Genomic DNA, 55,539 nt, shown 5'->3' on the forward strand with positions numbered 1-55,539 from the left:
GTCCCGGCTACTACGACCTCGTCCACTCCCACTACTGGCTGTCCGGGCACGTCGGCTGGCTCGCCTCCGAACGCTGGGGCGTCCCCCTCGTCCACGCCATGCACACCATGGCCAAGGTGAAGAACGCCGCGCTCGCGGACGGCGACACGCCCGAGCCCGCGGCCCGGGTCATCGGCGAGACGCAGATCGTGCGCGCCGCCGACCGGCTGATCGCCAACACGGCGGAGGAGGCCGACGACCTCGTCCGCTTCTACGACGCGGACCCCGCGAAGGCCGCCGTCGTGCACCCCGGCGTGAACCTCGACTGTTTCTCGCCCGCCGACGGCCGCGCCGCCGCCCGCGCCCGCCTCGGGCTGCCGCAGGACGCGTTCGTGCCGCTCTTCGCCGGCCGCATCCAGCCGCTGAAGGCCCCCGACGTGCTGTTGCGCGCCGTCGCCGTCCTCCTGGACCAGGACCCCTCCCTCCGTACGCGGCTGGTCGTACCGGTCGTCGGCGGGCCCAGCGGTACGGGTCTGGCCAGGCCGGAGGGCCTCCAGAAGCTCGCCGCGCGGCTGGGGATCGCCGACGTGGTGCGGTTCCGGCCGCCGGTCGGGCAGGAGCAGCTGGCGGACTGGTTCCGCGCGGCGTCCGTCCTGGTCATGCCCTCGTACAGCGAGTCCTTCGGTCTGGTCGCCATAGAGGCGCAGGCGGCGGGCACGCCCGTGGTGGCGGCGGCCGTGGGCGGTCTTCCGGTGGCGGTACGGGACGGGTCGACCGGCTTCCTCGTACCGGGGCACGATCCGGCGGCGTACGCGCGGGTGCTGCGCGAGTTCGTGGACCACCCGCAGCTCGTGGACCGGATGGGCGCGGCGGCGACCCGGCACGCGCAGTCCTTCGGCTGGGACACGGCGGCGTCGGCGACGGCGGAGGTCTACACGGGGGCGGTCGCGGATCACCGGCGGCGGGGGCGCGTGCATCACGGGTGAGCCGGGACGGGGCCACCGGCGGCGGGGGAGCCGCTGACGTACATTCGGACCATGGCTGACGCATCGCGGACCCACGGATCGCGGACCCCGTCCGAGCAGCACGCCGCCCAGGTCATCGAGCGGCTGCTCGGCGGCGCGGACCTGGCGTGGGAGAGCCCGGACCCCGGGACGTACGTCGTCACCCTCCCCGGCACGCGCAAGCTCTCCACCACCTGTTCCCTGCGCGTCGGCCGGCACGCGCTGTCCGTGAACGCCTTCGTGATCCGGCACCCCGACGAGAACGACGAGGCCGTGCACCGCTGGCTGCTGGAGCGCAATCTCAAGCTGTACGGGGTGAGTTACGCGATCGACAGCCTCGGCGACATCTACCTGGCCGGGAAGATCCCGCTCGCGGCGGTCACCGAGGAGGAGATCGACCGGCTGCTCGGGTCGGTCCTGGAGGCGGCGGACGGGTCGTTCAACACCCTGCTGGAACTGGGCTTCGCGAGCGCGATCCGCAAGGAGTACGCGTGGCGGGTGTCCCGGGGGGAGTCGACGCGGAACCTGGACGCGTTCACACATCTGACCGAGCGCTGAAGGCGACTGCCCGCACCCGCTAGCAGCTATCAGCAAGCGGCAACCAGCAACCGCCAACCAGCAACCGCCAACCAGCAACCGCCAACCAGCAACCCTCGTCCTGACCCTTCCCTGCCGTCCCGACGCCATGTCATGCTCACAACTCCATGTGTACACCTGAACAACGTTCATGTATGTGGAGGCGGATCCCATGAAGGACGGTCAAGGCGCCATCGGCAGAAGGGCGTTGCTCAGGAGCGCCATCGTCGTCGCGGCCGGGGTGACGGCGACGGGCGCCGGTCTCGGCGCCGCGGCGGCCGGTGAGCGCAGGCCGCCCGCGCCGCCCCTCCCGAGGGGGCCCAAGTCCTCCCCCCTCTGGCGGGAGTTCACCAGGTCGCCCTACACCCACCCGCAGATCCCGTACGTCGGGAAGGCCGGCCGCCGCGCCGGGGCCACCCGCTTCCCCCGCCTCCCCGTCGTCGCCGACGTGAAGAGGTACGGCGCCCGGGGCGACGGCTCCGTGGACGACGCCCCCGCGATCAACCGTGCCCTCGCCGCTGCCGGAGAGCGTGGCGGGGGCACGGTCACCATCCCGCCGGGGACGTACCGCATCGACGACGTCATCCGGATCGGCCACAGTGACGTCGTCCTGCGCGGCGCGGGCAGCGGGCGCACCAAGCTCCTGGCGACCAGGAACCTCACCGAGATCATCGGCAAGTACGGCAGCCGGTACGGCGGCGACAAGTCCAGCTGGTCGTGGGCCGGCGGCCTCATCTGGCTCTGCCCGCAGGAGCGTTGGGCATCCCTGACCGCCGCCATCAAGGCGCAGGCCTGGCCCTTCGAGGGCTGGACCGGCAACAAGCGCGACGAGTGGCGGACCCTCACCACCGTCGCATCCGCCCGGCGCGGCGACCGGACGGTCACCGTCGCGGACGGATCCGCCGTCGAGCGTGGCCAGTTGGTGCTGCTCAGGCTCGCGGACGACGCCGACCACACGCTCCTCCAGCACATGGCGGGCGGCGGCCCGGGTCCGGCGGCCTACAACTGGCCCGCGATGACGAAGCTGACCTCGTACGTGCCGTACGAGTGGCCGGTGCGGATCGAGTCCGTACGCGGCCGGAAGGTCACCCTGGAACGGCCGTTGCCGCTGGACGTACGCCCCGAGTGGGACCCGAGGCTCACGACCCTCGCCGCCCCGCTCGCCAACTCCGGCGTGGAAGGCCTCACTTTGGAGGCCGTCGAGACCCCGCAGTCCCCGCACCTGCTCGACAAGGGCTACAACGGCGTGACGTTCCAGTGCGCTTACGACTGCTGGGCCGACGACGTCGTGGTCCGCCACGTCGACAACGGCTTCGGGCTGGTCGCCGCGTCGGCCTGCACCCTGCGCCGTACGCGCGTCGCGGGACGCGGCTCCCACCACCCGTACTTCTGCCGGGAGGGTTCGCACGACAACCTGATCGAGGACTTCGTGATCGAGGAGCGTACGGTCCCGGCGCCCGCGGGCACGCAGCTCCACGGCATCAACACCGAGGGCCTGTCCAGCTACAACGTCTGGTCGCGCGGCCGGATGGAGATGGGCACGTTCGACACGCACCGCGGGATGCCCTTCGCGAGCGTACGGACCGAGATCACGGTCGAGAACAACGGCCGGCACGGCGGCGACGCCATCGCGGGCCCGCTGTACGGGGCGCGCTTCGCGCACTGGAACGTCACCGTCACCAACGGCCGCGCGGGCCTGGTCAAGATCGACGAGATCGCGCCGTACAGCGTGACGGCGGGGATCAGCGAGGTGACGGAGTTCGACCAGATCGACGTACCGGACTTCACGGGCGACCTCCACGCGCGACTGGAGGCGTACGGCACCCCGGAGGCGCTGAGGCCGCACAACTTGTACGAGGCACAGCGGGGGTTGGGGCTGGGGTGAGGTTGGGCGGGCTGAGGTGAGGTGACGCGCCCCGGGGATTCGTCCCGGGGCGCGTCACGCGGTGGAGGTTTCTGGCGCGGTCCTGACCCTGCGCGAGCACGAAGCTCAGATACGGGCCCTGACCTGCTTCACCGGATGGCCGAGCCGGTCCGCGAGCGCCGTCAGTTCGTCGTCGCCGAACCAGAGGCGGTCGGGGTTCCAGAGGGCGATCTCGAAGCGGGCGAAACCGCAGGGCCAGTCGTACTCCAGCGCGTCCAACGTGGTCGATCCCCCGCAGCACGGGACTTCGACCGCGAGCGTGGCGAAGCCGTCGTCGCAGTGGGCCTCCAGGAGATCGGCCCACCACTCCGCGCCGATGGTCGCCCGGCACAAGGGGCACCCGATCCTCTCCAGGTTCCCCCCGCAGTCGACGGCGGTCACGACGTCGTGCCACGTCACGTCGATCTCCACGTCCACCCCGTCGGACACCCCGGGAGTCAACTCCTCCACCAGCGCGACGGCGTGATCGGCCGCCTCGCGATCCGGCTGCCACCACGGATCGCTCGGAATGATCGACAGAACGTCGTCGCTCATCGCTTTCCCTTCTCCCAAAGAAATTCTGCAAAAATACTTTTGCAGAGGCGTGTTCCCGCCCTACGCTCCTCGCATGGTCAGCGACGAGCAGCGGCGGGTCCTCGATCCCGAACATGACGCGGCGGCCCTCAAGGCCCTCACCCACCCCCTCCGGATCCGGCTCCTCGGGCTGCTCCGGCAGGACGGTCCCGCCACGGCGAGCGAACTCGCCGTCACGACAGGGGAGTCGTCCGCCTCCACCAGCTACCACCTTCGGGTCCTGGCGAAGTACGACTTCGTCGCGGAGGCCGCGCACCGTGACGGGCGGGAGCGCCGGTGGCAGGCGGTGCACTCGGTGACCTCGTGGAACAACACGGCGATGACGGGCTCCCCGGAGAGCCGCGCCTTCGTCAACTTCTCGCGCAGGCGCCAGATCGAGCACCTGGAGGCCTCCGTCGACCGGCACGAGGCGGACATCGCGGAGGGGCGGTTGGGCGAGGAGTGGTTGGAGCCGTCGGGCTTGGTGGACCTGATGCCCCGTCTGACGCCGGAAGCGGCTGGTGAGTTGTGGGAGGTGTTCCACCGGACGCTGGACGAGCTGGCCACCCGCGATGAAGGGGACCCGCGCGCCGAACAGGTCGTCGTGGTCGTGGCGGCGCTGCCGCTGGCGGCGAGGGGGGACGGGGAGACGCCGTGACGGATCCTGTTTCGCCGGGCCGCGTACCTGCTGGACCTGCTGGGCCCACTGGACCTGCTGGACCTGCCGCACACCAAGCGTCCGCGCCCCTCACCCCCCGCACCGCCCGGCGCCGGTTTGTCGCCGTCTCGGCGCTCTACTGGCTGCCGGTGGGCCTCACCATCGCACCGCTCATCCTCCTCTTCACCGAGCGCGGCATGGCCCTCACCGCCGTCGCGGGCTTCTTCGCCGCGCACTCCCTCACCGCCGCCGCCCTCGAACTGCCCACCGGCGGCCTGTCGGACGTCATCGGCCGTCGTACGGTCCTGGCCGCCGCCGGACTGTTGGGCCTGGCCGCCTTCACCCTGCAAGCGCTGGGCACCACCGCGTGGGTGCTCACGCTGGGCATGGCCCTGATGGGCGCGGGCCGCGCGTTGTCGAGCGGACCGGCGGAGGCCTGGTACGTCGACACCGTCCAGGCGTACTCAGGACCGGACGCGGACCTCCGTACCGGACTGGCACGCGCCGGTACGGCCACCTCCGCCGCCCTCGCCGCCGGCACCCTCCTCGGCGGCGGCCTGCCGTGGCTGCTGGGCCTCGGGCCGGACCTCGGGGCGAAGTTGCGCGAGGCCACCTCGGGCCTCGTACTCCCCCTCTCCGTACCGTCGTTGCTCGCCGCGGTCCTGGAGATCGTCTATGTGCTGTACGTCCTGACGGCCCTGCCCGAACCACCTCGGCCACGCGCCACCCTGCGCGGGGTGCTGCGTGGCATACCCGTCACGGTGGGGGAGGGGCTGCGGTTGGGCGGCCGGGACGCGCTGGTGCGGCGGATCCTCCTGAGCGCGGGGGCGGCGGGCGCCGCGCTCGCCGTCCTCGAACTGCTCACCCCGGGCCGGGCCGCCGACCTCACCGGCGCGGCGGAGTCGGGTGCGGTGGTGTTCGCGGGGCTGGCCTGCGCGGGCTTCGTCTGCTCGGCCCTGGGCAGCCACCTCGCCCCGCTGGCGGCGCGGGTGGCGGGCGGCGGCGAACGCGCGGTTCTGCTGAGCCTGGGCACGGGGGCGGTGGGGCTGTTCCTGCTGGGCGTGACGGTGGTGGGGGCGGGAGCGGGGACGGGGGCGGGCACGGGAGCGTTGCCGCTGGTGGGCGGGGTGGTCGGGTTCGGCCTGGTGTACCTGGGGCTGGGCGCGGCCGGCCCGAACGAGAACGACCTGCTGCACCGCCGCGTCAGCGGCGCGGGCCGCGCGACGGCGCTGTCGGTCCAGTCGCTGGCACTGCAACTGGTCGCGGCGGTCGGGGGGTTGGGCGTCAGCGCGTTGCCGGCCGGCCCGACGCCTTGGTTGCTGGGAGGCGGGGCGCTGGTGGGGGGAGGGGCGCTGTGGGTGGGTCGGGCGGATCGGGCGGATCGGGGGAGCCGGGCGGGCCGGGCGGATCAGGGGAGCCGGGTAGGCCGGGGAAGCCAGGTGGGCCGAGGGACCCTGGGGGAATCGGGCCCTTCGGCCGCCGGGCGGGGGAGCGCCCGGCGGCCGGGGTAGGAGGGGCGGGCGGTCAGCTGTGGGAGACCGTCAGCCCGTAGAAGCCGACACGCGCACCCTTCGTGGTGCTGTCGGAGGACGACTGGTTGTACGAACCGGCCTTGAAGTACTGCTTGTACGGCTTGAAGGACGACGGGATCGGGTAGTGCGTCGTACTGCCATTGACCGTCAGGTCGATCTGGTTGCCGCCGGAGACGGCGATCGTGTACGTCCAGGTCTTGCCGACCGACACGTGCCCCACGGTGTGGGGGGTCTGGCCGCCGTCGGGGGAGTTCTCGATGCCTGCGACGATGTCCCCGCTGGAGCGGTAGTACAGCTCGACGAGCGGCTTGGTGGACGTACCGCCCGAGCCGAGGTGGATCTGTCCGACGCAGACGTTCGAGGTGACGGACACGACGCGGAGCGTCGCGCTCAGCTTGTGGCTGCCGCTGAGGGACCAGTCGGCGGCGCTGCCGTTGGAGTTCATCTCCCGCAACTCGGAGCGGGCGTAGTTGGAGTTGGGCGTGGTGACGCCCTTCTCCGGCGCCCAGAAAGTCATCGCGCCGTCGCGGGTGTCGGTGTAGAAGTACGAGTCCTGGTAGCCGTTGGCGCCCTGGAGCCGGGACGACGAGATGGTCGTCGGCGAACCGGGCGAACCCACCGGCTCCTGCAACTGCCACACCGACAGGTTGAAGTTGCCGCCGGGCGCGACGGCCGGGTTGGCGGCACTGGCACTGGTACCACCCATGACGCTGAGCGCGGCGGCTATGCCGGCGGCGGTGGCCACGGCGAGGAGTCGGGAACGGAGCTTCATCTGGGAATCCTTCACACGTGAGGTGGTGGGGGGATGAAGGCGAGGGGGAATCGAGGTCGTCAGGTCTAGTCCAATGTGGCCAGATGTGATTAACACGGGGTGGTTGGCCGGTCAATGGTCTTCAAAAGGTAAAGAGTTCATCGCCGCAGGTGGGAATGCTGAGGGCGGCGGAAAGCCAAACCCAAACATGGAAAAGGGCCGCGAGCCGGAGGCACTGTCCGAACAGCGACTACGGCGCGGCCCTGTCGTGTTGGCAACGTGGGGGCCGCCCCTTGCTGTCGAGTGTCGCGGGCCCGACCCGGGCGTCAAGGGCGCTCCTCCGTCGCGTCGGCTACGCCGATTCCGCTGCGCTCCACCCTTGACCCCCGGCCCGGACCCGCAAGTGAAGGCCGAGGGGGGCGGCCCGGGGGGGGAGGGGTCCCCGGAACGGCCCGGGGGCGGTTGCGCTCTCTTCCGGGGCGCCGGCTCCGTGCTGGGCTTGCGCACCACTTGAATGGGGCGGCAGGCCGGCGGTGATGTGCTCTAGGGCCCTGTTAACGAAACACAGGACACAAGACCGGGTGGAGGAGAGCCTCAGGCGGACTCGCCGGGCGGGGTGGGGAGGAGTCCTCGTTCCGTGAAGACCTTCTTCGCCACGAAGGTGGCGTTCAGGGCCTTGGGCATGCCGCAGTAGACCGAGGCGTGCAGGAGTGCTTCGGTGATCTCGTCTGGGGTGAGGCCGACGTTGAGGGACGCGTTGATGTGGACGTCGAGCTGGGGCTCGCACCCGCCGAGGGCGGTGAGCATGCCGAGGGTGACCAACTGGCGGTCCCGGGGCGCGAGGCCGGGGCGGTTGTAGATGTCGCCGAACGCCCAGGCGACGACCTGGTGGCCGAGCTCGGGGGAGATGTCGGCCAGCGAGTCGATCACCTTCTGCCCGCTGTCACCGTCGATCTCGGTGAGCACCTTCATGCCCCGCTTGAAGCGGTCCTGGCGGGTCTCCGCGGTGTCGGCCATGTCGTTACTCCGTTTCGTGCTGCTGGAGCTCAAGGAGACTCCGCTGGTCATGGGAAAACCGTAGAACTTGGAGCGTGCTCCAGGTCAAGGCTTGCCCTGCCTCGCGGCTGGGGGTGTGCGGAGTCCGTCGATCAGTACGGTCACCATGCGCTGGTTGTACTCCGGGCCCTGGCCCGGCACCGGCATGCATAGGTTGGCGATCGCGTAGAGCAGGTCGTGGGCGCTGACGTCGTCGCGTACCGCTCCGGACTTCGCCGCCGTGTCCAGCAGGGTCGCGAGTGCGGGGCCGACCTTTTCCAGGAAGTAGCCGGGCAGGGCCGCGTAGGCCGGGTCGCCCGAGTGGAGGGCCGGGGCCAGCCCGCGCTTCGTGCCGAGGAACTCGGTGTACCGGCGCAGCCACTCCGCGAGTGCCTCCCCGGGCTCGTGTACGGCGCTGAGCTGCGGGCCGGCGGCCGCGCACGCGTCGATCCCCGCCTCCACCACCGCCTTGACCAGGTCCGACCGTAGCGGGAAGTGCCGGTAGAGGGTCCCGACGCCGACGCCGGCCAGGTCGCCGATCTCCTTGGCGGGCGCGTCGACGCCGGACGTGTCGAAGACGGTCCTGGCGGCCTTGATCAGGGCGTCCACGTTGCGCTGCGCGTCCGCGCGGATGCGGCGGGGTGGTCCGGTGCGGTCGGCTTCGTCGGTCATGGTCCTTCGGTCCCTCCTGGCGTGGTCCGGTTGCGTAAGCGGAAAGGCTTTCCGTATAGTTCTTATCCGGAAAGGCTTTCCGTTTAGCTACAGGGTAGGGCACCCACGGGTGCTCCACCACGACCCAGGAGGCTTCCCATGCGGTACCGCACGCTCGGCCGTACCGGCATCAAGGTCAGCCCGTACGCCCTCGGTACGCTGATGTTCGCCTCGACCATCGGCAACGCCGACCACGAGGACTCGATCCGCGTCATCCACAAGGCGCTGGACGCCGGGATCAACTTCGTCGACACCGCCGACGCGTACGCCGACTCCGAGGAAGTGGTCGGCAAGGCGCTCCACGGGCGCCGCGACCACGTCGTCCTCGCCACCAAGGTGAGCCGTCCGATGGGCGACGACCCCAACCAGCAGGGCACGTCCCGCCGTTGGATCGTCCAGGCCGTCGAGAACTCGCTGCGCCGGCTGCGGACCGACCACATCGACCTCTACCAGATCCACCGTCTCGACCCCACGACCGACGTCGAGGAAACCCTCTCCGCGCTCACGGACCTGATCCGCAGCGGAAAGGTACGCGCCATCGGCTCCTCCAACACCCCGGCCTCCGACATCGTCGAGGCGCAGTGGGTCGCCGAGCGCCGCGGCCTGGCGCGCTTCCGTACCGAACAGCCCGCGTACTCCCTGCTCAATCGCGGCATCGAGCGGGAGGTGCTGCCCGTGGTACGGCGGTACGGCATGGGCGCCCTGGTCTGGGGGCCGCTCGCGCAAGGGCTGCTCACCGGCCGCGTCCGCAAGAACCAGGAGAACGGCCTGCGCCGCGCGGGCTACTTCAAGCACCTCACCGACGAGCACCGCATCGACGCCGTCGAGCAGTTCATCGCGCTGGCCGAGGAGGCGGGCATGCCGCTGACCCACCTCGCCTCGGCGTTCGCCATCGCCCACCCGGGCGTCACCAGTGCCATCGTCGGCCCGCGCACGACGGCCCACCTGGACGACCTCCTGGCCGGCCTGGACGTCACCCTCACCGACGACATCCTGGACCGGATCGACAAGATCGTCCCGCCGGGCACCGACGTGGGCGCGCTCGATCAGGCCTACGTCCCGCCGGAGTTGGACACCGCGGCCCTGCGCCGCCGCCCCCTCACCGAGCGGGCCGCCGCCTGACCCTCCCGGGAAACCCACCGTGCTTCCGCTCGACTACTCTCCGGGACGAGGGTACCCGCGACGTATGACCGTCTACGGATTTCACGCATCGCACGAACAGGTGCCTCCCGGCGACCTGTTGACCGCGGTCGTGCACGCGGAGGAGGCGGGTTTCACCGCCGCCATGTGCTCGGACCACTTCTCCCCCTGGAGCGCCCGCCAAGGCGAATCAGGCTTCGCCTGGTCGTGGTTGGGCGCCGCCCTCCAGGCCACCGGACGCCTCCCGTTCGGCGTCGTCAACGCCCCCGGCCAGCGCTATCACCCCGCCGTCATCGCCCAGGCCATCGGCAGTCTCGGCGCGATGTTCCCCGGCCGCTTCTGGGCCGCGCTCGGCAGCGGTGAGGCCTCCAACGAGCACATCACCGGCGACCGTTGGCCCCGCAAGGACCTGCGCAACGCGCGGCTGCGCGAGTGCGTCGACATCATCCGCGCGCTGCTGCGCGGCGAGGAGGTGAGCCACGACGGGCTGGTGACCGTGGACCGGGCCAAGCTGTGGACCCTGCCCCGCAGCGTCCCGCCGCTGTTCGGCGCCGCGTGCAGCGAGGCCACCGCCGGCTGGTGCGCGGAGTGGGCCGACGGCCTGATCACCGTGAACGCCCCGCACGGACAACTGCGCCGCATCGTCGACGCCTACCGGTCCGCCGGGGGCTCGGGGCCGCTGTACCTCCAGACCCATCTGAGCTGGGCCCCGTCCGAGGACGAGGCCCGCGCGCTCGCCCACGACCAGTGGCGTACGAACGTCCATGGCCCGCCTGCCAGTTGGGACCTGGACACGGCCGAGCTGTTCGACGTCGTCAGCGAGCACGTGGGGGACGAGCAGGTGGCCCGCTCGGTACGGGTCTCCGCGGACCTCGGGCAACACGCGGCCTGGCTCCAGGAGTACGCCGACCTCGGGTTCGACGCGGTGATGCTGCACCACGTCGGCCAGGAACAGGACGCGTTCATCGACGCGTTCGGCGCGAAGGTCCTGCCCCGGCTGGACGTCACGGAACCGCCCCCGGCCGCCGCGGGGACCAACTCGGCCGAGGAGGTCGCGCGATGAGGCTCACCCGTACCTCGGACCTGTGGTGGAAGGACGCGGTCGTCTACTGCCTGGACGTCGAGACGTACCAGGACAGCGACGGCGACGGCTGCGGCGACTTCGCCGGACTCACCCAGCGCATCGACCACTTGGACCGGCTCGGGGTGACCTGTGTCTGGCTCATGCCGTTCTATCCGACGCGCGAGCGCGACGACGGCTACGACATCACCGACTTCTACGGGGTGGACCCGAGGCTCGGCACGCTCGGGGACTTCACCGAGTTCGTCCGCACCGCGCGCGACCGCGGCATCCGGGTCATCGCCGACCTGGTCGTCAACCACACCTCGGAGCACCACCCTTGGTTCGAGGACGCCCGGTCGAGCCGGGACGCGGCGCACCGCGACTGGTACGTCTGGCGCGACGAACCCCCGGAGGACGGCCCGAAGGACATCGTCTTCCCGGACGCCGAGACGAGCGTCTGGGAGTACGACGAGCGCACCGAGCAGTACTACATGCACCGCTTCTACAAGCAGCAGCCCGACCTCAACGTCGCCAACCCCGAGGTACGGGACGAGATAGCCCGCATCATGGGCTTCTGGACCCAACTCGGCCTGTCCGGCTTCCGGGTGGACGCCGTGCCGTTCCTGCTGGAGACCGACGGACAGCCCGACCAGCTGCCCGACCCGCACGAGTACCTCGCCGACCTGCGCGCCTTCCTGGGCCGCCGCGACGGCGAGGCGATCCTGCTGGGCGAGGTGAACCTCCCGTACGAGGACACCGCCCGCTTCTTCGGTGAGCCGGGCACCTCGCGGGGCGACGAACTCACCATGTGCTTCGACTTCATCGGCATGCAGCGGATGTACCTGTCGATGGCACGCGGGGACGCGACCCCGCTGGCGCGGGCGCTGCGCGAGCGGCCGGAGCCGCCGAGGGACGCCCACTGGGCGACGTTCGTCCGCAACCACGACGAACTGACCCTCGACAAGCTCTCCGACGACGAACGGGCCGAGGTCTTCGCCGCGTTCGGCCCCGAGAAGGACATGCAGCTGTACGACCGGGGCCTGCGCCGCAGGCTCCCGCCGATGGTCGACGGAGACCGCCGCCGTACGGAACTCGCGTACAGCCTGCTCTTCACGCTCCCCGGCACGCCGGTCCTCTTCTACGGTGAGGAGATCGGCATGGGCGAGAACCTCGCCGCCGAGGGCCGCCAGGCGGTCCGTACCCCGATGCAGTGGACCGGGGACGACAAGGCCGGCTTCTCCACCGCGGACCCCGCGGACTACCCCAACCCGCTGGTGGAGGGGGAGTTCGGCCCGGCCCGCGTCAACGTCCACGACCAGCGCCAGGACGCGGGCTCCCAACTGGCCGTCCTGCGAAGGCTGGTGGAGTCCTACCGCGAGAGCCCCGAACTGTCCTGGGGCGCCCACGAGATCCTCCCGGCGGGCGACGACGCCGTACTCGCCCACCTCGCCACCACGGGGGACGGGGCGGTCCTGGCCCTGCACAACTTCGCCGGGCACGGGGTGGAGGTGGAGACGGAGTCGCCGCGGCTGTCGGGGGGAACGCTCCTCACCGACCTGCTGGGGGAGAACGACGTCACGGTGGGCGAGGGCGGCAAGGTCAGGGCCGAACTGGAGCCGTACGGCTACCGCTGGCTGCGCGTGAGCACCCCCTTGGACGACCCGGCGCGGGCTACGGCGGACTGAGGGTGCGGGCGGGGGCGTAGTCGGGGTCGGCGTTGTTGTGTTGTGTGACGTGGGGGCCGCCCCTTGCTGTTGAGTGTCGCGGTTTCGGGTCGGGCGTCAAGGGCGCTCCTTCGTCGCGTCGGCAAGCCGATTGCGCTTCGCTCCACCCTTGACTCCCGCCCCGAAACCGCAAGTGAAGGCGAGGGGGGGGCGGCCCGGGGGAGGGGTCCCCCGGGAAGGCCCGGGAGCGGCTGGGCTATCACGCCGGGCTGCGGCTCCGGTTGGGGTTTTGCGCACCAGTTGAATGGGGCTGTGCGACTCGGCTTAGCGGCTAGCCGGCCGTCTGTTGGCGGGCGTACAAGCACCGTGTCTGGGCTGGGTGGGTGGAAGGGGAGGGGCTGGCAGTCTCCCCCTTCCGGCCGGTGATGTGCCCTGGATACGCACTAACCGAACACGGCACACAAGACCGGTTGTCAGCGGCGGGTGTGAGGAACTGTCGCATGATGCTGTGCGACTACTTCTCCGTCAGGGACGACCGTGCCACTGCGGCTGACGCCCTGGGGGCTCAGGCCGACGGCCTGCGCGTGTATTGCTGGTGGTCCTTGTGAACCACCGGGGCCCGACGTGTTGTCGGAGGTGCTTAGAAACGCCGGTCTTCTCCCGGTACGGTCCCGGGACGCGGGGTGACCGCTCTGCGTGGTCGTTGAACACACGCGGACGAGCCACGGACCATGGCTCGTGCTCAGGCGCTCGTGCGGGTCATTCATTCCTATTCGTCGGCACTATTGTTCCCACCCAGGCCCCGGCGTCGGTTCTTCGTGGACGCCCCCACCATCTTGCCTGCGGCCACCGTTATGGTCGCCACGATACGGACCCAGCGGGGCCCACCACGCTCCGCCCACACCACACACACGCACCCGCCGACAGCGAGCGCCAAGACGCCGAGCAGTGCCAAAATCATCATGCTTCCCACCTCTGCGTTCTTTCGGTCCTACTGATCGTCTCAGGTAGGGAAGAGCGTTCCTGCGGGGATGTCCCCGTACGGGATCGTCAGCAGCCAGGGGATCCGTTCCCTCGACGTCGGGGACCATCGGACCAACGGGTCCGTATTTCCCGCACGCCAGCTGACCACGGATCTCAGACACGGTGCTTGTACGCCCACCAACAGGCGGTGGTCAGTCGCTGAGCCGTGGCCTGCCACCCCATTCAAGTGGTGCGCAAACCCGCAACCGGAGCCGCAGCCCGGAAGCGAGCGCAACCACCCCCGGAGTGTCCCGGGGGACCCCTCCCCGGGCCGCCCCCCTCGGCCTTCACTTGCGGTTTCGGGGCGGGGGTCAAGGGTGACCGAAGGTCATCGGCTTGCCGACGCGACGAAGGAGCGCCCTTGACGCCCGACCCGAAACCGCGACACTCAACAGCAAGGGGCGGCCCCCACGTTCACCGAACAACCCGGCCCACCCCGACCACGTCTCGGCAGCGCCCGGCCGGGCCCCGCACCCAAGGCGAAACACCGCGCCGCCCGGCCCAGAGAGCCAGGCGGCGCGGTGGGGGGACGGTTGGTCAGGCCGTCCACCTCCGATCATCGAAAGAGATGCCGAAGGACGCCAGTGCTTGGCGACTAGTCGCCAAGCGAGGAGCCGGCCGCCGGCGGCGCCGCGGGCAGCGGTTCCTTCACCACGCTCTCCACAGCCACCCCCGCCGCCTCCTCGCCCACCCCCGCCGCCTCCTCGCCCTCGGGCCCTTCCTCGCCCAACCCCCGCATCAGCACCCAGTACCCCAGCCCCGCCACCGTCCCCAGCACCGCGCACGTACCCCACAGCCACTCCGCCCCGAAGCGGTCGATCACGAACCCGCCCACCAGCGGGGCGACCAGGGCGGACGCGGCCCAGGACAGCGTGTACATGCCCTGGTAGCGGCCTCGGCCGTGGACCGGGGAGAGTCGTACCACCAGCCCCGTCTGGGTCGGCGCGTTGACGATCTCGGCCAGGCTCCAGACGCAGACGGTCAGGGCGTAGACGGCGATCGAGTCCGCGAAGGCCGTCAGGCCGAAGCCGTACCCCGCGAGCAGCGAGGACAGGATCAGCAGCCGCCGCGGGTCCCGGTGCTCGATGAAACGGGTGACCGGGATCTGCATCACGACGATCAGGACGCCGTTGACGGCGATGGCCAGTCCGTAGTCGGCGCTGCTGAACCCGTCCGCGCCCATGGCCACGGGCAGGGCCACAAACCCCTGCATGAAGATGAGCGAGACGAGGAAGGAGAGCCCGACGACGCTCATGAAACGCCCGTCCCGCAGCACGGCCCTCATGCCGACATCCGCGGCGACCGCCTTCTCCGCGACACTGCCCCCCACCCCCTTCACCCGCTCCGGCCGGGACGTGGGCTCCGGCCGCGACTCCGGCAGCTTCAGGAAGACGACCACCGCGCACGCGAGCGTCAGCAGAGCCTCCCCCAGGAAGCCCGCCAGGTAGCTGTACTCCGCGACGAAACCCGCGCCCGCCGAGGAGATGGCGAAGCCGAGGTTGATCGCCCAGTAGTTCAGGGAGAAGGCCCGGACGCGGTCCTCGGGGCGGACGATGTCCGCCATCATCGCCTGGACCGCCGGCCGGGACGCGTTGGACGTCATCCCGACCAGGAACGCGACCCCCGCGATCGCCACCGGGTGGTGCATGAAGCCCAGGAGCGCCACCGACGCCGCCGTCGAACTCTGCGCGATCAGCATCGTCGGCCGCCGCCCGAGCCGGTCGGTCATCACCCCGGCGACGAGGGAGGAGACCACGCCGCCGAGGCCGTGGAGGGAGACGACGAGGCCGGCGTACGAGGCGGAGTAGCCGCGGTCCATCGTGAGGTAGAGGGCCATGAAGGTGGCGACGAAGGCGCCGAGCCGGTTGACCAGGGTGCTCGTCCACAGCCACCAGAACTCCCGGGGCAACCCCGAGACGGTCTCCTTGGCGGCACGCCTCAGACCGGACGCGATCGTGCTGGGACCGGCGACAGGCATGGACATCCCCCAGGGGCGGCGAAGAGGCAGGTGGTACGGGAGGTACGAGCGCGACCGGCCCCCCACCAGGTAAGCGGCTCATCGCCTCCAGGCAACTTACCGAGGCCCGGCGGAGGAACGCCACCCAATACCCGGCAGCTCCTGGCGGCACTCGAACCGAAACGTCTCCGACCACCGCTCCGACCACCGCTCCGGACGCCCCTCCAGGCGGCCGATCGGGCCCTGCCATTAGGCTCTGAGGCATGGCCGACGCACCGTACAAACTGATCCTCCTCCGCCACGGCGAGAGCGAATGGAACGCCAAGAACCTGTTCACCGGCTGGGTGGACGTCAACCTCACGGAGAAGGGCGAGAAGGAGGCGGTGCGCGGCGGTGAGCTGCTCAAGGACGCCGGCCTGCTGCCCGACGTACTGCACACCTCCCTCCAGAAGCGCGCCATCCGCACCGCCCAGCTCGCGCTGGAGTCGGCGGACCGCTCCTGGATCCCCGTACAGCGCTCCTGGCGCCTGAACGAGCGGCACTACGGCGCGCTCCAGGGCAAGGACAAGGCGCAGACGCTCGCCGAGTTCGGCGAGGAGCAGTTCATGCTCTGGCGCCGTTCGTACGACACCCCGCCGCCGGCCCTCGAGGACGGCACGGAGTTCTCGCAGAGCGCCGACCCGCGCTACGCGACGATCCCGAGCGAGCTCCGCCCGCGCACGGAGTGCCTCAAGGACGTGGTGGAGCGCATGCTCCCGTACTGGTACGACGGCATCGTCCCCGACCTCCTCACGGGCCGCACGGTCCTGGTCGCCGCCCACGGCAACAGCCTCCGCGGCCTGGTCAAGCACCTGGACGGCATCTCCGACGCGGACATCGCCGGCCTGAACATCCCCACGGGCATCCCCCTGGTCTACGACCTGGACGCCGACTTCCACCCACTCACCCCGGGCGGCACGTACCTCGACGCGGACGCGGCAGCGGCAGCGATCGAAGCAGTAAAGAACCAGGGCAAGAAGAAGTAACCAGTCACAAAAAGCCCCAGCCCCCTACCCGCGAGTTCTCCGCCGGTAGGGGGCTTGTTGTTGCATCTGGACCGTCTGTAAGCCGTCAGATACGGGAGGGTTCGATCCAGTCGTTGCGAAGGCTGCTACAACCGCAGCATTGCGAGCGATTCCGGGCTGCATGGCATTGGCGGGCGTAGATGCGTTAGCTTCGGCGCCGAGTGGCGAAGGGGTTTGGTGCTGCAGCTAACAATTTGCACTTAGGTGCTTGCCGGCGCTACGAAGTGCTCTTCATCTCGCCCAGCAGTAAGAAAGCCTCGCAGATTGCAGCCGTTGGGTTGATTGGATTTGGCCGTCTTGTGGCCCGACTTAATTTTTTGGATCAACTGAGCCTGTCCGGCTTGAAGTCGATCGCGTCAAACGGAGACACCGAGAGTCTTTCTTTGGTGGGGCCCGAAACTGGCGCCCTGAACATCTGATTTGAGTCAGAAGTTCCGAGAGATGTGGGAGAGGAAATCGTCAGTTTCCATTTCGTGCGTTGAAGCGCCGACTCTCACGAAGAACCTGTTCTTGTATGAGATGGGCTTGCCGAGTGATCGAGGCTTCAAAATCCAGAGGACTTTTCCGTCGCAGACTAGTGGGCTAAAGCTGTGCACGAGATCGGCCGAGAAGTCTGAGTCAACTGGGGCAGACTTAATCTTTTCCTGCCATTTGAGCCACCAGGAGTCGATGGTGTAACCCAGGTGAGAAACCTGCTCTTCGGTACCCACCACATGCTGCCCATGAATTTCGACCGGAGTCACGCCGAAGAGTTCAGTCGATCGATGTGCCGCCGAAGGCTTGTCTGCGACCCCGATCAGAATAAGACCGGTTGTATCGCGACTCCAGTTTGCCATGCCGACTGCAGTCTGCATTACTTCGTCGAACAGGTCTTCATTCTCGATCGGTGGGTCCGAGTAGGCAGAATCCTTGCTTGAGCTCGACGAGAGGATCCTCGTTGACTGGGCCCTGCAAGTAACTTTCGATGAGTAGCCGCGCATTGAGCTGTTTGGCGATGCTTTTGGGTTCGCGCTTGAAGAAAGCCTTCTTGATGCGACGCTTCACTTGCGGGTAGAGCTTGGCCTTTTCGTCCTTACCCCAAGCGCTTCCACCGGTTGGAATGGCGAGATCGCGCCCCCAGAAGTTGTCCAAGACGTTACGAACAGCTTCAGTTGAGAGCGGTTGCATCTCATCTAGAAAGATGAGTTCATAGACAATAGAGAAGACAGCCTGAAACTGTCGGCGTGTGCCCTTTTCGTAGGTCTCCAGATGAACCATGTGACGTCCAAGCGGACCGCAGTCACGCATGGCTTCATCCAGTAGTTCGATTACTGCCACGATGCGTTGCTGAAGGTTTTCAATGCCGATAGCAGTAATGGCAGCATTAACTTCATCCGGGGAAGCTGATTTGATTTTGCGTGGCAAGCCGTATGCCACATCTCGATTTTGCCACCCGCTGGTGGGCCAGGGGCTGAGAACGGCATCGAGAACCAGGTCCAGAACCATTTCCTCGTCACCGGACGAGCGAATATCGTCTGCCCCGATGATGTTGTGGCGTGTCCAGAAGATTCGGTCGAGGTCTAGTCCGTATTCGAGATCTTTTCGCGAGATTGAGAGCTTTTCCATCTCGCTGAGGGTGAGAGCCTCTGCGAAAGTCCCGTCGCCTCGGATGGTGGCGCTAGTGCGTCGTACTACGTCAGACAGTGGCCCAGTTACACCTGCCTGTCGGATCTCATGCAGGCTCAAGCGCCTTCCGCCGCTATTGATTCGTCGGAATACTTCGTCGATCGACGAGGTTGCCGCATCGCGATAGGTTGATACGGGAATTTGATAGTTGGCAATCTCCAAGGATGTCTCGCGCGACATTACGGGGGTCTTTTGGGTGAGCTCTCCTGAGTGGAGCTTGGCCAAGGTGTCGCCTGTCGTGGCCAAATCGAAGTATGCGCCTTCATAGGGATACTTGTTCTCCATGAAGGAGAAGAATGCTTCCAGGCGCTGAAGTCCATCGATCAGCTCGAGGATTTCTGCGCCTCCCTTCCTTCTCTGAGCTAGAAGGATAAGTGGGATCGGTAGCTTGTTGACGGCGGAGTCGATAAGCTTCTCTTTTTCGTCGCGGGTCCATACAAGCTTTCGCTGATAGCGGCGGTCTACAAGGAGCTTATTCCTGTAGTACTGGTTGTATAGCTGGTGGAGGTTCTGCCCCTGGACGGACAGCTCTGAACTCTGCATGCCTATCACCGTAGTCGACGCGGTTGGGGTTGATGACGCTTTCTCAGAACTGGGCCAAGGGCGCCCCGTAAATGATCTTTATCTGTGGGTAGGCTTGGTAAGCAGATTGGTGCAAGATGCCATTAGGGCTGGTAGGTCGGCACATGGCAAGGCTTCGCCGTCGTATCTTTCGTCATCTCGGTGTCCTGCGGCATCCGGGGGCACTCATGGCAGGAGAGAGCATGCTACGAGCGAGCACTTGTCGCTCGGGCTGGCCTCGCACCGAGTGCGAGCTGGGGAAGTTGCGGTGCGGTCGCGAGTTGTTCACCCCTCGCCGCGGTGTCCGGGCAAGGTTGACCTACTCGTTCCAGTCGTACACGGAGGAAGGCCACCAGATCTTTGCTCACGGAGCCATCCTGGACGATGCGCCCTGACCAGTCGCCTCATTTACACGCTGTGTACCGGCGGGCAAGCCGAGGGGAAAAGATCTTTCTGTTGCTGGTGCGATCACGGCGTAGGAGCCTTGTCTCGGGAGACTGCCCACAGGGCCGAGCTTCCGTATCCCCTTTGGTTGGTGCCCCAACCTGGGAAGGTTGGCAGGTCTCGACGTGGACAGCCGGCGCCCTCGTAGCGAACTGTTCGCTGCTTGTTACCTCATGCTGGTGGCCGAAGATGCCGCACCGGCCCGTCGCTGCTGGTACGCGCCGGGTGATGTCTCGACGACAGACTCGGGCGAGTAGGTTGCGCTGTTCCGTGGTCCACTTCGGTGGTGAGAGTGGCCCCGACGACGGGCCGTCATGTACGGACACCCCAAGACCGCCGCTCTCGTTCGGCTTTGAACTTCATGGAAGGTGTCCGCCTCGATGTGAGCCACGTGGCGGACCGGCCGGACTTCAAGGTCGCCAAGGCGTCCTCCCAGTCCTCCAGGTCCCCGGGGAGGAGGGTCACCGGGAAGGTGCTGGTGACGGATTCCGTCGTGATGGCGATCTCGCCGTCAAGGAGGTCGTGGCCGGTCAGAATCCCGGGCTGACTGCGACCCAGGACGCGCACGGAGACACTGTGTCCGCTGGTGCCGGGGCTGTCGGCCAGGTGGATCAGATTGATGACGCCGTCCGTCGAGTGGTCCACGGACTCCCTCCCCGAATCGACCCGCTCAAGGTTATTCGGCGCCGGTCCTGGACTTGTTCAGCGTCTGGGCCACCAGCAGGGCGCATCCGGCCGCTGCCCCGGCCGCTGCCCCCGCCGCCAGGTAGCTGTGCGAGGAGCGCCAGGAGAGGACCGACCAGCGGGACTGGGCGGAGAGGACGGAGCCTGTGCTCAGCCAGGAGCCGGCGGAGATCAGGGACAGGGACGAGCCGATCGAGCCCGCCGACAGGGCGCTGCCGATCGAGCCGATCGACAGGGCCGACCCTACGGAACCGATCGACAGGACCGAGCCCACCGAGCCGATCGACAGGACGGAGTCCTTGGACCACAACGAGAGCACCGAGCCCGAGGAGGAGCCGGTGCGGGACGACCGTACGGGCAGCTTTGTCATGGGGACATCCTGCCCGTCGGTCGCTCCCTTCGGGGCGGTGTGTGCGGAAGACGCGGGTCTCCGGGCGCGTCCTTCCCGGGCCGTCCCGTCGCTATTCGCCTGCCTCCCACAGGGCCCGGAAGCGTTGGACTCGCTTCGCTACTCTGTCCGCGCGCAGGTCCATGATGGTTTTGGTGTTGACGCCGCGGAGGTCGAAGCCGATCTCGTACGACAGGGACTCGTCGAAGACGATGAAGTCGTTCGTCTCGTCCATGCGGGCGATCGGGGAGAGTTCCGACAGGGCCAGGACGCGGGCCTCGATGCCCAGGCTCTGCTGGTTGTCGCAGAACTGCTGGAGTTCGTGGGTGTTCTGCTCCGGGGTCTCCACCAGGAACAGGCGGCGGATGCGCACCTGGCGTTCCTTCACCGCGTCCCGCTGCGCCCGCAGGTAGCGCTGGCCCAGTTCGCTCGGCCAGAAGTCGCGGTCCACCGACGTGCTGGTCGCGTCGATCGTCAGGGCCGCGCAGTGCGTGAGGCTCACGATCCAGTCGTGGTCCTCGCCCTCGTAGTCCACCAGCTTCTGGTTGAGGTTCTCCATCAGCGTCGTCAGCCGGCTGATCTCCTCCCGCGCGAACGCCTGCATGATCGCCGGCGCGCTCGACCCGACCTGGGTCGCGCTCCGAACCAGGCGCGTCACGCCGTCCGGGGGCAGGGCCGAGCGGTCCACCAGGCCGAAGAGCTCGGTGACCTCGTTTATCCGGGCGAAGCCGCGCGCGACCAGCCGCGTCATCTCGGCGTTGTGCTCGGTGAGCGTGCTCTCCACGCCGCCCAGCCGCCGCTCGAAGTCGATCATGTACTGGATGATCAGCGACGCGCCGCCCAGGAAGATGGAAGCGGTCAGCTTCCACACCTCCGGCTGGTCGGTGATGTTCGTGAGCAGGTACGCCGTCCCGCCGATGAACGCCGTGATCAGCGTCTTCAGCAGGAACGGCGGGATGCCCAGCGGCCCGGGCCCCGGCCCCGGCCGTGCCCCCGCCCCCGGCGCGGGTGCGCCTCCCGAGCCCTGCCGTCCCGGCGATCCGTCCGTCTGTCCGACCATGTGTGCGAGTCCCCCCGATGGGATCGTGCGGCGCGCCGTCCGGCCCTCAGCCTCGATGGAGGGTGGTCAGGGCGGGGTCGTGCCGCAAGGAAACGGCCTGTAGGGCCAGTTGGTCCCTGATCCGCTGGACCAGGGTCTGCCACTGCCGGGTGAAGCCTGGTTCTTGTTCCAACACCTCCCACAGCGGGCCCAGCGTCCGGTCCGCACGCGCTCTCGGGATCCACAGGTGCAGCAGGTGGTCGACGGCCGGACGCAGTGCCATGACCGCGTCGCGTCCGTCGACCGACCCGAGCCGGCTGCGCTCGACCATCCGTACGAGAGTCGTGAGCAGCCAGTCGTGCAGGGCCAGGTCCTCGCAGAGACGCGTGGCGGCGGCGGGTCCCGTACCCGCCGGCAGCCGCAACTCCACGGTGCGCAGCCCGTCCTCGGCCAGGGTGAAGCGTTCGATCGAAGGGCCCTCACCGTCGGGGGCCGGTAGTGCGACCCAACGCAGCCGAGTGCGCCGGGACTTGAAGGGTGCCCGTTGGTCGAGCAGTTGATGCCTGAGGAGCCTGCCGAGCAACCGTTCCGAGATCGCGCCGAGATCCAGTTCGCCGGGCTGCCGGGCCCCGGTCAGCAATCCCTCGGCGACGGGCCGGGCGGCGAGCTTCCCGAACGGTACGAGGACACCCGGGCGGGCCAAGTAGTTTCCCCACGGCTGCCGTTGGTCGGGTCCGGCGGCGGGGGTACGGAAGACCGCGCCGGCCTGGAGGACGCGGCCCCCGGTGAGGACGGCGCGGGCGGAGACCGTCCCGACGGCTCTGACCCTGGCGCCGGAGGAGGTGGGCAGCCGGCAGTCCACCCCGGTGAGCAAGTCGGCCGACTGGGCGTAGGGGTTGGGGCGTTCGGAGACCAGGACCCGTTCGTCGCCGCGCAGCCGCAGCAGGTCGGCGGCGGCGCCGGCGGGCAGCGACTGGGCGTGCTGGAGGAGCGCGGTCCGTACCTCCCCGCACATCACCGCCCACCCGTCCGCGGTGTCGCCCGGGGCCGCCACGCCGGGGTCCCGCCCGGAGGCCGCCATCTCACGGCCCCGCGTAGAACACGTACGACGCCCGGTCGGCGATCTCGTCCGGGACCGCCAGCCCCTCGCGCGCCGACCGCTCCGCGACCTGCCGCAGCGCGCCCCGGTCCGCGTCGACCTGGTCGAGGATGACCCGCACCGCGTGCTCGACGGACAGGAACCGCGACGGCAGGACGGAGGCGGTGCGGTACGCGGAGAAGGGCGCCGCCGACGCGTTGAGCCGGACGAGCGGCGGCAGGTCGTCCCACCGGCGCGGGAACGCCCCGCCCTCGGACCAGGCCCGGGGCGGCAGCACCGACTCGCCGTGGTGCCGCAGCAGCCCGAGCCGCGCCAACTGCCAGACGGCGGCGAGGAACGGGCACGACCAGGTGCGCCCGTCGTCGCCGTCGTCCCACATCTCGACGTCCACGAAGACGGAGTGGCGCCGGGCGGCGGTCTCGGTGGGCGGGGCCCAGGCGGGGGCCTGCGCCATGGCCTCCGGCGTCCCGGTGTCCGGGCCGCGTTCGCCGTTGGCGAGCCAGCCGCTCTCCCCGGCGGGCGGCCGGGAGCCGTCGCTGCCGGCCGGCGGTGATTCGACGAGGCGCCGCGCGACGCCCTCGGCGACCGCGATCCCGTCCGCGACGGCGCAGCCCGACTCGCGGGCCAGGTAGTCGATCGTCAGCCCGGCGCCGGCGGCCTCGGCGAGGAGGATCGGGATCAGTTCGGCGGGGGAGGAGAAGCGGGTGAAGTAGTCGTCGATGAGGAAGCACGTGCTGATCCGGGGGCGCCGCCCGCCGACTGCGGCGGACGCGCGGACGGCGTCGGCCCAGGGCCGTACCCGCGCGAAGTGCTCGCGCAGCCGCTCGGGGCCGGCTTCGAAGTCCTCCATGTACAAGTGGCCCAGTTCCAGGGAGACATGGGCGAGCGGTACGGATTGGGTACGGGGCTCCGCGGCGGTCTCCCGGAAGACCGCGCCCCCCGCACCGGCCTCCGCCGAGCCCGCCCCCGCCACACCCGTCCCCGCCACACCGGCCCCCGCCCCCGTCGTCACGTCTGCCCCCACGCGTCGTCGTCGGTCAGCCGCGCCGCCAGGTCCTCCAGCGCCTGCCGCGTCTCCATGTTGGCGACCCGGCTCGCGAGCACGTCCTCGTCGGTGATCAGCTGCTCCCGCCACTGGAGCACCGGCTCCAGCGGCACCGCCCCCAGCACCCGGCTGAACCCGATGTCCAGCTCCGCCGCCAGCTTGTTGAGGTCCTGGTCGCACTTGCGCATCCACGCCGACTGGGCCGGCGGCACCTGCGACCAGAGCGCCGACTCGGGGTCCGGCACGGCGGCCCGTACGAACCGGATGTTGCCCCGCAGCCGCTCCTCGTCGTGCCCGCGCGCCACGCCGCCGGCCACGATCCCGCGCGTACCGAACACCAGCCCGGCGGCGGCGATCACGTGCTGTCGCGTCCAGCGGTGGTAGACGAGCCAGCGGGCGTCGACCTGGCTCAACTCCGGCCGGGAGGTGGCGTCGAGGACCATGTCCGTCGCGTAGCTGCGGCCCGCGCTCAGGTCGACCACGATCAGGTCGAACTCACTGTTGAGCCGCAGGAAGAGGTCCACGCACCGGTTTGTCGCGTCCTTCCCGACGGCGAACTCGCCGCCGCTGCGGTCACCCGGCAGCAGCACGAGAGCGCCCGACCCGGTGGGCCGTTGGCGCAGCACCTCGTGCTCGGTGTCGGCCCACACGTCGATCCGTACCGGCTCGGCGGCCTTGCCCTGGAGGTACGAGTGCAGTCCGCCCCGCTCGATGCCGCGCAGCGCCCCCGGCACGTCGAAGACGGCGGCGGCGGTGGGGGAGCCGAAGTCGAAGTCCAGGTAGCAGACGTCGTCCCCGGCGAGCGCCTTGCGGTAGGCGACGTTGGCGCTGGTGACGGAGCGGCCGGTGCCTCCCTTGTCGGAGGCGGCGAAGACGAGCACCGTTCACACTCCCCGGGAGGCGGTATGTCTGGCCAGGGCCAGGGTGTCCAGTTCCCCGAGCACGTCCAGGGTCAGCGCGACGGCCGTGCCGGGCTGGTCGTCGAGGATGAGCCGGGCGCGGCGCAGTTTGACCTCGACGCTCTTGAGCGCGATGCCGTGGGAGCCGTCGGCGAGCGAGGTGGGTTCCAGTTGCTCGTTGCCGAGGAGGTGGGTGGCCTCGCTGAGTAAGGCGGCGGCGAGGGTGGCGAGTTCGGAGCTGCGGATCGGCGGCTGGGTGTAGAGCTGGCGCGCGGCGACCATGCACTCGGTGACACGCTCGGTGATGTTCCACGACAACGGCGCCTCGTAGGGCGGCGCTTCGGGGTACACGGCCTGGATGTGGTCCCAGAGGCCGGCGCCCTCGCCGGTCCTGATCCGGCGGGTCCAGACATGGTCGAAGATCCGCTCGGCGAGGCGGAGCAGCCGGTCGTGGGCCGATATGTTCCGGGACAGCGCGCAGAGTTGGATGCTGCGCTTGAGCAACTGCGCCGAGAAGTCGCCCATCGTCCACTCCATGGGCGGCCCGATGCGCTGGCTCCCCTGGAGCGGCAGCCGCACGCCGGGCTGGTGCAGCCCGATGGCGGAGTCGTTCTGGGTCATGCGGCTGGTGATACGGCCCCGTTCGGCGAGGCGCTCCATGATGCCGACGGTACGGGTGAGGTCGTCGTCCGTGGCACGGCGGCGCACCAGGTCCTGGACGAGGATGGCGGCGACGGAGAGCGAGAAGTACTCGGACTCCAGGCGCTGCCCCGTCGTCCGCCAGGGGATGTCCTCCAGCGGCCAACTGCCCTCGCCGAAGCGGGCGATGCCCGACCAGTACTGCTGGGTGACCTCCCAGCGCAGTCGCAACGCCTCGGCCAGCCGCTGTTGTTCGGTGTTGAGCAGGCCGAGGGTGAGGGTGCGGTCGGAGAACAGGTCCTGGATGCCGTCGAGGGCGACCACAGTGAAGTAGAGGTACGGGATGGGATCCGCGACCCCGTCCGGCTGCGGGCCGATCGGCTCGACGGTCTCGACCGGCGGGGCGTCCTTGACCAGGCTCCAGGCCCAGCCGATCTCGAAGAGCTGGTTGTCGTCCTTGAGGCGGTCGGCGACGTCGACACCGAGGGTGAAGCTCTCGCTGACGGTGGCGCGCAGCGCCTTGAAGCGGCGCTGGAACTGCTGGAGGACCACCCGCTCCGAGACCTGGCCCTGGCCGAGGAGCTTGCCGAGCGTCCGGCCCTGGGGCTCCTCGGGGTCGAAGACGTTGACGGTGAACGAGCGCAGCAGGCTGACCATCGCGGCGGTGAGCCTGACCTCGGTGGCGGCCTTCAACTCGTCGATCAGGGCGCGCACTTCGGCGCGGCGCGTGCGGGTCTCGTAGACCTTGAGGAAGCCGAGGGTGGCGAGGGAGAGCGTGATCGACATCGAGAAGGCGTCCACGACGCCCAGTTCGCGCTGCTCCGGCGTGAGGTCCCGCTCGGGGTCGCCGGAGATGAAGTAGTAACCGCCGGAGAAACTGGGCCTCTTGTCGTCCGCCGCGTGGGTGCGCATGAACTCGGCGAGGAGCGTGACGAGCTTGCCGGGGATCTCCAGGCGCCCGCCGACGTTCTTCAGCGCGGTCTGGACGTCCCGTTCCGTCGTGTCCGGGTCGTCCAGCCGGAAGGCCGGGATCTCGGTGGCCGGATACATGAGGCAGAGCAGCCGCTCGGCGTCGGCGACACTGCTTCTGCCGCCCCATTCACCCCACTCCCATTCACCGTCCTCGAACGAGTGGCGCGCAATTGCCTGCCAGATATCCAGCAGATGCTGGCGTGGCTTGATCTGCATTCCGTATCCCTCCCGCATCCCCCGTGCGCCCCGGAATTCACTGAACGGAATTACGGCGGCCGCAGGCCACGATCATTCCCTCGTACCCGGGCCGCAACGCGCCTCCCGGCATCCCGATGGGAGTGACGGTGACGTCCCCCTCCGCGTACGGGGCGAGCGCCGCCCCGATCTCCGTACCGGTGACACTGCACGCCGGGAAGAACCGCTCGCCCACCTTGTACCCCTGCGAGCCCTCCATGAAGGCCGCCGCGAAGGGCGCGCCCGGCGCCAGGGCGCGCAGGAAGCGCTCCACGCCGGTCTCGAACTCCTCGTGGGACGTCGACATCGACTCGGCGACGAAGAACATCGTCCCCATGGACCACCGGCCCCGGAACCCGTCGAGCGAGAAGAGGTCGCCCTGCGCCACCTCGGCGGTCTTGCGGAACACGACCCGCGGGTCGTCCCGCTCCGACAGGTCGCGGTACGCGTCCCGCTCGCGCAGCACGTCCCAGAACTCGTCCCAATGCGTGTCGTAGTGCGGCCGCTGGCCTTCCAGATACGCGATGTTGGCGGCGGAGCGCTCGAAGAGGGTGATGCTGTCGCACCACGGGAGCATCGCGAGGGCGGGGTAGAGGTTGGCGCCGGCGCCGACGTCGATCCCGAGGACGGGACCGTCCGCCTTCTCGGGGAAGGAACGGAAGAAATCGCTGAAGTGATCACGGACGAGGTGCAGGATCTGCGCGTCGTCGGACCGGAGAAAGCGATAATTGTGATCAACATAGGCGGCGGAGTCGAACAAGTCCCAGGAGGCCTCGGCATTCAGCTCCTGAGCGGCTTCCTGCCGGACTTCCCGCGCAGCCTCTGGTGATTTCCCGTCCGTGATGCCGGGTGACCTCGGATCCATTGTCCAATGGTAGGGCCCCCGCTCCCCCCGTGTCCCCTGTTGGGGGGCCCTCGGGGTGACGCCGCGTCAATGAGGGCGCATGAGGGGCGCGCTGCGGCATGCGTCCATTTCGGTCCTGATCCTGCCTTGAACGGCCAGATCGGGCGGGTGATGCTGGACCGGTCCCGCCACCGGTCCTCACCCGTACGAGCGCCTGCCCCGAGCCCCTGTCGCGTTGACCACCTCCCGAGGGAGCGGCATGACCTCACTGCCCCGTACCGTGCCCGGTCTTCCCCGAACCGTCCCCGGCGCGACGCGCGTCGCCGGCCCCGACGGGCGGCCCCTGCGGCTGAGAGCGGTCATGGAGGAGGACCTGCCCGAACTGCACCGCCTGGACAAGGAGATCTTCAAGGACCAGGCCTACCCGTACTTCGTACTGCGGCAGTTCTACGACCTCTACCGCGACGAGCTGTTCGTCCTGGACGACGGCACGGCCTTCCACGGCTACGTCCTCGCGGGCACCAGGCCCGACAAGACCCGCAGTTGGGTGCTGGGCCTGGCCATACACCAGCGGTGGCAGGGCCTCGGCCTCGGCCGGTGGCTGATGGGCGAGGCGCTGCGCCGGCTGCGCGCGGAGGGCGTCGGCGAGGTCTGGCTCACCGTCGAGCCCGCCAACACCCGGGCGATCAAGCTGTACGCGGCCCTGGGCTTCGCCCCCGTCGGCCACCGCGACGACTACTTCGGCCCCGGCGGGGACCGGCTGCTGATGGCGCTGCCCCTGACGACCGAAGGGCCATGACGACCGAAGCGCCCTGACGACCGAAGGGCCGTACCACCCCGACGAGGTGATACGGCCCCCGGAAAAACGAACGGACTTGCGAACGAACGGACTAGAAAGCCTGCCTCAGCCGCCGCACTGGCACGGCGCGCCCTGCTGACAGCCGCAGCCGCAGCCCGAGCCGCAGCCGCACGCGCCGAGCAGCGGCAGGTGCACGACCCCCTCGTGAGGGGCCTTGGGGACCGGTGGCGCTTCCTGCCGCGGGTCGGTGGTGGGGGAATCGGCCATGGGATCCTCCTCAAAGGCGTGCTGGATGCCGCCTCTTCCCATTGCATGCCCACCCGGGCGGGCGCATCAACGGCGCATACGCGCAACGCCGTTCGAGCCTCCCGCACGCCCTGCCCCGCCCGGGAGCGCGCCACCCGCACACCCGGAGGAGAGCTACGCGCCCTCCACCGGCGCCTCCGCCGTCTGGATCTCGTCCGCGTGCTCACCCGTCACCAGGTAGACGACCCGCTTCGCCACCGACACCGCGTGGTCCGCGAACCGCTCGTAGTACCGGCCCAGCAGTGTCACGTCCACCGCCGTCTCGATGCCGTGCTTCCAGCGGTCGTCCATCAGGTGCTGGAACAGCGTGCGGTGCAGCAGGTCCATCTCGTCGTCGTCCTGCTCCAGCTCCAGGGCCAGCTCGACGTCCTTCGTGATGATGACCTCGGCGGCCTTCGCCATCAGGCGCTGCGCCAGCTGCCCCATCTCCAGCAGCGTCGTGTGCAGGTCGTGCGGCACCGGCGACTGCGGGAAACGGAGGCGCGCCTGCTTGGCGACGTGCTGGGCCAGGTCGCCCGCCCGCTCCAGGTCGGCGCTCATGCGCAGCGAGGTCACCACGATGCGCAGGTCCGTCGCGACCGGCTGCTGCCGCGCGAGCAGGGCGATCGCCCTGGCCTCCAGCTCGTGCTGGAGCGTGTCGACCTTCTCGTCCGCGGCGATCACGCTCTCGGCGAGCCGCAGATCGGCGTCCAGCATGGCCGTGGTGGCCCGCCCGATGGCGGAACCGACCAGCCGGGCCATCTCGACGAGGTCTTCGCCTATCGAGTCCAGTTCCTCGTGGTACGCGTCCCGCATGGGGTAGTCCCTCTCTTGTACGTGCTCTGGGTACGTACGTGCTCTCGCACGTCTCGCCGGGGGCCGGGGCCGGGGCCCACGTTCCCACGTTCTGTCCGTTACGCGTCGGGCGCCTCCCTCCCAAGTGAACCGGCACTATCCCCTCGGTGAACTCTGGGCGACGAGTGTTCGAGGAGACACCTCGGACGCTGGGAGAGTGTCCGTACCCCCGCATAACCTGGGAGGCATGGACGTGAACGCGGCGGTCGCCGCATTGGCAGCGATCGCCGGGGTGTGCACCGGCGTGATCGCCATGCTGGCGTTTCGCTGGAGCGAACGCGACCAGGCCAGACCCACCCGCACCTCCCTGCACACGGACGCCGTCCTGCCCCCCGGGGTCGACACGGTCCTGTCCGTGCTCCGCTCCTCCGCGGTGGTCCTCGACGAGAGCGACTCCGTGGTCAAGGCCAGCTCGGCGGCGTACGCGCTGGGGCTGGTCAGGGGCGGCAAGCTGGCCGTCGAGCCCATGCTGCACATGGCCAGGGACACCCGCAGGGACGGCGAGATAAGGCAGGTCGAGCTGGACCTGCCCCGGCGCGGTACGGGCCGGGGCGAGGCCCTCGCGGTCTCCGCCCGGGTGGCCCCGCTCGGCTCCCGGCTGGTGCTGCTCCTGGTCGAGGACCTCACGGAGGCCCGCCGTATCGAAGCGGTACGGCGCGACTTCGTCGCCAACGTCAGCCACGAGCTGAAGACCCCGACGGGCGCGCTCTCCCTGCTCTCCGAGGCTGTCATGGACGCCTCGGACGACCCCGAGGCGGTCACCCGCTTCGCCGGGCGGATGCAGATCGAGGCGACCCGGCTCACCAATCTCGTACAGGAACTCATCGACCTCTCCCGGGTGCAGAACGACGACCCGCTGGAGGACGCCGAGCCGGTACGGGTGGACGAACTCGTCGCCGAGGCCATCGACCGGTCCCGGCACGCGGCGTCCACGAAGCAGATCACGATGGCCGCAGGCGGTACTGTCGATCTGCACGTATGGGGCAATCGCGGCCAGCTCGCCGCGGCCCTGGGCAATCTCGTCGAGAACGCCGTCAACTACTCCCCGGCCCGCACCCGCGTCGGCATCGCCGCGCAGAGGGTGAGCGCTCCCGGCGGGGACCTGATCGAGATAGCCGTGACCGACCAGGGCATAGGCATCTCCGAGAAGGACCGCGAGCGGGTCTTCGAGCGGTTCTACCGCGTCGACCCGGCACGCTCCCGCGCCACCGGTGGTACGGGGCTCGGCCTCGCCATCGTCAAACACGTGGCCGCCTCGCACGGCGGGGAGGTCACGGTCTGGAGCTCGGAGGGTCAGGGCTCCACCTTCACCCTGAGGCTGCCCGAGGCGGGCACCGTACGGGACCAGAGAAGAAGCGCCACGGACGAAGACGACCAGGCCCCTTACGACACCGACACCGACTCCAGTCTCGCCCTCGAACCACCCACTGTGATTCCTGCCCCGGAGGTCCTTCCGTGACCCGAGTGCTCGTCGTCGAGGATGAGGAATCCTTCAGCGACGCTCTTTCCTACATGCTCCGCAAGGAAGGCTTCGAGGTCGCGATCGCGACCACCGGGCCCGCGGGGCTCGACGAGTTCGAACGCAACGGCGCCGACCTCGTCCTCCTCGACCTGATGCTGCCCGGCCTGCCGGGCACCGAGGTCTGCCGCCAGCTGCGCGGCAGGTCCAACGTCCCGGTGATCATGGTCACCGCCAAGGACAGCGAGATCGACAAGGTCGTCGGCCTGGAAATAGGGGCCGACGACTACGTGACCAAGCCCTTCTCCTCGCGGGAGCTGGTGGCCCGCATCCGCGCGGTGCTGCGCCGCAGGGGCGAGCCGGAGGAGGTCACGCCGGCGGCCCTGGAGGCCGGCCCGGTCCGGATGGACGTGGACCGCCACGTCGTCACGGTCTCCGGCGGCAAGGTGGACCTCCCGCTCAAGGAGTTCGACCTGCTGGAGATGCTCCTGCGCAACGCGGGCCGGGTCCTGACCCGGATGCAGCTGATCGACCGCGTCTGGGGGGCGGACTACGTGGGGGACACCAAGACCCTCGACGTGCACGTCAAGCGCCTGCGGGCCAAGATCGAGCCGGACCCGGGTGCTCCCAGATACCTGGTGACGGTACGAGGTCTCGGCTACAAGTTCGAGCCGTAGACCGGCCCGGGCCGCGAGGCCCAGCCGACGGCGAACGCGCACTGTGGCGCCCCACCCGGCCTCGGGTGGGGCGCCACAGCTGTGCGCGCGGGGAGGTGCGTCCTCGGCCGGCCGAGCTCTCAGCCGGCCGAGTTCGACGCGGAGGCCGAGTCCGACGGCTGCCCGGACTCGGGCTGCCCGGAACCGGACTGGTCCGACCCCGGCTGACCGGACTCCGAGGGGGAGCCCGACGGCGAACCGGACGGGGATCCGGACGCGTCGCCGGCCGGTGACTCCGAGGCGGACGCCGACGGGGTCGTGGACGGCTGCGCGCTCGGGCCGACGCCCTCGAAGAAGCTCTTCGCGGGGACGACGAAGGCGCGCAGGCCCACGTCACCGGTCTCGCTGAACGAGAAGACGACCTGCTGGGCGTTCCCGTCCTGCGCGGCCTCGCGGCCGTCCTCGATCACCGCGGAGGCGTTGCCCTCGCCACCGAGCCGTACGGAACCGCCGTTGGGCGGCACGGTGACCGGGCCCTTGCCCTTGGCGGGGGTGATCTTCACCGTCGCGCCGGTGCCCGGCAGCGTGATGGAGTCGAGGGTCTGCGCGCTGCGGCCGTTGTTGAAGAGCGTGCCGGTGACGACCGCCGGGCCCTTCGCGTCGGACTCGGGCTGGGTGACCAGTGTGGCGGCCTGGATGGTGATGTCGCCGATGGAGGTGGCGGCGCTGTCCGGCTTGACTTGGAGCGTCTGGGCGTTGTTGCCCGCGCCGCACGCGGTGAGCGAGGCAAGCGACAACACGAGGGCGGAAGCGGCGAACGTGCCGCGTCGAAGGCTGCGGCTCACGGCGGCGGCAACTCCTAGGACGTGTTGGGACGGAGGGGCTGAGGACGGCTCAAGGTGTATCAGCGCGCTTAGGTTACCGAGGCGTCGACACCGGCCCGCACCCGACCCGCCCCCTGGGCGCACCGGTACGGGAGAGGGCCCCGCCCGCCCGTATTCGATCAGCGTGTCCATGACGCTCCGTTCCCGCCGCTGATCACGTGGTTTCGCGTGCCGTTCACATAACGCGGGTGATCAATTCCGGCCGGGCCGTCGCACATTCTCCGGAATACCGCCGCGGAGTCGTGGTGATCAAATTCAGAATCCGCCGCACAGGTGATCGACAGCCGAACGGAGTACCGGAAGTTCACCGTCCTGAATCAGGCAAATCGGGACGTTAGTACCCGTCTGAGGGTGTCGCGCGGTGGGTAACGGGCGCGTTTCCGCGCGCCCGCGCAGCCGCTCCGACCTGCGAATACCCGGTTCCGGAAGCCGTCCGCAGCACGTCCCTGGCGCTGTTGTCAAGCCCCGAGATGCGCCCTGACCTGCGAAAACGCCATTCAGAAGGAGCCATTCTCGTGTTATCCTGGATAGCCACGGAAGGGGTACCTGTCACATGACGTTCAAGGTAGGCGACACCGTGGTCTATCCCCATCACGGGGCCGCGCTGATCGAGGCCATCGAAACTCGCCAGATCAAAGGCGTGGACAAGACCTACTTGGTGCTCAAGGTCGCCCAGGGCGACTTGACGGTACGTGTCCCGGCGGACAATGCGGAGTTCGTCGGCGTGCGTGACGTGGTCGGTCAGGAAGGACTGGACCGGGTCTTCGAGGTGCTCAGAGCGCCGTACGCGGAAGAGCCCACGAACTGGTCCCGTCGCTACAAGGCAAATCTCGAGAAGCTCGCCTCCGGTGATGTGATCAAGGTCGCCGAGGTCGTTCGCGACCTGTGGCGCCGGGAGCGCGAGCGCGGACTCTCCGCAGGTGAGAAGCGCATGCTCGCCAAGGCGCGGCAGATTCTCGTGAGCGAACTCGCTCTCGCGGAGAACACGAATGAAGACAAGGCCGAGGCCCTGCTCGACGAGGTCCTCGCGTCCTGAAGTTGCGGCACCTGTTCCACCACAACGTGCTCAGCCGCAACCAGCTCGACAGCACTGAATGCCGTGGTGCCCGCTGACCAGCTCTGATGGAGAAGCTGCGTCGCCGGGCGCTGCGGCATGTCCGTACACCCGCACCCCGTCCGACACCCGGTAATCATCCCCCGTACACCTGCGCCTGTCCTGGCACACGGCTCCAGCACCCACGCACCGGGTGCGGCCTGCCTCGACCGTGTCACGGAAGGGGCCGGTCAAGGCGTCGCGCCCGGCACGCTCTGGCCATACCCATGTCGGCCGAGGACACAAACCTGCCGGAGTGCAACCGATGTCAGACGAAGCCAGCCCCCACCGCACCGCCGCGGTGATCCCCGCGGCCGGCAAGGGCGTGCGGCTAGGCCCGGGCGCCCCCAAGGCGCTCCGCACGCTGGGCGGCACGCCCATCCTGATCCACGCCGTCCGCGCGATGGCCGCCTCCCGCGCGGTCTCGCTCGTGGTCGTGGTCGCCCCGCCGGACGGCGCCGCCGGGGTCAAGCACCTCCTGGACGAGCACGCGCTGCCCGCCCGCACCGACTACCTCGTGGTGCCGGGCGGCGAGACCCGCCAGGAGTCCGTACGGCGGGGCCTCGACGCCCTGCCCCCGGGCATCACGACCGTCCTCGTCCACGACGCGGCCCGCCCGCTGGTGCCCGTCGACACCGTGGACGCCGTCGTCGAGGCCGTACGGGACGGCGCGCCGGCCGTCGTGCCCGCGCTGCCCCTCGCGGACACCGTCAAGCAGGTCGAGCCCCGCGAGAAGGGCGAGCCGGAGCCGGTCGTCGCCACGCCCGAGCGGGCCACCCTGCGCGCCGTACAGACCCCGCAGGGCTTCGACCGCGCCACGCTGGAGCGCGCGCACCGCACGGTGGCGGCGGTGGGCGAGGGCGCGACGGACTGCGCCGGTATGGTCGAGCGGCTCGGCACACCCGTCGTGGTCGTACCGGGCCACGAGGAGGCGTTCAAGGTGACCAGGCCGCTGGACCTGGTCCTGGCCGAGGCGGTTCTCGCCCGGAGGAGGGCCAACGATGGCTTCTGACGTACCGCTGCCCGTACCGCCCCCGGTACCGGCGCCCGTACCGCCGCCTGTCCCACCGATTGCCGTGCTGCCCCAGGTCGGCATCGGGACCGACATCCACGCCTTCGAGGAGGGCCGGCCCCTGTGGTGCGCGGGCCTGCTGTGGGAGAACGAGGGGCCGGGGCTCGCCGGCCACTCCGACGCGGACGTCGTCGCCCACGCCGCCTGCAACGCGCTGTTCTCCGCGGCGGGCCTCGGCGACCTCGGCGCGCACTTCGGCACCGGGCGCCCCGAGTGGTCCGGCGCGCCCGGCGTGACGCTCCTCACGGAGGCCGCCAGGATCGTCCGCGCCGAGGGCTTCACGATCGGGAACGTCGCCGTCCAGGTCGTCGGACTCCGGCCGAAGATCGGCAAGCGCAGGGACGAGGCGCAGAAGGTCCTGTCCGCGGCGGTCGGCGCGCCCGTGTCGGTCTCGGCGGCGACCTCCGACGGGCTGGGCTTCACGGGCCGCGGCGAGGGCCTGGCGGCGATCGCGACGGCGCTGGTGGTCCGTACACCGTGACGCCCGTCCGTACGCCGTGACGCCCGTATGCCGTGACCTCTCTCCGTATGGCCGGATTTCGACGGGTCCGAAATACCCCCGGGTTCCCCGGGGTTGAGGGACCGTCGACATGCCCCGCCCGTCAGCGGCAACATGTTCCACCGGAACCCGCGGCACCCCGCACCTCCCGTACGACCCGCAACGCACTCACACAGGAGACCCCCGCATGTCAGCGACACTCTCGGACGCGCTCAAGAAGGTCCTCGACGGAAACGTCTTCGTCAGCATCGCCACCATCCAGCCCGACGGCAGCCCCCAGGTGTCCCCGGTCTGGGTGAAGCGTGACGGCGACGACGTCCTCATATCGACCACGCTCGGCCGCCGCAAGGAGCAGAACCTCCGCCGCGACCCGCGCGTCACCGTCCTGGTGAACCCCGCCGACGCGCCGTACAGCTACGCGGAGATCCGCGGGACCGCGACCCTCAGCGAGGAGGGCGGCCAGGAGCTGATCGACGACCTGTCGGTGAAGTACACGGGCAAGCCGTACAACGAGCAGAACCCGAACGCCCACCTCGACGCCCCGCGTGTGGTCGTCCGGATCACGCCCCGCAAGGTCGTCGGAGGCATCTGATCGCCACGCCGATTGTCACGCTTCGGTGACCCCGCGGCCCAAAGGGTCGCGGGGCACTACCCCAGGCGCACTACCCTTGTCGCGTGACTATTCGGCTGTACGACACCGGCACCCGGCAGATCCGTGACTTCACCCCGCTCACGCCGGGCTGCGTCTCGATCTACCTGTGTGGCGCCACCGTGCAGGCCGCGCCGCACATCGGGCACATCAGGTCGGGGCTGAACTTCGACATCATGCGCCGCTGGTTCGACTACCGCGGCTACGACGTGACCTTCGTCAGGAACGTCACGGACATCGACGACAAGATCATCGCGAAGTCGGCCGACCAGGGCCGGCCGTGGTGGGCCATCGGGTACGCGAACGAGCGCGCCTTCAACAGCGGCTACGACGCTCTCGGCTGCCTGCCCCCCACGTACGAACCGCGCGCGACCGGCCACATCCCCGAGATGATCGAGATGATGCGCGGCCTGATCGCGCGCGGCCACGCGTACGAGTCGGACGGCAACGTCTACTTCGACGTCCGCTCCTTCCCCGGCTACCTCCAGCTCTCCAACCAGGACCTGGACGACCTGCGCCAGCCCTCCGGCGAGGGCGAGACCGGCAAGCGCGACCAGCGGGACTTCGCCATGTGGAAGGCCGCCAAGGACGGCGAGCCGAGCTGGGAGACGCCCTGGGGGCGCGGCCGGCCCGGCTGGCACCTGGAGTGCTCGGCGATGGCCCACAAGTACCTGGGCCCGGCCTTCGACATCCACGGCGGCGGGCTCGACCTGATCTTCCCGCACCACGAGAACGAGATCGCGCAGGCCAAGGGGTACGGCGACGAGTTCGCCCGGTACTGGGTGCACAACGCCTGGGTCACCATGAGCGGCGAGAAGATGTCGAAGTCGCTCGGCAACTCGGTGCTCGTGTCCGAGATGGTCAAGCACTGGCGCCCGATCGTCCTGCGCTACTACCTCGGGACCCCGCACTACCGCTCGATGATCGAGTACAGCGAGGAGGCCCTGCGCGAGGCCGAGTCCGCCTTCGCGCGGATCGAGGGCTTCGTGCAGCGCGTGGTCGAGAAGGCGGGGGCCGTGGAACCGGCCGCCGAGGTGCCGCCGGCCTTCGCCGAGGCCATGGACGACGACCTGGGGGTCCCGCAGGCCCTCGCGATCGTCCACACGACGGTCCGGCAGGGCAACTCGGCCCTCGCCGCCGACGACAAGGAAGCGGCGGTCGCCCGGCTCGCGGAGGTACGGGCCATGCTCGGCGTCCTCGGCCTCGACCCGCTCGACCCGCACTGGGCCGGCGGCGAGACCGACCGCGGCGAGGACCTCCACGGCGTCGTCGACACCCTCGTACGACTGGTCCTCGACCAGCGCGAGGCGGCCCGGGGCCGCAAGGACTGGGGCACGGCCGACGCGATCAGGGACCAGCTCCAGCAGAGCGGTCTCGCCATCGAGGACGGCCCGTCCGGCCCGCGCTGGACCCTGGGGCCACGCTGAACCCCGTCCCCACGAGGGTCATGGGTGTGCCGCCCGGGACGACCGGGCGGCACACTTACGTACCCTGTTACACATATGAATGCCGCGTACGCCGCGTACGCCGTCCGAAGCACCACGCCCAGCACGACGCAGAGCACTTCTGAAAGCAACGAAACAGGTAGGTCATGGCCGGGAACAGCCAGCGCAGGAACCGCCGCACGTCCAACAAGAAGGGCGCGCAGGTCGGCAGCGGTGGCAAGCGACGCCGCAGCCTGGAAGGCAAGGGACCGACGCCGCCCGCGTCCGCGCGCAAGGGGCACGTCCAGAACCGGACCGCCAACGCCAAGGCCAAGCTGACCGCCCGCCGCCAGGTCGCCCGCAGGGGCGGCAAGGGCACGAGCGAGATGGTCGTCGGCCGCAACCCGGTCTTCGAGGCGCTGCGCGACGGGGTGCCGGCCTCGATGCTGTACGTCCAGCAGTTCATCGACAACGACGAGCGCGTCCGCGAGGCGCTCCAGCTCGCGGCGGACCGCGGCGGCATCCACCTGATGGAGGCGCCCAAGCCCGAGCTGGACCGGATGACGAACGGCCTGAACCACCAGGGCATGGTGCTCCAGGTCCCGCCGTACGAGTACGCCCACCCCGAGGACCTCGCGGTGGCCGCCTTCGACGACCACGAGGACCCGCTGATCGTGGCGCTGGACGGCGTGACCGACCCGCGGAACCTGGGCGCGGTCGTCCGGTCGGTCTCCGCGTTCGGCGGGCACGGGGTGGTCGTCCCCGAGCGGCGGGCCGCCGGGATGACCGCGGGGGCGTGGAAGTCCTCGGCGGGGGCGGCGGCGCGTACGCCGGTGGCGCGGTGCACGAACCTGACGCGCACGCTGGAGGCGTACCGCAAGGCGGGCCTCACCATCGTGGGGTTGGCCGCGGACGGCGAGGCGGAGGTGGGGGAGCTGGCGGAGCTGGCGGGGCCGGTGGTCATCGTGGTCGGTAGCGAAGGCAAGGGCCTCTCGCGCCTGGTGGGCGAGACGTGCGACTTCCGGGTCCGTATCCCGATGCCCGGGGGGGCCGAGTCGCTGAACGCGGGGGTCGCGGCAGGCGTAGTCCTGTACGAAGCCTCCCGCCGCCGCGCCTCCCGCTGACCCCCCTGCGTCGCGCGGGCGCGGCTCAAGGATGTCCTCAATCGCCGGACGGGCTGATTGTGGCTCGGCCCCGACGACCGTGCGGGTCAAAGACGTCCTCAAACGCCGGACGGGCTTGGGTGGTCGCCGGGTGGGCCCGGTTGTTCGGGTCCGCTCCCGGCAACCGGCCCGAGGATGGCCATCCGCCCGCAGCGGGCAAATCAAGCCCGTCCGGCGATTGAGGACGATCGGTGAGCCGCGCCCGCGCGCCGGGCAGGGGCGCAGATCAAGCCTGTCCGGCGATTGAGGACAAGTAGTTAGCGGCGCCAGCGTGGGGTTAACGCGAGCGGAGTGCGCGGCGTACTCGGCGCTTGACGCGGATGAGGAGCGGGGCCCCCGTGCGTTCACGCAGCACCGGCGGCGAACCGTCCGCGATCGTCAGCGCCAGCGGCAACTCCGTCTCCCGGGTCCACCCACAACTCACCACCCGAGCCTTCACCTCCCAACGCCCAGCATTCCGCCCCGCGTTGATCGTGTCCGGCGCCAGCGTCGCCACCGTGCGGTGGATCGTGCGGAACGCCCCCGGCGCGTCCGCGTCCCCCAGCGGCACCCGCTCCGTCGTGGTCGTCGCCGGCAGGACGAACTCCTCGCCCCCGCCGCCCCGGCGCCGTACCAGCAGGTCCATCCGCGCCGACTTCATGCGCGCGGTCACGTCCAGCGTCTCCGGCGACAACCCGGTCACCGTGGGCCGCAGCGAGTCCCGCCCGTCGGCGTGCAGGAACGACAACGGCCCCTCCGCCCCGCACAGTTCACCGGTCGCCGTGATCTCCAGCTCCCCGGTCACGCGCGCCGACGCCTTCACCCGTACCGCCGACTCCCAGCGCGCCAGCTCCCGTACGGCGTCCGGCCGGTCCTGCTCGACCAGCGCCACCACCGCCCGCTGCGGCGCGGGCAGCCCCGCCGCCACCCCCGGCGCGAAGCGCTCGACCAGCGCGGACCGTACCTCCGCGAAGAACGCCTCGCGCCACGCGGCCGGCGCGTCGAGGTAGCGCGGCGCGGTCAGGCGCCCGACCATCTCCACCCGCAGCCAGCGCCGGTGCAGCCGGTCCCGCAGCGCGCCCGGCTCCGTGTGCGCGTCCACGATGTCGAGCGCCTCGCGCAGGTTGCCGAAGTACCCGGCCGGGTCGAAGGCCCGGAAGCCCGCGTTCGAGGCGTCGGGCCGGGCCACGTGGAAGTAGCAGACGTAGTCGGAGAGGACCGAGATCCGCTCGGCGAGGAAGTACGAGGCCGTCACGAAGACGTGGTCCTCCAGGCGCCGCTTGCCCTCCGGGAAGCGCAGCCCCTGGTCCATCAGGAACGACCTGCGGAACATCTTGTGCGGGGTGAGGCTGTCGATCAGCGGGGCGTTCGCGAGCGTCGCCCGCGGGTGGTTGCGCCGGAACAGCTCCTTCGGCACCCCGCGCCCCCGCCCGGCCATCTTGCCGATGACGACGTCCGCGTCGTTCTCCTTGGCGTACGCGTACAGCCGCTGGAGCGCCTCGTCCCCGAACCAGTCGTCGTTGTCGGCGAACTGCACGTACTCCCCGCGCGCCCGTTCGATCCCGATGTTGCGGGGCCGCGAGGGCCAGCCCGAGTTGGGGATGTGGACGACGCTGACGTGCTCGTGCGCGGCGGCCAGCGCGTCGAGCCGCTCGCCGGTGCCGTCCGTCGAACCGTCGTCGACGAAGATCACCTCGAACTCACCGGCCGCCATGGTCTGTCGCAGTAACGAGGCGATCAGCTCCTCGATGTGGACGCCCGGGTCGTAGACCGGGACGACCACACTGACCTTGACGGGGACAACGGCGCTCGCCTTGGGGGTACTCATGTGTGCCTCTCGGAAGAAGACCTCAACTCTGCCCGAACGGGCCCACGGTCGCGAATCGTCCTCCACCGGTACGAATCGGCGGACTTGCGCGCCGCGTACGGGCCACCGGTCCGCCCCGTACCGCCCCCGCTTGATGATCTTGACGGGTCTCGGACATTTCCCGCGCGTCAAGGCAGTGTCCTAAACACAAGTCACTCGGTTAGATGAGTGTGGACACCAGAACGCCCCGGCCCGGGTTCGACGATCAGCCCCCGCTGAGCATGCTCAAGGTGGATTCCGATCCCGCGCAGGTCATCGTGAACCACGCCAGCTTCCGGGTGAAGCTCGCATCGCCCCAGCGCACCGCCCCCGTCCGTGCCGTCACGGACACCGCGCGCATCCCCGCCATGAGCGGCGCGCCCGCGGCCGGCGGCGCGCGCCGCCGTGCGCCCGTCGTGTGGAGCGGCAGGTCCGAGCCCGGTGACCCCGGGGCGACCGGACTCCTCCAGGCCGTACGGAACTCCACCGCGGCCAGGACCTCCGCGGCCGTGCGCGCGGGCGGCACCTACGACTCCGCGTCCGAAGGGGGGTACGAGGGGTACGACACCGGCGCCACGCAGGTCATCCCCCGCGTCGACCTGGACGACGACGCCACGGCGCTCACGCCCGTGGTCGGCGGGGGCGGCGGCCGCCGCCCCGGACCGCTCCTGCCGCCGATGCGGCAGGCGGTCGGCGCCTACGACGCGCCGTCCGAGCAGGAGGTGTACGACGACCTCGACCCGGACGACGACCGCCCCCGGGTCCAGCGCCACGGCGCCGACACCGTCCGGCACGCGTACTACCCCGGCCGCCGGATGAACCTCGGCGTGGTGCTGCTCCCGCTCCGCGTCTTCCTCGGCTTCATCTCGATCTACGCCGGCATGGGCAAGCTGTGCGACCCCGTCTACTTCGACGGCGGCGAGCGCGGCTCGATGGTCAAGTGGCTGCACTCGCTGCACCCGTGGGCCCTCGCGGAGCCGCTCAGGGACTTCGCGCTCTCGCACCCGGTGGGCGCGGGCCTCAGCATCGCGTTCCTCCAGATCGTCGTCGGCGTCCTGACCGTCCTCGGTCTGTGGCAGCGGGTCGCGGCGTCCTTCGGGGCGGTGCTCTCGGCGGCGCTGCTGCTGACCGTCAGCTGGCGGACCGTACCGGCGTACGACGCGCCCGACATCATCTACCTCGCCGCCTGGTCGCCGCTGATCATCGCGGGCGCGCCGGTCTACTCGGTGGACGGCCGCCTCGCGGGCGAGGCCTGGCGCAAGCTCGGCCCGCGCTCGGGGATCTGGGACCTGCGGCGCCGGGTGCTGCGGCGCGGCGCGGTCCTCGCGTCCGTGGTGATCGGCCTGACGCTGCTGGTGGGTTCGGTCCTCGGCGGGGCCGTACGGTCCTCGGACATGGTCACCGTGCCCGGCCCGAACGACGACCCGGTGAACCAGCTGCCCGGCGTCCCGCTGCCGCGCGAGTCCAGCGGCCGCGCGAGCGCGTCGGGGACGCCGTCGGGCGACCGCCGTACGCCGGGGAAGCCGAAGGAACCGTCCGCGACCCGCTCCAGCGCCCCGGCGGCCCAGGAGTCCGCACCGGCGCGCACGCCGGCGCGGGAGACGGCGAGCGCGGGGAGCGGGCAGAGCAGCGGGCAGCAGCGCCCGAGCCAGACCCAGGGCACGGGCAACGCGCCGCCGCGCACGTCCGACCAGGCGCCGCCGCCCGCCCCGACCAGCCAGGGCCCGTCGTCGAGCGGCGGCACGGGCGACGGCAGCGGTGGCGGCGGTACGGGCGGCTCGGACGGCGGCTCGTCGACGACGGGCGGCTCGTCCTCGGGCGGCGGCACGGGGGCGCGGAACCCGATCGGCGGGCTGCTGGGCTGAGAGGCGCGGACTCGCGGGGACGCGCGGGGACGCGGGGACGCGGGACTCGCGGGGACGCGCGGGGAGACGTACGAGAGACGGTCCGGTCCGGGACAACGCGGCTTCACGGCGGCGGAGTTCCGGGGCGGGCCGTCTCTTGGTGTGCGGGGCGGGCGAGCGGGGTGGGCCGGGTGGGCGCGGGGGTGTGGGGGTGTGGCGGGTCGCAGGGGGGTGCCTCGGGGCGTACGGGAAGGGCGGTGGTCGCCCCTCTGGTCGCACGGGAGGGGCCTGGGCGCTCCGGGGGGCCGCAAGGGGTCTCTCCGGGCCTCCGGGCCGCCCAAGGGCAGCCCACGCCGTCACCAGGGCGCTGAGGGCCGCGTAACGCTACGGGGCGCCCGTACCGCTGCTGCTGCCGCTCCCCGTACCCGTACCGGCATCGGCGCTCGCGCCGGACCCCGCTCCCGCCCCGGCGACAGAACCAGCCCCCGCGACGGAACCGGCCCCCGCCCCCGCGGCCAACTCCTTCGCCGCCTCCGTGAGGTCCTTCGCGGTGTCGATCGCGCGCCAGTACGCGCCGTTCGGCAGCGGATAGCCGGCCAGTATGCGTTCGCGGGCCAGGCGCGGGAAGGTCGTGCGTTCGTGGTCCCCGCGGTCGGGCAGGGTGGCGACGAAGTCGGGGGAGAACACGTACACGCCGGCGTTGATCAGGTACGGCGACGGGGGCGACTCGATGAAGTCGAGGACGTGCCCGAACTCGTCGGTCTCGACGGCGCCCCAGGGGATCCGGGGCCGGGCCAGGGCGAGGGTGGCCGTGGCGTCCCGCTCCGCGTGGAACGCGGCCATGTCACGCAGCGAGAAACGTGTCCAGATGTCGCCATTGGTGGCGTACCAGGGCTGTCCGGGCTCGGGCAGCCGCGCGGCGGCGTACTTGAGGCCGCCGCCGCGTCCGAGAGGTTCGGGCTCGACCACGGTCGTGACGCGCAGCGGCAGGTCCGCCGAGGCCAGCCAGTCCTGGAGCACCTCGGCGAGGTGCCCGCACGACACGACGGCGTCGGTCACCCCCTCCGCGGCCAGCCAGGCGAGCTGATGGCCGATGATCGGGGTCCCCGTGCCGGGGATCTCGACCATCGGCTTGGGACGGTCGTCGGTGTACGGGCGAAGCCGCGACCCCTGGCCGCCCGCCAGGACCACGGCCTGCGTCGGATACGTATGCATGCCGTGAACGATATGCGGGGCGGTCAGGGAGGCGGCGGTCAGCTCCCCGCGGTCTGCTGGGACACCCCGTACGCGAAGGACGTGTCACAGACGGGACGCGAGAAGGACTGCGCCCGGGTGGGACCGTAGTGCGCCACGGCGGCTCGGCCGAGGGCCCGCGCGATCGAGATGCAGTGCTTCGCGAGCGACGGGCGCTCCTCGACCTGGCGCTGGAGGTGGGTCAGGGCGATCCCCGGGTCCTTCTCCTGGAGTTCCACCAGGAGCTTGTCGCGGAGTACGTCCTGGGGGGCGCGGGACTTGGCCCGCACGGACGCGGTGTCCGAGGCGGCGGTCAGGACCTGCGACTCGGAGTTGCTGGTCGCCCACGGAACACGGGCGACCGCGAGGGTCCCGGAGAGCACCAGGACGACGGGCAGTACGAGAGCGAGAGTTCGGCCGATACGGCGGGCAGAGTGGGTCACGCAGGCGAGCGTAGCGGCCAGTAATGATTTGGCGACATTTAGTCACTCACTCGGGGGACGGTTCGACCGGTCCTTTCGAATCGGAGGTTGACGCGCCCTGTCCGAAATGACCTGTGTGCCGGGGTATTTGTACGGGAACGCGGACGGCCCCGCACCGGAGTGCGGGGCCGTGCGGACGAATTAGTGCCGCCACGCGAGGTGGGCGCGTCAGCTCTCTTCGTTCTGTTGGTTCTGCTCGTTCTGCTCGTTCTGCCCGGTTCTCAGTTGCTGAGCCGCTCGCCCGTGGAGGACGAGAAGACGTGCAGCTCGTCGGGGCGGGGGACGACGTGGAGCTTGGTGCCCTTGTCGGGGACGGCGCGGCCGTTGACGCGGACGACCAGGTCCTTGGTCTCGCCGCCGACCTCGGCGGTGCCGTAGACGAAGCCGTCGGCGCCGAGCTCCTCGACGACGTTGACGGTCACGGCGAGGCCGGCCGGCGCGTCCTTGGAGAGGGTCTTGGCGCCCTCGACCTCGGCGGCGAGGTCGAAGTGCTCGGGGCGGACGCCGACCGTGACGGTCTTGTCGCCCTTCTCCGAGGCGGCCGAGAGGGCCTCACGGGAGACGGGGACGACGCTGTTGCCGAACTTCACACCACCGTCGGTGATGGGCACCTCGACGAGGTTCATGGCGGGGGAGCCGATGAAGCCGGCGACGAAGAGGTTGGCCGGGCGGTCGTACATGTTGCGCGGCGAGTCGACCTGCTGGAGCAGCCCGTCCTTGAGGACCGCGACGCGGTCGCCCATGGTCATGGCCTCGACCTGGTCGTGGGTGACGTACACCGTGGTGATGCCCAGGCGGCGCTGGAGCGAGGCGATCTGCGTACGGGTGGAGACGCGGAGCTTGGCGTCGAGGTTCGACAGCGGCTCGTCCATGAGGAAGACCTGCGGCTCACGGACGATGGCGCGGCCCATCGCGACACGCTGGCGCTGACCACCGGAGAGGGCCTTCGGCTTGCGGTCCAGGTACTCGCTGAGGTCGAGGATCTTCGCGGCCTCCTCGACCTTCTTGCGGATCTCCGCCTTGTTCACGCCGGCGATCTTGAGCGCGAAGCCCATGTTGTCGGCGACGGTCATGTGCGGGTAGAGCGCGTAGTTCTGGAACACCATGGCGATGTCCCGGTCCTTCGGGGGCAGGTGCGTGACGTCACGGTCGCCGATGCGGATCGCACCGCCGTTGACGTCCTCGAGACCCGCGAGCATGCGCAGGGAGGTCGACTTGCCACAGCCGGAGGGCCCGACGAGCACGAGGAACTCGCCGTCCGCGACATCCAGCTCCAGCTGGTCGACGGCGGGCTTGGTGGAGCCGGGGTATACGCGGGTGGCCTTGTCGAATGAGACGGTTGCCATGGTGATGTGTCCCCTCACCGGCAGGAACGTGCCGGACGATCCGAGTAAAGGATTGGGTCCCCCGCCGGGAGGCGGAGGATGGGTCTAGTCCACCTGGGTGAACTTGAGGTGACGCTACCCCGCGCCCACGGATCTGTCAGTAGATGCAGACACCAATTTTCCGGCCCCCTCCCCGAAGCCCCCCACAAGGCCCCCTCCCGCACCCCCCGCACGCCCCCTCCCGCACCCCCTCCCGCCACCCAAACCTGTGGCTCCCCCGCACCCCCGCTGTGTAGAGTGAGCCCCGCCCGCGCACGCCTTGACGTGCACGAAGGCCTCCTTAGCTCAGCTGGCCAGAGCAACGCACTTGTAATGCGTAGGTCGTCGGTTCGAATCCGACAGGAGGCTCTGTGGAAGCCCCAGGACATCTCGCCATGACCTGGGGCTTTTGCTGTTCGGAGCGGGCTGCGCGTATCAGGTCGCGGTGGGGAGGTGGTGGGCGGTCGCGAGCCTGGCCATCGTTCGAAGTCTCGCGAAGTAGGAGCCGCAGTACTCCGAGTTGATCGAGGCCACGACTCTGTCGAGGTCGGCGATGCAGGCCCAGAGGATCGCGACGCCACTGTCGTCGAGCCCACCGCTCAGCTCTCTTCGGACGAGGCCGGCGACGTCGGAGTCCAGGAGGGTCAGGTCCACGCCCGCGACGTCAACGCCGCGGAAGCTGTCCGGGTACGGGGCGCGCCGGTGTTCCTCCCACAGCAGGGCGAGTCGGCCTTCGGGCCGCGCTCCGTTCATGTCGGCGGAGGGCACCTCTGCCGCGGAGGGTGAGGGAAGGAGCAGGGCAACCGCGTCGAAGACGGCACGCAGGATGGTGACGGCCCTGGCCGGGCCGAGGGCGGCGCTTGTCGCGGTGCCCTGCGTGAGGTTGTCGCGCAGCAGTCGAGCGCGGTCGAGTTCGGCGGCGAGTCCGGCCGGGACGAGCCCCGCGTCGGCGGCCCGCTCGATGAGGGCCTGGACCGGTTCGCTCACAGCCAGGCGCTCGGCGAGGACGTGCTCCAGGGCGAGCAGGGAATGCGTGACCGCAACGGTGGCGAACTCGTAGCGGTAGTAGGAGTGCCGGATGAGCTCGCGGGACGTTTCCATCGCGCTCATGACGTAGATCGACGCGTGGCCGGGCAGAACCAGGTCGACCACCAAGGCGTCCATGCCCGCGTAGTCGAGAACGACGTCGCGGACACGCGGGTCCGGTACCGGCGAGGGGAGCGGGCCGGGCAACGGCGGCAGGGAGTTCACCAGCGCAGTTTTGTCGTTCGAAGGCTTTTGGTGCCAGCGGATTCGCGCGGAGCGGTTGGGGACCCGATGCCGCTGGTGCCCGAAGGGCCCGCACCAAGGTCAGGACGCTGGTCCCGCAGTCGGAGCGTGAGACGCGGTACCGCAGACGGTCAGGTGGTCACTCCCGCTGCCTGGATGAGGGTCTCGGCTGTGGTGACGGCGAGGCCTTGGAGGTTGTCGGCGCCGATGCCGGCTCGGGTGCTGGCTCCGTCGTAGAGGGTGATGAGCTGGCGGGTGAGGAAGTCGGGGTCGGTCGCGTTGCCGCGTACCGCCTCGGTGTGGAAGAAGCCCTCCAGGTGTTCGCGCTTGATGCGGGCCGCCGCGATGCTCGTGGGGTGGGTGGGGTCCTTCAGTTCCACCTGGGGTGCCAGGTAGGCGCAGCCCATGTAGTCGGGTGTTCGCGCGTAGGCCTCCAGCTGGTGGAAGACGTGGAGCAGGCGGGCGCGGGGGCTCGTGCTGAAGCCCGGTGGCGGGAGCAGGTAGGCCGAGTCGGCGAGGATGCGGCGCTCCAGTGCGGCCACGAACAGGGCGTCCTTGCTCTCGTAGAGCTGGTACATCGACTTCTTGGAGATCCCGGCCTTCTTGACGAGCGCGCTCGCGGGTACGTCGACGCCGTGGCTGTAGAAGAGCTCGACCGCGGCGGTCAGGAGCCGTTCCCGCTGCGAGTCCTCCACGGTCGGTTCCCCGGCGCCGGTCTCGGGTGCCGCTTCGGGCGCGGCCTTGTCGATGCTCATAAACCCGAGGGTACCTCGCGGGGTGGACAGGGGAAACCCATGGGTTTACGGTGGGAGTGAGGCCTCAGAAACCACGTGGTTTCTGATCTCGTACCGATTCATCCGTCAAGTGGGAAGAGGTTGAGGATCATGAACATCAACGGCTCGGTCGCCTTCGTGACCGGTGGTAATCGCGGCCTCGGCGCTCAGCTCGTCCGTGCCCTCCTGGAGGCGGGTGCGAGCAAGGTGTACGCGGCGGCCCGCGACCCCCGCACCGTCGCCGAGGGCGCCGTACCGATCCGGCTCGACGTCACCGACCACGCCTCCGTCGTCGCCGCCGCCGAACAGGCGCAGGACGTCACGCTGCTGGTCAACAACGCGGGCATTCACCGGTTCACCACCATCCTGGGCGGCGAACTCGACGACGTCCGGCGGGAGTTCGAGACCAACGCGCTGGGGACTCTTGACGTGACGCGGGCCTTCGCGCCCGTCCTGGGCCGCAACGGGGGCGGCGCGATTCTCAACGTCCTGTCGGTCCTGTCCTGGGCCTCGCTCCCGACCGAGGCGGGGTACGGCGCGGCCAAGGCCGCCCAGTGGTCCTTCACCAACGCCCTGCGCGTCGAGCTGGCCGGGCAGGGGACGCAGGTGTCCGCCCTGCACATGGGCCGCATGGACACCGACATGATCGCGGGCAAGGGCATCGAGGGGGCCGCCGATCCGGCCGACATCGCCAGGATCGCTCTGGAGGGCGTCGAGAAGGGTCGGCTGGAGATCATCGCCGACGGCTTCACCCAGCAGATCAAGGACGGCCTCTCCCTCGGCATCGAAGCCCTCTACCCGCAGGTCGGCGCCCCGGCGTAGCCATATCCGGCCCGGTGAGCGAGCGACCCGAAGCGAGAAGTGAGAAGTGACAAGCGAAGAAGGAGGAAGGACAGCCATGGCATCTCTACTGGAATCCGTACTCGAGGCGTCCGGCGGCCGTGACCGCTGGAGCAAGGTCGGTACGGTGTCGGCGGTGCTGCGGATCGGCGGCCCCATGTGGTCGATGGTCCGGGCGCCGGACGTGCTCGGTGAGCACGACGTGACGGTCGACCTCGGACGGCAGCGCACTGTCTTCCGCGACTACCACCAGGCCGGGCTGCGCGGTGTGTACACCCCGGAGCGCGTCTCCCTGCTGGACGAGAACGGGGACACGGAGCGCGAACTGCTCGACCCGCGTGGCTCGTTCCAAGGGGCGGTCACCGACGTTGCCTGGGACACGCTCCAGGCCCTGTACTTCGTCGGCTACGCCACCTGGAACTACCTCACCGCGCCGCGTCTGCTGACCCTGCCCGGCGTACAGGTCAAGGAACTGCCCCCGGAGCGGCCCGTGTTGGACCCGCAGCCCGGCCTGAGCGACGGGTGGCGGCGCCTCGCCGTCACGTTCCCCGACGACATCACGGTCCACAACAGCGAGCAGACCTTCTACTACGACGAGGACGGTCTCCAGCGTCGTATGGACTACGCGCCTGTGGTGACCGGTGGCATTCCCGGGATCCACATGATCGACGGGCATCAGGAGGTCGCGGGGATCGTCCTGCCCACCCGGCGGCGCGTGTTCATTCCGAACCCCGAGGGGCCGGGCCTGCTTCCCGACCCCTTCATCACCATGGACTACTCGGACATCCGGATCGGCTGAGGCGGGGCGAACACCCCCGAGGGGGCCACCCCCCTGGCCGTCCTTCCGACGAAACACCAGGAGTACGTCATGAAAGCTGTACAGGCTGTCGCCCGTGGCGACGCGCGGGAGGTTCTTCGTGTGGTCGACCTCGAGCCGCCGGGTCCGCCCGCGGCCGGCGAGGTTCTGGTCCATGTCGAGTACGCCCCGCTGAACAGGCACGATCTGCTCGCGATCGGTGGTTACCTGCCGGTACCGCCCCCGCCGTGGGTCCCCGGCAACGAGGGCACGGGCATCGTCGCCGCCGTCGGCGACGGCGTGGGGGAGGTATCCGCCGGCGACCGGGTCGCGCTGCCGCTCATGAGCGGTACGTGGCGCGAGCAGCTGGTGGTCCCGGCGGAGGGCATGTTCCCGCTGCCGGACGCGAACGCGCAGCAGCTGGCGATGATCGGCAGCAACCCGCCCACCGCGGTGCTCGCGCTGGACGAGTTCGTGGAGGTGCCGCCCGGCTCGTTCGTGGTGCAGGACGCCGCGAACTCGGGGGTGGGGCGTTCGATGATCGCCCTGGCGCACGCGCGCGGGCTGCGGACGGTCAACTTCGCCCGCAACGAGGCCACGTACGCGGAGCTGACCGCGGCCGGTGCCGATCTGGTGCTGCCCGACCGGCCCGAATCGGTCGCCGTGGCCCGCGAGTTCATCGGTGACGCGCCCGTGCGGGTCGCGATCGACGCTCTCGGAGGCCGGTCCACGGAGAACCTGACGGCCCTGCTGACCGGTGGCGGCGCGCTGATCGCGTACTCGGCCGAGTCCGGATCGCCGCTGTCGGTGCCGTACTTCGACCTGACCGGGAAGCAGCTGACGGTACGCGGCTTCTTCGCCGGCGGGTGGGACTACGCCACCAAGACGGCGCCCGCGATCCGCGAGGCGGCCCCGCTCATCGCGGCAGGGAAGCTGAGCGTTCCGGTGGCGGGCGTCTACTCGCTGGACGAGATCGGCGCCGCGCTGGAGCACCTGAACCGGGGAGTCGGCAAGATCCTGCTCGCGGTCAACCCCATCGGCTGAGCATCCTCCCGGTCCTGCGGGGCGGAGGCTACGCCGCCCCGCGGAACGCGGCAACGCCCCGGGTGGCTCTCCGAATCCCAGGAAGCGGCGGGCCAGGTTCGGCCCCCGCGCCGGCCCTCGCCGTCGGTTCACTGGGAAGCGGGATCAACTGACTCCCGTACGAGTCACGGGTCACGGGTCGCGAGTCACGAGTGACCAGTGAGTACGTGCGTTACGTAAGGACAGGGCTTCCGTCATGCTCCAGGGGTACTTTCCTCCGCTGAGTCCGTCGGGGAAGTCGGGTCTGGTGTCCGCGCCACCCTGGCACTACGCCGGTGACGCGCTCGGGATCCGCTTCCGGGCCGACCCGGACGCCGCGGCGGCCACGCTGCCGCCCGGGCTGGCCGTCGATCCGGACAGTCCGGGCGGGGCCACGGCGTTGTTCATGGACTGGCAGTTCTCCTCCGAGGACCAGACGTACCTGGATCCCGTGAGTCAGTACCGGGAGTTCCTGCTCCTCGTCGACGCCACGTGGCAGGGGACGCCGGTGAGTTGGTGCCCGTACATCTACGTCGACAACGACGCGTCCCTCGCCCGCGGGTGGGTCCAGGGGTTCCCCAAGAAGATGGGGACGATCCACCAGACCCGCTCGTTCCCGGTCGCGACCCCCGCGGCCCCTCCACTCGGCCCGGGCGGCACCTTCGCGGCCGCCGCCTCGACCCACGGTGTCCGTATCGCCGAGGGGCGCGTGACGCTCGCGGCGCCGGTCGCGGACCCGGCGGCGCTGGTGGGGCGGCCCCTCGTGAACCGCCGCTACTTCCCCAGGCTCGCGGCGGGGCGCCACCAGGAACCCGCCGTGGACGAGTTGGTACGGGCCGACCTCCACGACCTCCAGGTCGTCAACGCCTGGGCCGGGAGCGCCGAGTTCAGCCTGCCGGACGCGCCCGGGAACGAGACGTCCGCGCTCGCGCCGATCAGCGTCGACGCCGGCTTCAAGGCCACGATCACGTACAGCGTCCAGGACCTCACCACGCTGGTCGACCTCACCACCGATCTCTCCACCGACCGCACCACCGAGCCGAGCTGAAAGAGCGCGCCACGTGAGGACCTGACCGACGTGGTGCTGGTCGCCCACAGTTGGGGCGGCTATCCGGTGAACGGCGCCGCGGGCCGGCTGGCCGGGCGGCTCGCCGGCCTCGTCTACTACAGCGCCCAGGTCCCGGTCCCGGGCCGGTCCCTGGTGAACGACAACCCGCCCGAGGCCGCCGCCCTGCTCCGTACCATGATCGAGTCCTCACCGACCCGGTCGATATCGCCCGCGCTCCAGTTCGTCGAGCAGGTCTTCATGCAGGACCACGCCCCCGACGTCACGACCCTCGGCCTCCCCCTGCGCTACCTCCTCGGCGACCAGGACCGCGCGCTCCCGCACCCCGGCCTCGTCTTCGCGGCCCGCCTCGGCCTCATCCCCACCTCCGTACCCGGCACCCAGAGGGCCTGCTCCCGCACCCCGACGAGATCGCGAAGGCGATCCTGGCGGCGGCCTGGACGCGGCCAGCTGAACGCGGCCGCCTGAACAAGGACGGATCGCCGTCGTCGACCTGCCCCTGCGCCGGAACTCAGATGCCGGCGCATTCGTCGACGACGGCGCAGGCGAGGCGGATGCCGCCCTGGTAGGAGGAGATGCCGCCATCGCCCCGCATGTGGGGCGCCTCGCGGAACCACCGCTGCCACAGGCCGCCCTCCTGGAGGAAGTGGGCGGCCCGGTCGCCGTGCAGGGCGGAATCGGTGTACGCGAGCGCGCCCATGGCCGTGGGCTGGTCGTACGCGAGGTCGGGCCGACGCAGGTAGCGATCCAGGTACGCGGCGAGCAGATCGGCGTCCGCCGCGGTGCCGAAACTCGCCAGCGCCACACAGTAGGCCCCGCCCGCACAGCACACCTCGCTCTCCAGCAGCAGCGCTCCGAGGCGGGTACGGAAGTGGTCGCGGCGCGAGACGGCGGCGAACCACGCCGCGGTCCGCCGCTCGCGCCAACTGCCTTCGAGGAGGACGGTCAGCTCGGCGTCGGTGACGGCGCGGCCGCGGACGCGGGGAGGGGTGCGCCCACGCACTGTGCCGCGGCGGGCAACCTCGGTTGCCCGCCGCGGCAGTGTTCCGGACGATCGCGGCGCTCACGGTCGGGATCGGGACCGGGATCGGTCATCGGAGCGTGACGGGCCCCGCGTCGATGGACAGGCGGACCAGGAGGTAGGGCTTCTGGCGGAGGTCCTTGCCGTTGTGGAAGAGCGCCTGCCGGTCGAACTGGTTGGCTATGGCGTACAGATGGCCGTCGGACGCGACCGACAGGGTGTCGACCCAGTGGAGCCGGTCGTTCTTGGCGATGGTCCGGTAGGTGCCGTCCATGTTCCTGCGCCAGATGGAGTTGTGCTCCTCGTCGCCGCCGTAGAGCCGGCCCTTGGTGTCGCTCTCGAGGCCGTCGGCCTGCGGCTTGGAGCCCAGGTTCCTGACCGTCGCCGCGACCTGGGCGTCGGTGGCGCGGGGGTTCGCGAGGGCGTCGAGGGAGACGCTGGCCAGTCGGCGGCTGGACAGGGGCGAGTAGTAGAGGCGCTTGCCGTCGGGGCTGAGCGCGATGCCGTCGGAGCCGAACTCGTTGGGCAGGGGCTTGCCGTCGAGGATGGACACGAAGTTCTTGTCCGGGATCGTCGAGGGGTCCCCGGCGAGCCGCCGCCAGGAGTGACCGGTGGCGAGGTCGACCGTGATGATGCCGTTCTTGCCGCCCGCGTCGGTGATGAACGCCAAGCCGTCGGCGCCGCGGCGCAGGTCGAACCGGACGTCGTTGATGTAGCTGTCCCCGGGCACCACGGAGGTCGGGAAGAGGATCTTCCGGACGATCTTGTTGGTGTGCAGGTCGATCGCCACCAGCTTGGGGCCGCCGTAGGAGGACCCGGCGAACTGCGGGCTCCCGGTGTCGAGCACCCACAGCCGGTCCTTGGCGTCGACCACGACGCTCTGCGCCGACTGGAAGTGCCCGGCCAGGTCGGCGGGGTCCTGCCGGTTCACCTCGGCGTCGGGATACGGGACGGCCTTCCCGTCGCGGATCTCGGCGACGGTGAACGGGACCTTGTCGCCCAGGCGCGGGAAGGAGACGAAGGTACGGCCGTGGCTGGAGACGGTGACGCCGGTGGGCATCGCACCGTCGAAGCGGGCGACCACCTTGAACTGCCCGGCCGGCTGGGGAGTGTGACGGGTCGTCACCGCGGGTGCGGCGTGAGCCGCCACCGCCGGTCCTGCGTGGGCGGCCGAGGCGGATCCGGTGAGTTGGGTGGTGGCCAGTGAGGCCGCGGCGACCGCGAGAGCGGTCGTACCGAGCACGGTACGTCGTTTCATGATCCTTCTCCTGTGGGTTCGAGTGGCTGGGGGCGTCGCGGTCAGTGGTCAGTGGAGGCTGATGTCGCTGACGCCCACGCTGATCCGGAGCAGCGAACGGTTCGGTGTGCGGTCCGGGTTGCGGCTGTAGACCTCGTGGTCGGTGGTGATCACCGCGCCGTGGCGGTCGGTGCGCCCCGGCTGGTAGTGGGCGATGGGCAGCGACCCGCTGACCTCGGGTTCGTAGTCCTGCCGGACCATGAAGCCCTGGGCGTCGAAGTAGTACAGCTGGGTGGTGCTGTGGGCGTCGACGGTCCGGGGGAAGGTGACCCTGAGGACCCGCCAGGTCTCGCCGTTCTCGTTCCACGGCTCGATCTCGGTGATCTCGACGCCGGGGTACGTGAACACGTACGCCTCGATCAGGTAGAGCCAGGTGGCGTACGCCCGGAAGTAGCCGGCCTGTGCGGTGGTCCACGGACTGGTCGCGGTGAAGCCGTCGAAGCTGGCCCGGGGGTGCTTGAGGCGCTGGACGGCGCCGTGCGGGTCGGTCACGGTCACGAGGTCGGCCCGCTTGTCGAACTCGATGACGTGGCCCGAGGGCCGGGTCAGGCGGATGTGCTGGCGGTGGACGTCCGCGACGACCCGGTCGGTGCCGACTACATCGGGGACGCCCTTGAGCGCCCAGAACGGTCCGCCGTAGGTGACGTCGGCCGTGACGACGCGCGCGTCACGCCAGCGCCGGCCGCCGTGCGCCCGCTGGATCCGTTCGAGCAGCTCGGCCGTCCCGCGCCGGGTGAGCGGGCGGGTGGCGGGCGCGGGACGGCCGGGCGCGGGCCCGGCCGGTGCCGCCCGGGCGGTCCCCGCGAGGGGGACGGCGGCCAGCGACGCGGTGGCCACCGCGAGGGTGCTCGCACCGAGGAACGCACGTCGATTCATGGGGGTGTCTCTCATGTGGGTGTCTCCTACCGGGTCGAGGCAGGGGGGCGTGAGGGCGCATCGGGTGGCAGGACCCGAGGCCGTGAGCTAAAGTATGACCAGTCGTCTCGTTATCGTCAACCGTCGCCTGGACGCGCGCTCGGCTGATTGGGCAGAATGATGAGACGACTGGTCGGCTGAGAAAGGAATCACCTTGTCCCGTACGAAGAACGCCGCGTCGCTCGACACCCGGCAGCGCATCCTCGACGCCGCCCTGGACCAGTTCCATCTCAGGGGCTACAACGGCACGAGTGTGCAGGACCTGATGAGCGCGGCCGGTTCTCCCAAGGGGACCTTCTACAACCACTTCGCCAGCAAGGAGGCGCTGGCGCTCGAAGCGCTGCGCGTGTACGTCGGGCAGATCGGGCTCGCGTCACTGGAAGGCCCGACCGTCGGCAGCCCTCGCGAGCGGATCGAGAACCACCTGGCGCACATCGTCGCCCTCGGCCTCGCCGTGTTCGCCGAACGCGGCTGCCTGATGGGCAACTTCGCGGGGGAGGTCCCCGCCCACAGCCCTCCCGTCGCCGCCGCCGTCGGCGCGTACCTGGACGGCTGGGTGGCGAACCTGTCGACCGTGATCGAGGAGGCGAAGGAGGCCGGCGAGCTGACGACCCCGATCGCCTCCACCGACCTGGCCGAGCTCGTCGTGGACGCTTTCGAGGGTGGTGCGGCGAAGGCGAAGGCCACGTCCTCGGCGGAGCCCCTGCGCCGCTTCGAGCGTGTGGTGGCGCAGCTTCTCCACTGACCGTCCCGCGGTGCCGGGGCCGGGGCCGGGGCGGTCACGGTGTGAGGTGGGCCAGCTCTCCGGTCTCCATGGCGACGTAGAGGGCGCCGTCGGGGCCGAAGGCCAGGCCGTGGGGTTCCGAGGACGCGGCCGGGAGGTCGTACACCTCGATGTGTCCGTCGGCGGTGACGGAGCCGACGCGACCCGTTCCCCATTCGGTGAACCAGCAGAGCTCCGCCCCCGGTTGCGCGGTGATCGCGTGAGGTCGGGCGGTGCGGTCCGGGAGGGGGAACTCGTCGACGCGGCCGTCCACCGTGATGCGGCCGATCTGGCCCGCGCCGATCTCGACGAACCACAGCGCGCCGTCCGGGCCCAGCGTGATGCCGACCGGCGCGGCGCCCTCGGTGGGAAGCGGATGGAGGGTGAGGTGTCCGTCGAGGCCGACGCGGCCGACCGCGTTCGCCTGGTTGAGGGTGAACCACAGTGCGTCGTCGGGGCCGGTGGTGAGGGCGGACGGGAAGGCGCCGGTGACCGGCAGGGGGAACTCCGTCACCTGTCCGTCCACCGTGATGCGGCCGATGCGGTCGGCGTGCATCTGCGTGAACCACAGCGCCCCGTCGGAGGCGGCCGCGATCCCGAACGGGCCGCTGCCCGGGGTGGGGACGGGGAAGGAGGTGGCCTCTCCCGTGACGGCGATGCGGCCGATCCGGTGGTCCTGGCTCCGGGTGAACCACAGGGCGCCGTCGGGGCCCGGCGTGATGACCGACGGCCCGCAGGCCGCCGAGTCGAGCGCGTGGTGGTCCAGGACTCCCGACGTGGTCAGGCGGCCGATCCGGCCGCTGTGGATCATGGTGAACCACATCGCGCCGTCGGGGCCCGCCGTGATGGCGTAGGGGCCCGCCTCGCTGTCGGAGACGGGTATCAGGTCGATCGGGGTGGTGGGTCGGGGCATCACAGACCTCTTCTCGTTGACTCGTTGACGTGGGGGTGTGAACGCGTGGGTGGGTGAACTACGCGGGTACGTCGACCACTTGGGTACGTGGA

Annotated in this window: 53 protein-coding genes, 1 tRNA gene and 1 pseudogene (1 of these 55 only partly in view); 26 read left to right on the forward strand and 29 right to left on the reverse strand. The window is 70.2% G+C overall.

Annotated elements, in window-relative coordinates; genetic code table 11:
- The 3 genes from mshA to HA039_RS18910 all read left to right on the forward strand — a co-directional run.
- A protein-coding gene (gene mshA, locus HA039_RS18900) for a D-inositol-3-phosphate glycosyltransferase (protein ID WP_167031210.1) crosses the window boundary here: on the forward strand, positions 1–965 show its 3' portion. The gene continues 379 nt to the left of window position 1, outside the view; the window shows 965 of its 1,344 coding nt (coding positions 380–1,344); its start codon lies off the left edge, out of view; the stop codon is at positions 963–965.
- A 51-nt stretch (positions 966–1,016) separates the two neighbouring features.
- A complete protein-coding gene (locus HA039_RS18905) occupies positions 1,017–1,541 on the forward strand; it encodes a type III secretion system chaperone family protein (protein ID WP_167031213.1) in 525 nt (174 codons plus the stop codon).
- A 190-nt stretch (positions 1,542–1,731) separates the two neighbouring features.
- Positions 1,732–3,444, forward strand: a complete 1,713-nt coding sequence (locus HA039_RS18910) for a glycosyl hydrolase family 28-related protein (RefSeq protein WP_167031216.1) — start codon at positions 1,732–1,734, stop codon at positions 3,442–3,444.
- A 105-nt stretch (positions 3,445–3,549) separates the two neighbouring features.
- Here the strand turns inward: HA039_RS18910 and HA039_RS18915 are convergent, their stop codons facing one another.
- Positions 3,550–4,017, reverse strand: coding sequence for a hypothetical protein (locus tag HA039_RS18915; RefSeq protein ID WP_167031219.1), 468 nt, complete (start codon positions 4,015–4,017; stop codon positions 3,550–3,552).
- 73 nt (positions 4,018–4,090) lie between these two features.
- Here HA039_RS18915 and HA039_RS18920 point away from each other — a divergent pair, with 73 nt between their 5' ends.
- On the forward strand, positions 4,091–4,693 hold the full coding sequence (locus HA039_RS18920; RefSeq protein ID WP_167031222.1) for an ArsR/SmtB family transcription factor: 603 nt from the start codon (positions 4,091–4,093) through the stop codon (positions 4,691–4,693).
- 149 nt (positions 4,694–4,842) lie between these two features.
- Positions 4,843–6,204 (forward strand): MFS transporter, encoded by a 1,362-nt coding sequence (locus HA039_RS18925; RefSeq protein WP_425086361.1) that lies wholly within the window; start codon positions 4,843–4,845, stop codon positions 6,202–6,204.
- Positions 6,205–6,217: 13 nt separating this feature from the next.
- On the opposite strand, the gene HA039_RS18930 is transcribed toward HA039_RS18925, so the two are convergent.
- The 3 genes from HA039_RS18930 to HA039_RS18940 form a co-directional block, all read right to left on the reverse strand.
- Complete coding sequence (locus HA039_RS18930; protein ID WP_167031225.1) at positions 6,218–6,997, reverse strand: polysaccharide lyase family 7 protein; 780 nt, start codon at positions 6,995–6,997, stop codon at positions 6,218–6,220.
- A gap of 573 nt (positions 6,998–7,570) precedes the next feature.
- On the reverse strand, positions 7,571–7,993 hold the full coding sequence (locus HA039_RS18935) for a carboxymuconolactone decarboxylase family protein (protein WP_167031228.1): 423 nt from the start codon (positions 7,991–7,993) through the stop codon (positions 7,571–7,573).
- 84 nt (positions 7,994–8,077) lie between these two features.
- Positions 8,078–8,683 carry a TetR/AcrR family transcriptional regulator gene (locus HA039_RS18940; protein ID WP_167031231.1) on the reverse strand — a complete coding sequence of 202 codons (606 nt, stop codon included), beginning with the start codon at positions 8,681–8,683 and terminating at the stop codon, positions 8,078–8,080.
- A gap of 138 nt (positions 8,684–8,821) precedes the next feature.
- Here HA039_RS18940 and HA039_RS18945 point away from each other — a divergent pair, with 138 nt between their 5' ends.
- The 3 genes from HA039_RS18945 to HA039_RS18955 all read left to right on the forward strand — a co-directional run bounded on the left by HA039_RS18945 (position 8,822) and on the right by HA039_RS18955 (position 12,610).
- On the forward strand, positions 8,822–9,844 hold the full coding sequence (locus HA039_RS18945) for an aldo/keto reductase (protein WP_167031234.1): 1,023 nt from the start codon (positions 8,822–8,824) through the stop codon (positions 9,842–9,844).
- Between the two features lie 64 nt (positions 9,845–9,908).
- A complete protein-coding gene (locus tag HA039_RS18950; protein WP_167031238.1) occupies positions 9,909–10,925 on the forward strand; it encodes a TIGR03885 family FMN-dependent LLM class oxidoreductase in 1,017 nt (338 codons plus the stop codon).
- Positions 10,922–12,610, forward strand: a complete 1,689-nt coding sequence (locus tag HA039_RS18955) for an alpha-amylase family protein (protein WP_167031242.1) — start codon at positions 10,922–10,924, stop codon at positions 12,608–12,610. Before HA039_RS18950 ends, HA039_RS18955 begins: the two co-directional genes overlap by 4 nt.
- 748 nt (positions 12,611–13,358) lie before the next feature.
- On the opposite strand, the gene HA039_RS34075 is transcribed toward HA039_RS18955, so the two are convergent.
- A complete protein-coding gene (locus HA039_RS34075; protein WP_167037104.1) occupies positions 13,359–13,550 on the reverse strand; it encodes a hypothetical protein in 192 nt (63 codons plus the stop codon).
- A gap of 657 nt (positions 13,551–14,207) precedes the next feature.
- On the reverse strand, positions 14,208–15,590 hold the full coding sequence (locus HA039_RS18965) for an MDR family MFS transporter (protein ID WP_167031245.1): 1,383 nt from the start codon (positions 15,588–15,590) through the stop codon (positions 14,208–14,210).
- 242 nt (positions 15,591–15,832) lie between these two features.
- On the opposite strand from HA039_RS18965, the gene HA039_RS18970 reads away from it, so the two are divergent.
- Positions 15,833–16,594, forward strand: a complete 762-nt coding sequence (locus HA039_RS18970) for a phosphoglyceromutase (protein ID WP_167031248.1) — start codon at positions 15,833–15,835, stop codon at positions 16,592–16,594.
- Between the two features lie 464 nt (positions 16,595–17,058).
- On the opposite strand, the gene HA039_RS18975 is transcribed toward HA039_RS18970, so the two are convergent.
- From HA039_RS18975 to HA039_RS19020, 10 genes are all read right to left on the reverse strand, one after another.
- Positions 17,059–17,469 (reverse strand): AlbA family DNA-binding domain-containing protein, encoded by a 411-nt coding sequence (locus HA039_RS18975; RefSeq protein WP_167031251.1) that lies wholly within the window; start codon positions 17,467–17,469, stop codon positions 17,059–17,061.
- 37 nt (positions 17,470–17,506) lie between these two features.
- The gene (locus HA039_RS18980; RefSeq protein WP_167031254.1) at positions 17,507–18,841 is read right to left on the reverse strand and encodes a DUF262 domain-containing protein; all 1,335 of its coding nucleotides are present in this window, start codon (positions 18,839–18,841) and stop codon (positions 17,507–17,509) included.
- A 774-nt stretch (positions 18,842–19,615) separates the two neighbouring features.
- The gene (locus HA039_RS18985) at positions 19,616–19,948 is read right to left on the reverse strand and encodes a DUF5959 family protein (RefSeq protein WP_167031257.1); all 333 of its coding nucleotides are present in this window, start codon (positions 19,946–19,948) and stop codon (positions 19,616–19,618) included.
- Positions 19,949–19,979: 31 nt separating this feature from the next.
- Positions 19,980–20,357 carry a hypothetical protein gene (locus tag HA039_RS18990; RefSeq protein ID WP_167031260.1) on the reverse strand — a complete coding sequence of 126 codons (378 nt, stop codon included), beginning with the start codon at positions 20,355–20,357 and terminating at the stop codon, positions 19,980–19,982.
- A 91-nt stretch (positions 20,358–20,448) separates the two neighbouring features.
- Positions 20,449–21,435, reverse strand: a complete 987-nt coding sequence (locus HA039_RS18995) for a DUF6879 family protein (protein WP_167031263.1) — start codon at positions 21,433–21,435, stop codon at positions 20,449–20,451.
- A gap of 46 nt (positions 21,436–21,481) precedes the next feature.
- Complete coding sequence (locus HA039_RS19000; protein WP_425086362.1) at positions 21,482–22,495, reverse strand: SCO2521 family protein; 1,014 nt, start codon at positions 22,493–22,495, stop codon at positions 21,482–21,484.
- Position 22,496: 1 nt separating this feature from the next.
- Positions 22,497–23,486 (reverse strand): SCO2522 family protein, encoded by a 990-nt coding sequence (locus HA039_RS19005; protein WP_167037107.1) that lies wholly within the window; start codon positions 23,484–23,486, stop codon positions 22,497–22,499.
- A gap of 35 nt (positions 23,487–23,521) precedes the next feature.
- Positions 23,522–24,439 (reverse strand): SCO2523 family variant P-loop protein, encoded by a 918-nt coding sequence (locus HA039_RS19010; RefSeq protein WP_167031266.1) that lies wholly within the window; start codon positions 24,437–24,439, stop codon positions 23,522–23,524.
- 3 nt (positions 24,440–24,442) lie between these two features.
- Positions 24,443–26,284, reverse strand: coding sequence for an SCO2524 family protein (locus HA039_RS19015; RefSeq protein ID WP_167031269.1), 1,842 nt, complete (start codon positions 26,282–26,284; stop codon positions 24,443–24,445).
- 37 nt (positions 26,285–26,321) lie between these two features.
- Positions 26,322–27,167, reverse strand: a complete 846-nt coding sequence (locus HA039_RS19020) for an SCO2525 family SAM-dependent methyltransferase (RefSeq protein WP_167031272.1) — start codon at positions 27,165–27,167, stop codon at positions 26,322–26,324.
- A 238-nt stretch (positions 27,168–27,405) separates the two neighbouring features.
- Here HA039_RS19020 and HA039_RS19025 point away from each other — a divergent pair, with 238 nt between their 5' ends.
- Positions 27,406–27,945 carry a GNAT family N-acetyltransferase gene (locus HA039_RS19025; RefSeq protein ID WP_167031276.1) on the forward strand — a complete coding sequence of 180 codons (540 nt, stop codon included), beginning with the start codon at positions 27,406–27,408 and terminating at the stop codon, positions 27,943–27,945.
- A gap of 105 nt (positions 27,946–28,050) precedes the next feature.
- Here HA039_RS19025 and HA039_RS19030 read toward each other — a convergent pair whose 3' ends face one another.
- Both HA039_RS19030 and phoU read right to left on the reverse strand, forming a co-directional pair.
- Positions 28,051–28,212, reverse strand: coding sequence for a hypothetical protein (locus HA039_RS19030; RefSeq protein WP_167031278.1), 162 nt, complete (start codon positions 28,210–28,212; stop codon positions 28,051–28,053).
- Between the two features lie 153 nt (positions 28,213–28,365).
- Positions 28,366–29,046 carry a phosphate signaling complex protein PhoU gene (gene phoU / locus HA039_RS19035; RefSeq protein ID WP_167031281.1) on the reverse strand — a complete coding sequence of 227 codons (681 nt, stop codon included), beginning with the start codon at positions 29,044–29,046 and terminating at the stop codon, positions 28,366–28,368.
- Positions 29,047–29,272: 226 nt separating this feature from the next.
- Here phoU and phoR point away from each other — a divergent pair, with 226 nt between their 5' ends.
- Positions 29,273–30,544 (forward strand): two-component system sensor histidine kinase PhoR, encoded by a 1,272-nt coding sequence (gene phoR, locus HA039_RS19040; protein WP_167031284.1) that lies wholly within the window; start codon positions 29,273–29,275, stop codon positions 30,542–30,544.
- 5 nt (positions 30,545–30,549) lie between these two features.
- Positions 30,550–31,221, forward strand: coding sequence for a two-component system response regulator PhoP (phoP, locus tag HA039_RS19045; protein ID WP_468029676.1), 672 nt, complete (start codon positions 30,550–30,552; stop codon positions 31,219–31,221).
- Positions 31,222–31,340: 119 nt separating this feature from the next.
- Here phoP and HA039_RS19050 read toward each other — a convergent pair whose 3' ends face one another.
- Positions 31,341–32,045, reverse strand: a complete 705-nt coding sequence (locus HA039_RS19050) for a DUF461 domain-containing protein (protein ID WP_167031287.1) — start codon at positions 32,043–32,045, stop codon at positions 31,341–31,343.
- A gap of 592 nt (positions 32,046–32,637) precedes the next feature.
- Between HA039_RS19050 and HA039_RS19060 the strand changes: the two genes are divergently transcribed.
- The 6 genes from HA039_RS19060 (at position 32,638) to rlmB (ending at position 37,945) form a co-directional block, all read left to right on the forward strand.
- Positions 32,638–33,120, forward strand: coding sequence for a CarD family transcriptional regulator (locus HA039_RS19060; protein WP_006380568.1), 483 nt, complete (start codon positions 32,638–32,640; stop codon positions 33,118–33,120).
- Between the two features lie 322 nt (positions 33,121–33,442).
- Positions 33,443–34,189, forward strand: a complete 747-nt coding sequence (gene ispD, locus HA039_RS19065; protein ID WP_167031290.1) for a 2-C-methyl-D-erythritol 4-phosphate cytidylyltransferase — start codon at positions 33,443–33,445, stop codon at positions 34,187–34,189.
- On the forward strand, positions 34,179–34,730 hold the full coding sequence (ispF, locus tag HA039_RS19070) for a 2-C-methyl-D-erythritol 2,4-cyclodiphosphate synthase (protein WP_243869562.1): 552 nt from the start codon (positions 34,179–34,181) through the stop codon (positions 34,728–34,730). The genes ispD and ispF overlap by 11 nt, the downstream gene beginning before the upstream one ends.
- Positions 34,731–34,935: 205 nt before the next feature.
- Entirely contained in the window at positions 34,936–35,340 is a 405-nt protein-coding gene (locus HA039_RS19075) for a PPOX class F420-dependent oxidoreductase (protein ID WP_167031293.1), read from the forward strand.
- Between the two features lie 83 nt (positions 35,341–35,423).
- Complete coding sequence (gene cysS / locus HA039_RS19080; RefSeq protein WP_167031296.1) at positions 35,424–36,824, forward strand: cysteine--tRNA ligase; 1,401 nt, start codon at positions 35,424–35,426, stop codon at positions 36,822–36,824.
- Between the two features lie 164 nt (positions 36,825–36,988).
- Positions 36,989–37,945 carry a 23S rRNA (guanosine(2251)-2'-O)-methyltransferase RlmB gene (rlmB, locus tag HA039_RS19085; RefSeq protein ID WP_167031299.1) on the forward strand — a complete coding sequence of 319 codons (957 nt, stop codon included), beginning with the start codon at positions 36,989–36,991 and terminating at the stop codon, positions 37,943–37,945.
- A 316-nt stretch (positions 37,946–38,261) separates the two neighbouring features.
- Here the strand turns inward: rlmB and HA039_RS19090 are convergent, their stop codons facing one another.
- Positions 38,262–39,791 (reverse strand): glycosyltransferase family 2 protein, encoded by a 1,530-nt coding sequence (locus tag HA039_RS19090; RefSeq protein WP_167031302.1) that lies wholly within the window; start codon positions 39,789–39,791, stop codon positions 38,262–38,264.
- Between the two features lie 203 nt (positions 39,792–39,994).
- Here HA039_RS19090 and HA039_RS19095 point away from each other — a divergent pair, with 203 nt between their 5' ends.
- On the forward strand, positions 39,995–41,674 hold the full coding sequence (locus tag HA039_RS19095) for a DoxX family protein (RefSeq protein WP_243869565.1): 1,680 nt from the start codon (positions 39,995–39,997) through the stop codon (positions 41,672–41,674).
- Between the two features lie 480 nt (positions 41,675–42,154).
- Here the strand turns inward: HA039_RS19095 and HA039_RS19100 are convergent.
- The 3 genes and pseudogenes from HA039_RS19100 to HA039_RS19110 all read right to left on the reverse strand — a co-directional run.
- Positions 42,155–42,868, reverse strand: a pseudogene (locus HA039_RS19100) (nucleotidyltransferase family protein); the annotation flags it as partial.
- Between the two features lie 38 nt (positions 42,869–42,906).
- The gene (locus HA039_RS19105; protein WP_167031305.1) at positions 42,907–43,329 is read right to left on the reverse strand and encodes a hypothetical protein; all 423 of its coding nucleotides are present in this window, start codon (positions 43,327–43,329) and stop codon (positions 42,907–42,909) included.
- Between the two features lie 260 nt (positions 43,330–43,589).
- On the reverse strand, positions 43,590–44,714 hold the full coding sequence (locus tag HA039_RS19110; protein WP_167031308.1) for an ABC transporter ATP-binding protein: 1,125 nt from the start codon (positions 44,712–44,714) through the stop codon (positions 43,590–43,592).
- Between the two features lie 313 nt (positions 44,715–45,027).
- Between HA039_RS19110 and HA039_RS19115 the strand changes: the two genes are divergently transcribed.
- Positions 45,028–45,101, forward strand: a tRNA-Thr gene (locus HA039_RS19115).
- Between the two features lie 66 nt (positions 45,102–45,167).
- On the opposite strand, the gene HA039_RS19120 is transcribed toward HA039_RS19115, so the two are convergent.
- Together HA039_RS19120 and HA039_RS19125 are read right to left on the reverse strand one after the other, a co-directional pair.
- Entirely contained in the window at positions 45,168–45,983 is an 816-nt protein-coding gene (locus tag HA039_RS19120; protein WP_243869567.1) for a hypothetical protein, read from the reverse strand.
- Between the two features lie 149 nt (positions 45,984–46,132).
- Complete coding sequence (locus HA039_RS19125; protein ID WP_167031310.1) at positions 46,133–46,756, reverse strand: TetR/AcrR family transcriptional regulator; 624 nt, start codon at positions 46,754–46,756, stop codon at positions 46,133–46,135.
- 129 nt (positions 46,757–46,885) lie between these two features.
- Between HA039_RS19125 and HA039_RS19130 the strand changes: the two genes are divergently transcribed.
- The 5 genes from HA039_RS19130 (at position 46,886) to HA039_RS19150 (ending at position 51,006) form a co-directional block, all read left to right on the forward strand.
- The gene (locus HA039_RS19130) at positions 46,886–47,596 is read left to right on the forward strand and encodes an SDR family oxidoreductase (protein ID WP_167031313.1); all 711 of its coding nucleotides are present in this window, start codon (positions 46,886–46,888) and stop codon (positions 47,594–47,596) included.
- 76 nt (positions 47,597–47,672) lie between these two features.
- The gene (locus HA039_RS19135) at positions 47,673–48,413 is read left to right on the forward strand and encodes a hypothetical protein (RefSeq protein WP_167031316.1); all 741 of its coding nucleotides are present in this window, start codon (positions 47,673–47,675) and stop codon (positions 48,411–48,413) included.
- Positions 48,414–48,482: 69 nt separating this feature from the next.
- On the forward strand, positions 48,483–49,454 hold the full coding sequence (locus tag HA039_RS19140) for a zinc-dependent alcohol dehydrogenase family protein (protein ID WP_167022929.1): 972 nt from the start codon (positions 48,483–48,485) through the stop codon (positions 49,452–49,454).
- A gap of 235 nt (positions 49,455–49,689) precedes the next feature.
- Complete coding sequence (locus tag HA039_RS19145) at positions 49,690–50,520, forward strand: acetoacetate decarboxylase family protein (protein ID WP_167031320.1); 831 nt, start codon at positions 49,690–49,692, stop codon at positions 50,518–50,520.
- Between the two features lie 30 nt (positions 50,521–50,550).
- Positions 50,551–51,006: an alpha/beta fold hydrolase gene (locus HA039_RS19150; RefSeq protein ID WP_167031323.1), complete on the forward strand. Its 456-nt coding sequence runs from the start codon at positions 50,551–50,553 to the stop codon at positions 51,004–51,006.
- A gap of 43 nt (positions 51,007–51,049) precedes the next feature.
- On the opposite strand, the gene HA039_RS19155 is transcribed toward HA039_RS19150, so the two are convergent.
- The 3 genes from HA039_RS19155 to HA039_RS19165 all read right to left on the reverse strand — a co-directional run bounded on the left by HA039_RS19155 (position 51,050) and on the right by HA039_RS19165 (position 53,732).
- A complete protein-coding gene (locus HA039_RS19155; protein WP_243869568.1) occupies positions 51,050–51,541 on the reverse strand; it encodes a DUF6000 family protein in 492 nt (163 codons plus the stop codon).
- An 88-nt stretch (positions 51,542–51,629) separates the two neighbouring features.
- On the reverse strand, positions 51,630–52,817 hold the full coding sequence (locus HA039_RS19160; RefSeq protein ID WP_167031326.1) for an L-dopachrome tautomerase-related protein: 1,188 nt from the start codon (positions 52,815–52,817) through the stop codon (positions 51,630–51,632).
- Between the two features lie 48 nt (positions 52,818–52,865).
- Complete coding sequence (locus HA039_RS19165) at positions 52,866–53,732, reverse strand: hypothetical protein (protein WP_167031329.1); 867 nt, start codon at positions 53,730–53,732, stop codon at positions 52,866–52,868.
- Positions 53,733–53,925: 193 nt separating this feature from the next.
- Here HA039_RS19165 and HA039_RS19170 point away from each other — a divergent pair, with 193 nt between their 5' ends.
- Complete coding sequence (locus HA039_RS19170; RefSeq protein ID WP_167031332.1) at positions 53,926–54,516, forward strand: TetR/AcrR family transcriptional regulator; 591 nt, start codon at positions 53,926–53,928, stop codon at positions 54,514–54,516.
- Between the two features lie 34 nt (positions 54,517–54,550).
- On the opposite strand, the gene HA039_RS19175 is transcribed toward HA039_RS19170, so the two are convergent.
- Positions 54,551–55,447 (reverse strand): Vgb family protein, encoded by an 897-nt coding sequence (locus tag HA039_RS19175; RefSeq protein WP_167031335.1) that lies wholly within the window; start codon positions 55,445–55,447, stop codon positions 54,551–54,553.
- Positions 55,448–55,539: the final 92 nt, after the last annotated feature.

The sequence above is a fragment of the Streptomyces liangshanensis genome (genome assembly GCF_011694815.1).
GTDB classification, from domain to species: domain Bacteria; phylum Actinomycetota; class Actinomycetes; order Streptomycetales; family Streptomycetaceae; genus Streptomyces; species Streptomyces liangshanensis.

Bases quoted from the DNA above. Each gene is read 5' to 3' on its own strand.
- ispD (WP_167031290.1), top strand. From the start codon at position 33,443: ATGTCAGACGAAGCCAGCCCCCACCGCACCGCCGCGGTGATCCCCGCG.
- HA039_RS34075 (WP_167037104.1), bottom strand. From the start codon at position 13,550: ATGATTTTGGCACTGCTCGGCGTCTTGGCGCTCGCTGTCGGCGGGTGC.
- HA039_RS19075 (WP_167031293.1), top strand. From the start codon at position 34,936: ATGTCAGCGACACTCTCGGACGCGCTCAAGAAGGTCCTCGACGGAAAC.
- HA039_RS19165 (WP_167031329.1), bottom strand. From the start codon at position 53,732: ATGAATCGACGTGCGTTCCTCGGTGCGAGCACCCTCGCGGTGGCCACC.
- HA039_RS19060 (WP_006380568.1), top strand. From the start codon at position 32,638: ATGACGTTCAAGGTAGGCGACACCGTGGTCTATCCCCATCACGGGGCC.
- HA039_RS19090 (WP_167031302.1), bottom strand. From the start codon at position 39,791: ATGAGTACCCCCAAGGCGAGCGCCGTTGTCCCCGTCAAGGTCAGTGTG.
- HA039_RS18970 (WP_167031248.1), top strand. From the start codon at position 15,833: ATGGCCGACGCACCGTACAAACTGATCCTCCTCCGCCACGGCGAGAGC.
- HA039_RS19015 (WP_167031269.1), bottom strand. From the start codon at position 26,284: ATGCAGATCAAGCCACGCCAGCATCTGCTGGATATCTGGCAGGCAATT.
- phoU (WP_167031281.1), bottom strand. From the start codon at position 29,046: ATGCGGGACGCGTACCACGAGGAACTGGACTCGATAGGCGAAGACCTC.
- HA039_RS18990 (WP_167031260.1), bottom strand. From the start codon at position 20,357: ATGACAAAGCTGCCCGTACGGTCGTCCCGCACCGGCTCCTCCTCGGGC.
- HA039_RS19125 (WP_167031310.1), bottom strand. From the start codon at position 46,756: ATGAGCATCGACAAGGCCGCGCCCGAAGCGGCACCCGAGACCGGCGCC.
- HA039_RS19095 (WP_243869565.1), top strand. From the start codon at position 39,995: ATGAGTGTGGACACCAGAACGCCCCGGCCCGGGTTCGACGATCAGCCC.
- phoR (WP_167031284.1), top strand. From the start codon at position 29,273: ATGGACGTGAACGCGGCGGTCGCCGCATTGGCAGCGATCGCCGGGGTG.
- HA039_RS18915 (WP_167031219.1), bottom strand. From the start codon at position 4,017: ATGAGCGACGACGTTCTGTCGATCATTCCGAGCGATCCGTGGTGGCAG.
- HA039_RS19135 (WP_167031316.1), top strand. From the start codon at position 47,673: ATGGCATCTCTACTGGAATCCGTACTCGAGGCGTCCGGCGGCCGTGAC.
- HA039_RS19025 (WP_167031276.1), top strand. From the start codon at position 27,406: ATGACCTCACTGCCCCGTACCGTGCCCGGTCTTCCCCGAACCGTCCCC.
- HA039_RS18950 (WP_167031238.1), top strand. From the start codon at position 9,909: ATGACCGTCTACGGATTTCACGCATCGCACGAACAGGTGCCTCCCGGC.
- HA039_RS18980 (WP_167031254.1), bottom strand. From the start codon at position 18,841: ATGCAGAGTTCAGAGCTGTCCGTCCAGGGGCAGAACCTCCACCAGCTA.
- HA039_RS19160 (WP_167031326.1), bottom strand. From the start codon at position 52,817: ATGAAACGACGTACCGTGCTCGGTACGACCGCTCTCGCGGTCGCCGCG.
- HA039_RS18940 (WP_167031231.1), bottom strand. From the start codon at position 8,683: ATGACCGACGAAGCCGACCGCACCGGACCACCCCGCCGCATCCGCGCG.
- HA039_RS18995 (WP_167031263.1), bottom strand. From the start codon at position 21,435: ATGGTCGGACAGACGGACGGATCGCCGGGACGGCAGGGCTCGGGAGGC.
- HA039_RS18965 (WP_167031245.1), bottom strand. From the start codon at position 15,590: ATGCCTGTCGCCGGTCCCAGCACGATCGCGTCCGGTCTGAGGCGTGCC.
- HA039_RS19110 (WP_167031308.1), bottom strand. From the start codon at position 44,714: ATGGCAACCGTCTCATTCGACAAGGCCACCCGCGTATACCCCGGCTCC.
- ispF (WP_243869562.1), top strand. From the start codon at position 34,179: ATGGCTTCTGACGTACCGCTGCCCGTACCGCCCCCGGTACCGGCGCCC.
- HA039_RS18920 (WP_167031222.1), top strand. From the start codon at position 4,091: ATGGTCAGCGACGAGCAGCGGCGGGTCCTCGATCCCGAACATGACGCG.
- HA039_RS19140 (WP_167022929.1), top strand. From the start codon at position 48,483: ATGAAAGCTGTACAGGCTGTCGCCCGTGGCGACGCGCGGGAGGTTCTT.
- HA039_RS19000 (WP_425086362.1), bottom strand. From the start codon at position 22,495: ATGGCGGCCTCCGGGCGGGACCCCGGCGTGGCGGCCCCGGGCGACACC.
- HA039_RS19175 (WP_167031335.1), bottom strand. From the start codon at position 55,447: ATGCCCCGACCCACCACCCCGATCGACCTGATACCCGTCTCCGACAGC.
- HA039_RS19030 (WP_167031278.1), bottom strand. From the start codon at position 28,212: ATGGCCGATTCCCCCACCACCGACCCGCGGCAGGAAGCGCCACCGGTC.
- HA039_RS18955 (WP_167031242.1), top strand. From the start codon at position 10,922: ATGAGGCTCACCCGTACCTCGGACCTGTGGTGGAAGGACGCGGTCGTC.
- HA039_RS18975 (WP_167031251.1), bottom strand. From the start codon at position 17,469: ATGGCAAACTGGAGTCGCGATACAACCGGTCTTATTCTGATCGGGGTC.
- rlmB (WP_167031299.1), top strand. From the start codon at position 36,989: ATGGCCGGGAACAGCCAGCGCAGGAACCGCCGCACGTCCAACAAGAAG.
- HA039_RS18910 (WP_167031216.1), top strand. From the start codon at position 1,732: ATGAAGGACGGTCAAGGCGCCATCGGCAGAAGGGCGTTGCTCAGGAGC.
- HA039_RS18935 (WP_167031228.1), bottom strand. From the start codon at position 7,993: ATGGCCGACACCGCGGAGACCCGCCAGGACCGCTTCAAGCGGGGCATG.
- HA039_RS18945 (WP_167031234.1), top strand. From the start codon at position 8,822: ATGCGGTACCGCACGCTCGGCCGTACCGGCATCAAGGTCAGCCCGTAC.
- HA039_RS19145 (WP_167031320.1), top strand. From the start codon at position 49,690: ATGCTCCAGGGGTACTTTCCTCCGCTGAGTCCGTCGGGGAAGTCGGGT.
- HA039_RS18905 (WP_167031213.1), top strand. From the start codon at position 1,017: ATGGCTGACGCATCGCGGACCCACGGATCGCGGACCCCGTCCGAGCAG.
- HA039_RS18930 (WP_167031225.1), bottom strand. From the start codon at position 6,997: ATGAAGCTCCGTTCCCGACTCCTCGCCGTGGCCACCGCCGCCGGCATA.
- HA039_RS19020 (WP_167031272.1), bottom strand. From the start codon at position 27,167: ATGGATCCGAGGTCACCCGGCATCACGGACGGGAAATCACCAGAGGCT.
- HA039_RS19130 (WP_167031313.1), top strand. From the start codon at position 46,886: ATGAACATCAACGGCTCGGTCGCCTTCGTGACCGGTGGTAATCGCGGC.